Consider the following 52,978-nt stretch of genomic DNA (forward strand, 5'->3'; position numbering starts at 1 on the left):
GGATTACGCTCAATAACGCCATGTCGATCACTCCTTAATCCCCCGACAAATCAGCCAGGGGAAAGGTCAAAACATGGGTCACTTCTCAGTGGAAATTTATACCTCTCCCGGGGCAACTCTCAGCGGAAATCAACACCCCCTTCTCGGAACGGGCGCGCGCCGTTGTTGGCGCGCGCCACCGCCCTCAGTCGTCCTCCAATCCGATGCCGGTGGGTTGACGCTGAAGGAAGCTGTCGTCGCCGCTCATTGCGCCGCCCTTGGTCTCGGCATGCACCGAGCCGAGGTCGATCAGTTCGTCGACGTTACGATCGTCATTGCGTTCCATGACTCACTCCTCATCAACTGCCGCGAGAATGGCGGCGACCTAAGGTAGTGCCGTTCCGGTCTGAGATGGCGCGAATATATCGCGTCAATCTGTCGCGATATATTCGCCAGCAGGTGGCAGGAAGGCCATTGGTCGAAGCCGGTGCAATCGCTTCCCGATTAAATCATTGAAATGACTGCGCTATGGCATCACCTTTCCGGTGTGGATAATCTTCTGTTGATGACAAATTTTCCTTAAGTGGTACGCCTCTATTCTCCTTCGCAAGGCTTTTCGAAAGTCTGCGACCTCGGGACTGGTGAGAGCCGAAAGTTCCCTTTCTGCAGTCTTCAGTTCACCGGCGTCTGCTATTCTCGTGTAGTGGAGCCGTTCGTTCAAACGTCGTATGTGGATTGATGCTTGCGTATTCCCCCCTGCATCGGCCAACGAGGTGAAAATCTCCATTGCTCGTGATGCGAAAGCGACCGCGGAAGAGTTCTCGACTATGGTCGAATATTGCCGAAGGGAACTTCGCAGTGCAGATTCTCTCAGACCCGATATGCATGCCATTATCATCTGCATGTGCCACCTAAGAAGCTCTATGAGTTCAAGAGGCGTAGGGGTCGGAACCAGGAATCCTCCATCTGCATGGTGCATGAAAAGCCCCTCCCCCACGAAGATGAAGGCGGCCTCGCGTACGGGAGTCTTGCTTGAATGGTGCCGGTTTGCAAGGTCCTGGATGTCAATACGCTTGCCCGGGACGAAGTGGCCCGCCAAGTAGTCGGCCTTCAGCCCGAGATAGACACGTTCCTGTAATGGAGGGTCCATTGCCGACATCATAGCCCCGCTCCTGCCGGGTCCGCGGGACTGGCCCAAGCCGGGGTGAGAGCCTGAGTCAGGTGATCCAGATTCCGTTGGGCAATCATCTCGATGCACAGTCGTTCGAGATCGCTGAGGTCGCCCATTGCAAGTTGACGCGGAAAGCACATCTTTTGCCCCGCGAAGAGAAGCGGAATGAGGATATGGCCCGTCGACAGCTCCAGTCGATAGGCACAAGCCAGATGGTCATCCAGTCGAGAGCGTGGGTTACCGGCTTCGATTTCGCGAAGCCAGCGCACACCCATGCCGAGTTCGCGCGCCAGATCGCGCTGCGTCAGGTGTCGCTTCTTCCGTGCCTCTTCTATTTGCCGCCCCGACTGCACTTTGACGTACAGCAACGGACTTTCAGCAACGGAAGTCGCTATCAAATGCGACATGTCCGCGTCTCCTTACGGGAGATACCGCCCGCCAAGGCAATTCCATTGGTTTGAGGCTAAGGTGTACTTACCACCACTGTCAATTGAGAACCTCGGCCAAGTTGTCGGGATTTACCCAACAAGATCATTGGCATCGCGTGAAGCCGGTATTCGTGCTCCCGATTGCAGGGCGCGATCAAAAGCGCGCAGCAATCCTGCCTGGTCGGCTTTTGTGACCTGCAGGAGCGCCACGATGTAGATTGTGCCCAGAGTGGGTTGCCTCGCCTCTGGCGAGTCTTCCTGGATACGCTCGGTGATGCCGGTTGCGATATCCCAGAGGTGACAGGATGCTCCGACGTGGTGCTCTTGTCCTCCTCCCAACCAACTCACCTCCTCGCCGCTCAGTTGCTCGATGATCTCGCTCGTGGGCATGCTGTTCAGATACTCGATCGCGACGTGGAGCGTGGTTCCCCAGGCGAGAAGCGATCGGGTGACGCGAATCAGGTGGCAATGCGAATCGATCAGGACGTCCAATCCGGCTTGTGAAAGCCGAAGCTTAAAGCTGCGTCTTGCTCGCCCCATCGCCGTCCTCTCCTCCCAAAACTACCGCGCAAACACCCGTTCGCGTTCCCGAACGGGGACATTTCCACGACGAATCGAGGCACAAGCGGCACTACAGTGCCGCTTGTGCCGAAACCTGTTGTTCAACGCGCTCGCCGTCTCCATTGACCGAATTTGTTCCTTTTCTGCTTTGTTTCGCCGCTTCGGCACTTCAGTGCCCTGCCTCTTGCGGCGAGCTTTCGTGCTGGTCATTGCTCGGGACGCAACGGATCGGCGGCGACCGTAACCCTAAGTCTCAGCACCGCCGCCCGGACCAGCCAAACCCCAACCCAAGCGCCTTGCGGCGCCACGAGGAGACGTGTGCCATGGACTTTCCATGCTCCCCGCCCATGCTTGCAGGAGCACTTCTGCTGGCCATCGGCGCTAACCCGGCCAGCGCCCAGACCTATCGCCCCGACGCGGAAGCCTACCCCTGCGCTCGTACCCCCGAGCTCGCGGTCTTCCAGAGCGAGGCTGGCTTCTCGATCCGCGAAAAGGCCGACGCCGGCCCGCCTCCCCTTGCCGCCGCGTCGACGCCCCTGCCGGCGGCGATCAAGATCGGAAACTCGCTCAATCTCGACAGGCGAATTTTCGCACGCACCTCCCTTGCTCGTCCGGAGTCTTCCGATGTCCCGCAGCGGTAAACTGATCCTGGCCGCGCTATTTTGCGCATCGGCTCCCGCCTTTGCGCAAGACAGCGGCGCCGAGCCTCTCACGGCTGCGGCCGCGGAGGCCCAGCGTCAATTGCGCCAGACCTTCACCAATCTAACCTTCGAGGACTTCGGTCCGGCGCCTGTCAGCGGTCCAATATATCAGGCTGTTGCGGGTGGACGAGTCATCTATTTCGCGCCGGAGAGTCAGCATCTTTTGTTCGCCGCGATCTACGACAAGAACGGGATCAACCTAACGGCGCTGGCAATGGATGCGAGCGCCAGGAAGCGCCTCGGCGCGATCAATCCCGCAGACGCCCTTGTGGTAGGGCCTGCGGGCGCGCCCAAGATCATCGAGTTCACCGATCCCGACTGCCCTTATTGCCAGGCGCTCGAGCGCTTCTGGCTGGCCAAGGAAGCTGAGGGGAAACCGGTCCAGCGCCTCATCTACTTCGTGAGCGGTATTCACCCGCAAGCGGCAGCAAAAGCCGAGCATATCCTCTGCTCCGCGGACCAGCAGGCGGCCTTCAAATCGATCTACTCCGGTGCTCAGCCCGCCGCGCTGCACAAATGCCGTCCCGGCGCCGAGAAGGTCGCCCGCGACGCCGAGACCGTCCGCAAGATGGGCGTCTCAGGCACGCCGACGCTCTTCGTCGACGGCAAACTCGTGTCGGGCTTCCAGCAGGCCGAACTCGAGGCCTTCCTCGATACCGAAAGCCGGAAACCCAAGCGCAGTCCGTGAAGGAGCGACCCCGACGATTTTGGCGGATCTCGCACGTGCGCGGCGAAGACCGTGCCGGCGAGGACCGGGATGCCGGCGGCAGCGCGCCTCCAGGGGCCGTCCAGCGAAGCCGCCGGCCGGACACGACGACGGATCGGTACCGGCAAGCATGATCTGGACGGCTCTGGTGACCACAAGGAGACTGAATATGTTAACTTTGCTTCGGGGAAGGACGTTCCGCACGATCGACGCGGCCGTCCTTTTCCTCCTGGCCGCGATCGCTGGCACAAGCGTCGCCTACGCCTTCCAGGCGCCGGCCGCCGGCGACCTTGGTTACGACATCTACGACATCGTCGTGAACCAGGGCGTGAAGGGACCGCTCGGCTTCGTGGGCGGTGTGGCCGCCTTCCTGTTCGGCGTCTCGCGGCTCTTCTCGAACATCATGATCGGCATTCCGACGATCGTGGCGGCGGTCTGCCTCATCAAGGCGGACTCGATCCTCCAGACCTTCGGCATGCTGATTTGAAGACAGGTCGGGCCGCCGGCCTGCCGGCACCCGTCCACCAGAACGGAGGGTGATGGTCACCCTTCGCAGACCACGCCTAGCAGCGTGGTGAAGCAAGGGAGAAGGGCGTGGACGAGCGACTTCCGCAGTTCCTGCATCGGCCGGTCCAGATCCTCTGGTTCGACAGTCAGGAGTTCATCGTCGTGATAGCCACGATCTTCGTCGCGGTCATCGTCGGCGGGATCATCGGCTGGTCGCTCATCGGCGTCCTTCTCCTCTTCATTCCCTGGAAGCGGACCAAGCCGCGCGGGTTCATCCCGCACCTGGCCTGGCGCTGGGGCCTTGCCCGCTTCCGCAACTATCCGGGTCCGACCCAGACCCGCTTCTTCGAGTAGGCGAGATGGCCCATCCATTCCGACGCAAGGCAGCGGCCGACGTGATCGGCGACACGCGCCCGAGCTGGCACCTGCATCGCTACCTGCAGGGATCGGCCAACCTGTTCGAGGAGAACCGGCTGCTCAAGGTGGCGATCGCCGGCCTGTTCGGCATCACCGCGGTGCTCGGCACGGTCATCTACACTTCGAACCAGAACACGCGCACGGTGATCGTGCCGTTCGGCGCGGACGGCGACCTCTATGTGACAGGGAACAAGCCGTCGGAGAGCTATCTCCGCTCGATCACCTTCAACATCGTGGGTCTCGTGGGCACATACTCCGCCTATTCGGCGGACCGGCAGTTTCAGGAGCTGCTGCGGATCGCGCATCCCAGCGCGTATAATAGCCTGCGCGACAGCCTGAACCGGCTGCTCGACGAGCTCGGCAACAATCCGACGCTTTCGATCGCCACCTATATTCGCGGCGACCAGCCCGTCACCTGGACGGGCAGCGAAATCCTCGTGCCCGTCGAAAAGGTCCGCGTGATCGGCGGCGTCATCCGCAAGTTCCGCGGAAACCTGCGCATTCGCTACGCGCTCGAAAACGGCCGCTTCTGGCTGGCCGCCCTCCAGGAGGAGAATTTCAGTGCCGATATCCGGTAACCGCATGAGGCTTGCCAGCCTCGCGGGCACGCTTGTCGCGTCGCTGCCCGCTTGCGTCCCCGCCTTCGCCCAGTCGATCTCGGCGCTTCCCGACCAGACGAGCCGCATCCGGCTCTCCAATCGCGACGTCAATCATATCGTGTGCGTCGGCGGGGAGATCGATGACGTGAAATTCTCCGCGGAGAAAGGATTGGCGGTCGAGCGCGGTGGTTCGGACGCATGGATCAAGTTCCTCGTCCTCGAAACCGATGATCCGAGCGCGGCGCCAGGTGACACGAAGACGCGGACCTATGTGACGACGCCGTCGGAATTCTTCGTCTCGTGCAACGGCGCCATCTACCCGCTCTACGCCGAGCCCGCCGACATTCCGGCGCAGACCGTGACGCTGGTCCCCGGCGGTGCACAGCGTGCGCGTGCCAATGACGCGCTTCTGGGCCCGCTGGTCGAGGAAGAGCGGGCCGTCGGGATTGCGCTTGCGATCCTGCAGGACCGGGTGCCTGCGTCCTTTTCCGAGGTCGCGCCGTCCCGCGACAGGCTCACCCTTGCCGACCTTCCGACGGCGTCGCTGAGCGAACGGCGGCGGCTCGAAGTCGAGGGCGCCGGGCTTTCGGTCAGTGAATATCTGGTCCGCACGAGCGTCGCGAGCACGTTCGATGAACGCGACTTCCTCGATGCGGCGCTCGGCGCCGACATCTTCGCCATCACCATCGACCGGCTGACCTTGGGTCCCAATGAGACCGCGCGGCTGATCGTCGTGCGTCGGAGTGTCCAGCCATGACTGCGCCCGAAGAAAACCGTCAGGGGGAGGATGGTCCGTCGGCCCGTCAGGGTAGCGACGGCCACGAGACTGCAAATACCCCGCGCCCGGCTCTGCTCGATCTGCCGGCGCAATGGTCGAAGCTCAGTTCCAACCAGAAGCTGCGCGCCAAGCAACTGGGTGTGGTATCGACGATCGCCCTGGTCGGCCTCGGTCTCTACACGGCAAGCACCAGCGGCCAGAAGGAGGCGCCCAAGGCGCCGCAGGCTTCCAATCTCGACATGGGCGCGGGGCTTCGCGGCGACAGTCTCGAGGTGAAGCTGCGCGGCGATCTCCAGAAGATCCTCGACGGACAGACCCTGCTCGGAGACCGGGTGACGGCGATCGAGGAAGGCAAGGTGGTTCCGGGTGCCGCACCGGCGGGCCAACCCCAAAGCGCGGGCGGCGACGGCGACCTTCCGCCTGCGCTGCCGGGTGAGGCCCCTGCCTACCCGCCCGCTCCGCCCGAGGCCAGGGGCGCTGCCGAGGAAATCCCGGCCCCACCCAGCGCTCCGGCGGCGCCTCCGGCCCCGCCTGCGCCGCCCACGGAACGGCAGGTCGGGGCGATCGGCGCGGCAACCTCTGCGCAAACGGCGGAAGGAGGCGCGGGCGGCTCGCCCTCGTCAAAAAAAGGGAAGCGGACGATCTATTTGCCTCCTGGTTTCATGAAGGCGCGGCTGCTGACGGGGGTCGACGCGCTCGCGAGCCGGGACGCAACGAGCAACCCTGAACCGATCATCGCCCGGGTCCAGGCACCTGCCGTGCTCCCCAATGACGTGAAGGCCAATCTGGCCGGCTGCTTCGTCGTCGGCAATGCGACCGGCAGCCTCGCCAAGGAGCGCGTCGAGATCCAGCTCGTCTCGATCTCCTGCGTCGACTTCGAGAGCCACGCGGTGGTCGACCAGGCGATCAAGGGCTTCTTTGTCGATGCCGATGGAAAGAAGGGCCTGTCAGGCAAGGTGGTGACCCGCGCCGGCGCGACGCTCGCGCGTTCGTTCATCGCCGGCACGATCGCGGGCATTTCGCAGTCGGTCGAGGGCACGTTCGGGAGCCTGTCGACCTCGGCGCTTGGCAGCGTGCGCAGTCTCGACGCGGGCGATGCCGTCAAGTCGGGCGTTGCCGGCGGGCTCTCCAAGTCGTCGGACAAGCTCACCGATTTCTATCTCGATCTCGCCCGCCAAGCAGGCCCGGTGGTCGAAGTCGGCGCGGCCAAGGATGTCGTGGTCGTCATCCAGGAAGGCCTCGCCCTCGAGATCAAGCCGTCTGTCGGAGCCAAGTTCTGATGCGACGCTCCCTTCACTCCACAGGAGGTTTCGCCATGCCCATATTGGCCCGCCGGTCCTTCCCCAGCGCTATGCTGTCTCTGAGCCTCCTTGCGGGCCTCAGCGGGTGCGCGACGGTCGGTTCGCTGATGTCGCCCTATTCGGAAAAATTCTCCTGCAAGAATAGCGACCACGGCCAGTGCATCCATCCCGATCGGGCGTATGAAGACGCAGTCGCCGGGGTCGCCTCGAAGTCTGACCCCAAGGTTACCAATGACCGCGCCATGCTGCGCCGGGAAGACGCCGACCGAGCGGGTTCCCGATCGCGGGGCGGAAGCGCCGGCAACGCCTATGGCGGCTATCGCGACAGCGTCTATCGCGAGTTGAAAGGTCTGATCGAAGCTCCGGTCACGCCGATGCTCAAGCCCGCGCAGACCGTCCGCACGCTGATCCTGCCGTATGCCGATCGGCAGCGCCCGGACCGACTCTACATGCCACGCTACGTCTATTCGGTGGTCGACAAGCCGGTCTGGGTCGTGGGTGGCGCCCTTGTCGCCGCGCCCGATCGGGCGGTACAGGCACCGATCCTCGGCCAGGTGCGCGATTCCGCCGCGCCCGATGGCGAGCCCGCACCGGCGGCTACCTCTCCGCCCGCCATCGTGCCGCCGGCATCGGAGCCGCGGCCATGAGCGGCCTCACCTACTCCCGGCTGCGCAACGCCGTGCAGCGCGACAGCTTCTCCGACTATTTGCCGCTCGTGGCCTGGGACGAAGAGACCGAGGCGTTCCTGTGCATCGACGACACCTGGGGCCATGCCTGGGAACTGGTGCCGACCGCCTATATGTTCGCCCATGTCCAGGGCGCCTTGCAGGGACTGCTCAATATTCACTTCCCGGACGGGACGGTCCTGCAGCTGCACACCTTCGCGGACCCGCTGATCGACGACGCCCTCGATGCCTTCCTTGATCTCAAGACCCGCGACGATCCGCTCATTCAGGCCTCGGCGCGTCACACCCACGCGTATCTCAGCGAAGGGCGTCATGGCCTCAAGGCCCTGCACGGGATTCCTGTCCGCAACTTCCGCACATTGCTGTCCATCAAGACACGCCGGCCGCTGGGCGAGGATCTGCGCCGGCAGGTCGAGGAGCAGTTGTCGAAACTAGGCATCCGCCGATTGCCGCCTGAGGAGATGGTCGCCTTCTACCGGCGCGTCTTCAACGGCGTCGCCGATCCGGCGCCCGGCGTCTTTGCCGACGGCACGACCATAGGCGCGCCGCCGATCGCCAAGCAGATCATCGATGCGGGTCCCGATCTCGTGTTCGAGGGCGCGGAGGTGTTCCTGGGCAACCAGGTCGCGCGCTGTCTGACGCCCAAAGCGCCGGCCCGGCGGATCACCGCCGAACGCGCCAATCGCCTCATGGGCGGCATGCGCGGCGCCTCGGAGGACAGCGACCAGATCGGCGGCCCGTTCCTCTACACGCTCAACATCCTGTTCGACCATTCGCAGTTCGAGATCCACAAGCGCGCGCAGATCCTCTCGGCGCAAAAGGCGGCGGGCAGCTTCGCGGTCGAGGTCGGCAAGCAGATCGAGGAGATCGGCTGGATCCTCGACGAGGCGGGCAACAGCAAGTTCGTCCGCGTGATCCCGACGATCTGGGTGTTCGGCCGCGACCGCGCGCATGCCCGGGACCTTGCCGCACGTGCCAAGCGCCTGTGGGAAGGCGAGCCCCTGCCCTTCTCGATGCAGGAGGAGAGCTATCTCAACCCGACGCTGCTGGTGATGAGCCTGCCGTTCGGGCTTTACCCCGACCGGACGACGCTGCGCCTGCTCGAGCGGGACTTCCGCATGCCGGTCAAGGCGGCGGTGCTGATGGCACCGATCCAGACCGATTTCCGCGGCGGCGGCCGCCCGGCGCTGCTCTACACGGGCCGCAAGGGTCAGCTCGTCACCCTCGATCTGTTCGACCCCAGGATCAACAATTACAACTTCATCGTCTCGGCGGAGAGTGGTGCCGGCAAGAGCTTCCTGCTCAACAATCTCTGCCAGCAATATTACGCCAACGGGTCACTGATCCGGATCATCGATATCGGCGGGAGCTACCGGAAACTCTGCACGCTCTGCTCGGGCCGCTATATCGACATCGGCGAAGAGCATCTGGTTCTAAATCCCTTCGATATGGGGCTGGCGCTCGACGGCGATGACAAGCAGTCGGCGATCACCATGGCGGTCGCGATCGTCGCCGAGATGGCGAACGCATCGACAAGGCTGGGCGTCACCACCTCGCAGTGGAACCTGCTCAAGTCCGCCGTCCAATGGACGATCGACACCGGCCGCGCCGATCATGGCATCGATGCGGTGCGCGAGTGGCTCGGCACCTATCCGTCGCTGGTCGAGACCGCGCTCGACAGCGTCGATCATCTCGTGCCGACCTCGCGCGAGCTCGCCTTCAACCTGCGGGATTTCGGCTCGGGCGGCGCTTACGGTCATTATTTCAACGGACCCTCGACGCTCGACATCCGCAATGACGAATTCGTGGTGCTCGAACTCGAGCGCCTCAAGTCCATGCCCGACCTGTTCAACGTCATTGTCATGGTGGTGGTGAACGCGGTCACCCAGGAGCTCTATCTCTCCGCGCGCGATCGTCCCCGCTTCGTGCTCTGCGACGAAGCCGCACAGTTCATGACCCGCACCGACGGACAGGATCTGAGCCGCCTCGCCGAGGCGTTCGGCCAGGGCTACCGGCGCGCGCGCAAATATCGCGGCTCCTTCGGCATCGTGCTGCAGTCGATGAACGACCTCACGCTGTTCGGCGGGACGGGTCAGGTCATCCTTGAAAATGCGGCGACGCGGTTCCTGCTGCAGGGCTCGACCTATGACCGGGCGGTCGACAACAAGATTCTCGATTATTCGGGCTTCGTCCTCGATCTCCTGAAGTCGGTCCGCAATTCCAAGCCCAACTACAGCGAGGTGTTCATCGACTCCCCGCTGGGTCTGGGCATCGCGCGGCTGGTGGTCGATCCTTTTTCCTACTGGATCAACACGTCGGCGCCCGACGAGGTGGCCGCCTTCGAGGCGCTGTTGCGCCAAGGGCTTTCGCCGCTCGAAGCGATCTGCCGCCTGGCCGGCGTCGAGCCTTCGCAGATCCTTGGCGCACCCGCCGCATCCGGCCTCGTGGGAGTATGATGGCCATGGCACGGAACACACCGCACCCCGACCAGCTGCCGCTCAACTGGTCCGATAACGAAGCGATCGAAGTCATTGTCGAGCAGCGTCTCGCCGAGCGGTTCGAAGCGGAGTCGGTCCAGTGGCGCTTCCGGCTCGTGATGATCGAGACGGTGATGATGGGCTTGCTGGTGCTCGTCGCCGGACTGTTGCTCCATCAGCCGACCATGATGGTGCTGCGCGCCTCGCTCCTCATCGCGGCGTCCTGCCTCGCGACCGGTCTGCTCCTGCTCGGCCTCTCGGCGGGCACCGCGAAGCTGATGAGCCGCCTGCGCCGCAGGAGAGGTCAATGAACGGCCTCATCTCCTCTGCGCCCTCGCAGTCGGCGATCCGGCTCAGCGTCAGCGCCTTCCTGTTGATGCTGATACAAAGCGCGCTCCTGCTGATGTCGCCGTCGCTCGGCACCGAAGCGGGCGTGCTGATCTGGCTTTTGACGCCGCTCGCGCTCTGCGCCTTCGTCGCGGCCCTCATCGGCATTCCCGAGCCCCCCGATCGGCATTGGAGGCAGCGCCATGGCCGCTGATCGCTCGCCGGACATCGGCCGAGGCCAACCTGGTTGGGGCGTGGTCAAATTCCAGTCGGCAACGATCGTGCTGCTCGTGGTCGCGTCTCTCCTTGTCGCCGCCAGCGTCCATGCCGCGACTTCGAAGATTGGCCGAACCTGGCCGATCGCGGAGCCCGACGCGCTCGCCGAGATCGAGGCGAAGGCCGCCACCCTCCCGTCCGACATGAGCAAGGCCTTCGGTCCCCGCGACAAGTGGAGCGCCCTCAAGGCAGCGCCGCTCGGCGTCGCGGCGGCGGATCGGGTTCGCAGCGTTGTCCCGTTCTACACGCTCGACTTCGATATCACGCTGCCGGGCGGCAAGACGCTCTACCCGAAGGGCTTCACCTTCAACCCGCTCACTTATGTGAAGCTACCGCAACGCCTTGTCGTCGTGCACCGCCAAGACCTTGGCTGGGCGCTTCGCAATGCCCGGGCGAGCGACTTCATCCTGCTGTCGGCGCTTGGCGCACAGAATAGCGATGCAATCGACCTGAGCGAGAAGACCGGCCGCGCGATCTACATCCTCGAGGAGCGGGTCAAGCAGCGTCTGGGGCTTACCGTGGCGCCGGTGATCGTCGAGCAGTCCGGCATGCGTCTCATCCTCACCGAATATGGACCGAAGAGCCGCGTCGCTCCGACCGCCGCGAAAGGAGCGGCGCGATGATCGGGCGTGTTCCCGTCTTCGTCACAGGACTCGTCATCGGCCTGCTGATGACGCTCGCCTGGCCGAGCCAGGCCCATGCCTCCAAATGCGAGGCGGGCACCGTCTTCAATCCGATCACTAAGGTGCGCTGGACCTGCATCTTTCCGATCACGGTCGGTGGCATCCGGGTGGGGAGCTTCGACAAGCTCGACAAGGCGCTCGACGCGCAATCCTCGTCCAAGCCGCTTTGCGCCTGCCGCAAGGGCGTGCAGTTCTGGTTCGGGGTAAAGGTCTCCTACTGGTCGCCCAACCGGATGGTCGATGTTGTCACCGAACCCGGCTGCATGATGGCCTTGGGCGCCGATCTCCTGCCGACCGGTGGCAAGCTCCAGGGCAGCCAGTCGTCGATCTCGGACGGCACCAATACCCGCAAGATGTTCGCGCAGATGCACTATTACATCTCGCCGGTCTGGGCGATGCTCGACATGTTCACCGACCTGCCATGTCTCGAGAATGACGGCTTCGACGTGGCCTTGATCACCGAGGTGTTGCCGACCTGGCAGTCGGGGACGCTGGGCGCGATCATCCAGCCGGAGGGGATCCTCTTCGGCAATCCCGCCGCCGGCCTCGCCTGCATGGGCGACAGCGCGGCCGCCGCCGCGGGCAAGGTCATCGATCCCTTGTTCTGGTGCATGGGATCGTGGGGCGCGACCTATCCGGTCGCCGGCGACATCCATTTCGACGACAGCGTCGAGGCCTGGGCAGGCCTGGCCGCGCGCGGCACCTTCATGATGGGGCGGCTGGGCGCGCTCACGATCAGCTCGGCTGACGGCTGCTCCTTCGTGCCCCAGCCCGTCTGGACGAAGTCCCGGTACAAGCTCCAGATCATAGAGCCGGTCAAAGGCGGCAAGTGCGTCAACATCGGCCGCCCGGGCGCGCTTTGGTCGTCGGCCAAGCATGCGCCGGGCAAGGACAACGCCCAGTTCATGCTCTTCGAAAAGGTGATCTGCTGCGCCGGGATACCGGTGCCATGAGCGGGTCGCTTCCCCCGGTTCCCGCGCGAGACAGCCGTCCATTCCGGAGGTCTGTTCGCCAAGGCCCCTACGGCCGATGGCTTCCGCGTGGGACCGGAGCGGCGTCGCTATGCCCCCCCGGCGGCGCCGCTCCACCCCCGGCCAGCGCGGCCGCATTGCTCCCCCGACGGGATCGGCGCCTCCTCACCGCCTGTTCCGTCATCGCGACCGCGCTGGCCATCCCACTCGCCACACCGGTATCGGCGCAGACGATGGAGGAACGCGCCCGGGCCGCCGCCGAAGCGTCGCGCGCAAAAACGAGCGACAGCGATGCGCTCCGGCAGAATTATGTGACGCCGGGCCTCGCCGGTCAGCAAATTTCGACCGTCGACAATAGTCGCACGTTCGCACCGAACATCGCATGCCAGAAAACCGCAACGATGATGGAGGTGCTGGTGCAACCGGCGTCGAGCGGCGATCTCGGCAAGGTCACCATTGCGCGCGACACCGATCTCGACGGCACGGTCGATAGCACGGCGAATCTTCCTGTGCCGGTGTCGGGCATTTGCGCGAACGGAGTCGTCTCATGCGAACCCGGCAGCTGGAACAATTGCAGCTTCTTTCGCTGGGACGTCGACGCCGCGAAAAAGCTCAAACTGACCTCTGTCGACATGCCCAAGCTCGCTGGCTGTTACTGCCTCAACAACAGCTGCGGGACGAACCTTGCCTGGGGCAACATGGCCTCTGTGCTGCGCGACTTGGGCGGCGGGATGATCGGCGCGCTCACCACGGCTGATCCCCGCTACGGGGTCGCCGAAGCTTTGATCGACGGTCCGTCGATCCGTTATGTCGGTGCGCAATCGACCGCCTGCTCGACAAATCCCGATCTTCCGCAGACCGCCTATCGCGCCAATCCCGCGGCGATCGCGTCGGATGCCTATTCCGCGTCCACAAGCAATTCCGTGTTCCAGGCGCTCAAGGGGTCGGCGATCGGCAACGGTACGGCGCTTGCATTCAGGCATTGCTCGATCGAGCGACGGGTGACCGTGTTAAAACCGAGCGCCGAGGATATCATCAGCCGAACCGCGGGCGGCTATTGGACGATCCAGAACGGCTCCTCGTTCGATTTCCTCATGGGCTCGCCGGCGGATAACAGCCTGGCCGGAGGACGCTGCACGCTCGTCGACTTCCGCATGACGTTGCATGTGACCGACCCCGACCGCATCGTTGACGCGCGGCTTGCCGAGTTCTTCGCCGACGACTGGGCGCAGGTGCGGATCGATGGGCAGCTGATCGGCTCGGGTGCGTCCGCCTGGACCACGCTCGGACTTCCGCCGAGCAAATGCGAGCTCAAGAAGACCTTCTATTCCTACCCGAACCTCGATCTGCAGCCCTATCTGACCGCCGGCGACCATGAAATCTGGCTGCGCGTCGCAGTCGCATCGGGCGGCGAAGGCTTCGCGCGGGTCCATGTCGACGTCGACAATAGCTGCAAGACGCTGGAGCAGGTCGTCGACGGTTGCGGCGCGATCGCTTCCGATCCGCAATGTCGGCTCGACAGCGAGCTGGTCGATGGTGTCCAGACGTGGATCAACGGGGTCGCGACCGGCCTAAGACCCCTGCCCCAGACACGGATCCTTGGCGGCCCGTCCTGCCCGACCGATCTCACGCTCGACTTCTTCCTGAAGGACCGTGCCTACCGGTGTACGGTCGATGACACGCCCAAGCCCGACACGAGCCGCGGCGCCTATATCATCGACCATTCGACCGAGACGATGCTGGCAGACCGGACGCTCCAGAGCGACGGTAGCTACGCGACATCGACGCGTGCCTTCACCCTTCCCGACCGGGGCTCGGTGCCGGCCTGCGAGCCCGTGTGCAAGACCCGCGCACCCAAGGCCAACAGCGAGGCGGCGCCCGATGGCGTCGTCGGTGCGAAGCAAAATCTGCCCACAGGCTACGACACCTTCTTCCACGCCTGCACTGCTGACAATCAATGCCCGGCAGGTCCTGGCGAGGAAGTTGTCTCCGCCTGCGGATGCCTCGACGATTTTCCCGAAGCGGTGGTGATGATGCAGACCGTGCGTCTCGCCGGGGCCGACATGGTCTGCACGGGGAGTGTGCAATGATGGGGCTGCCGACAACGAGATACTGGTATCTGGACCCGCGCGGTGCGGCCCTCGCACTGATGGTCGGGGCGGGTTTCGCACTCGCCTGCCCGAGCGCAGCCAAGGCGCAGCAGATCTGCGCGGCCGATCTTAACAACAACGGCGATGCGGCCGATGAAGGTGAACAGGCGAACTGCCTTGCGACCACAAGCAGCGCATGGCTGTGCCCGATCCAGGAGGTGGACTGCGTTGCCGATGCGATGGGCCAATATAGCTGCCCGATCGGCCCGCAATATGCCTGCCTCGTGAAGACCGAGGGCGGCACGCCGGCATGTTCGCCCCATCAATGCGCGGATCTCGCGACCAACCCCATCGTGGAAGAGCCGCCGATGGACGATCCAGGAACCGAGCCGGATGGCGGCATCGACGCCGACGGGAATTGCCTGGGAAAGATCGAAATATTCTCAGGGCGCGGGGTCCGGTGCCGGCCCGCCGGGCTTTCGACCACCTTCGCGAACTGCTGCAAGGACAAGGGAAAGATCGTCAAGGACGGGATGGGTTCGTCCATCTCGTCGATCGGCACCAAGATCGCGGTGGCCAAGGGCGTGTTCACCGGAATGAAGGCCGCCTATACGGCGTTCAAGGCGGGCGCGACCGCGAGCCAGGCGGCAAGTTCGGGGGCCAATGCGCTGATCGTGGGTCTCGACCCGACGTCGCTCGCGGTCAGCCTCGCGATCAACTTCATGATCGATTTCCTGTTCTCCGGCTGCGACAGCCAAGACATGGAGACGGCGATGCTGCGCTCGTCGGGCATGTGCCGCGAGATCGGCAGCTACTGCACTTCGAGCTTCCTTGGGGTGTGCCTGCAGAAGGCCCGCGGCCATTGCTGCTTCAACACCAAGCTCGGCCGGATCATCCAGGAACAGGGCCGCCCCCAGCTGAAAGCCTTCAACGGCAACCTCTGGGGTACGGCCAAGAAGCCGATGTGCCGCGGGTTCACGCCCGAAGAATTTCAGGCGCTCGATTTCAGCAAAATGGATCTCTCAGAATATTATGCGGACATCGAAGCCCGCGCCCAATCCGACATTCAAATCGACATGGGGGAGCGCATCGATGCGTATCTCAAAGCCGTCAATCCATAGCGCAGCCCTTCTCGCGCTGCTGGGCGTGGCCACCGCCGCGCTCGCGCAGGTCGTCGCGAGTGACGCCCCTCGCGGCGATGCGCGGCAATCTGCCACCGATCAGGGTCAGGCCAGCATGAACCGGCTCGAAGGCGCGATCGCGCGCGGCAAGGACGATGCGGCACATCTGCCCGAACCCAGACTTCCACGCACGGACAACCCAGTCGACCGACGGCGCGCGTTCGACGGCCTGCACAAGCGACTTGCCGAGCCCGACATGGAAGTACGCGCTCGCGCTGCGCAGGCCCGCGGCGAGGCAAGCCTCGCGGCCGAGCGCCTGGCGCAGGCCAAGGCGCTGCGCCAGGCGTTGGGCCTCGAGCCCGCCGAAGAGCAGGCGCTCGCCAAGGCGAACCCGGCCGCCGTCGACAAAGGCTGGGTTCCGGTTCTGTTCGTATCCTCGTCGATGCCGATCTCGACACTACGCAATTATGCGGTCCAGCTCGAGAAGGTCCGCGGCGTGATGGCGTTTCGCGGCGTTCCTAGCGGTCTCAGGAAGATGGGGCCGATGGCAAAGCTCACGGCCGAAATCCTGCGGTTCGATCCGGGCTGTGAGGGCCCGAACTGCGTCATGCGCAATGTTCAGCTGATCATCGATCCGATCGTTTTCCGCCAGCATGGGATCGTCCAGGTTCCGGCGCTTGCCATGATCCCTGGCGATCCGACCCAAGCCTATTGCGAGCGCGACGATGAAAGCCCGCGCGCCACCCATGTCGTCTTCGGCGACAGCGCGCTCTCCGGAATGTTCGAAGAATATGCCCGCCTCGGCGGGAAGGAGGAGGTAAGCCATGCTCAGGCTCTTGCTCGCGCTCGCTAGGGCGATCGCCGGCCTCTGGCCGCGCCTGCGCCGATTGCCGCGCAAGGCGGCGATGGCGCTCGGGGCCTCAGGGCCGGATCAGCCGGCACGGCCGGAGCGGCTCGCGCGCGCCATGCTGATCGTCCTGCCCATTGCCATGTTCGCGGCGCTCTTCATGCCGCAGGTAACGTTGGTTATGACGCCGTCGATCGAGGCCTTTGCCGTACGAAAGAGCCCGGGACCGATCCTGCGCGGCGACTATGTGATGTTCACGCTTCGCCATGCGATCGCTGGCCCCAAGCCCGTATCCGTCACCAAGCACGCACTCTGCATGCCCGGTGACCGCCTGACGATGTACGAGACGCCTTCAACCCACGCCGCCCGCGCCCAGGAGGCTCATTATCTGTGCAACGGCGCATTGCTCGGCATCGCTCTGCCCTTTGCTCACAACGGCATGAAGCTCGACCATATGGAATGGAGCGGCGTGATCCCTGCTGGCATGATCTATGTCGGCTCGCCTCATCCCAGCGGGTTCGACAGCCGCTATTTCGGGCTGCTGCCGACCTCCCGCCTCACCCGGATGGAGCGCATCCTGTGAGCGCGCGCTGCGAGGAAAGACGCTACGAGCGCGGCCAACGGCGACGGGGGGCTGTTGCTCGACGGAAACGTGAGACTGCTCCGGCGCAAGGTAGCCCGTCGTCAGTCTTGCAAGGCCCGGACAGCCTCGATGGGCATCAGGAGAATGCGCTCCCCCAGCGGCGAGGCAACGAAGCCATGCCGCTCGTAGAAGCCCACGGCATCGTCATCGATCGCATGCACGACGACGGCGCGAACGCCCGCGATCTCAGAGGCTGCGGCGCAGCGCCGGAGCGCGTCGGCGAGCATATCCGCACCGAGGCCGATGCCTTGGAAGGCAGCATCCACGGCAAGCCTGGCGATGAGAAGCAGCGGGACCTTGTCCGGCATTCCGCGACGCAGTCTGGCTGTGGGCAGCGCCGCGCGCTCCTCCATTGCAGTGGTGATCGTAGAATAGCCCACGACCCGACCTGGTCGGTCGGCATCACACACGACGTATGTTCGCGCCGAGGTGCCTTCACTGACGATGCCTCGTTCGGCGAGCCAAAGATCGAGAGAGGCGTGCCGCCCGTTGGCGAAAGCATGGACATCATGGGCGGCATTCACTCGCTCAGTTGGCGTAACAGGGCGCGTGGACATGGAAACGAGCAAAGAGACCGATCATCGATTCCAGAGCGGTTCGCGCTTCATCAGATTTTCGAGGCCATGCGACGGCACAGGCGGTGCATCGAGCAGGCTCAGAAACTGCTCATGACTCTCGGCATCAAGAAGGAAGGTGCGCTGATCGAGAATGGCGGCTTCGGCTTCCCGCCGCGCGCTCGCGAGGATAAATTCGGACAGTTTCTGGCCCCGCAGCGAAGCGGCCCGGCTGAGCATCGCCTTGAGCTCCGCGGCAGCCCTGATCTGAATGACGTCGTCCTTGCGCCGGGAGGCGCCTCGGTCCGAACGAGCCTGCTGTGCCATATTTCTAAACTTCCTGGTTCCGTCCGGCATTTTGCCACGACAATGGTAATACAATCACGCTTCGGTTGTCATCGATTTCAAGGGGCGAGCCTGGCGGCGTTGGCGATCCTCGCCCTTCCCCAATCGGCCAATGCGCAAGGGTTCGAGCCGGCTACTGCGCCTTCGAAGCAAGGCTATTGGTGGTACGAAGCGCCCTCCCCTAAGCCAGACGAGGCCCGCGATCCCGAGGTGCTCGCGAAACCGATCATCCCACCGATGGCGGAGCTGGCGAAGTGGACGCCGCCAAAGATCCGTAAGCTCATCGAAGAGCAGCGGGACTATGCCGCGACCGTGCTGACGGTCGATGCCGTCGCCGACTTCTGGCGGCTTCAGGACTTCGCGCGGCGCAAGGCGCGGGCGTTCGCAGGTATCACCCAGATCGCGATGCTGCAGCATCCCGAACTCAACTCGAAGTCCGCCAACCCGATGGTCGGTGACGCCCGCTCTGAGCTGACCGCCGAGAAGGACGCCATTCGCCGGTCCTATCTGCGCGCCCATGGTGCCGAATTCGCGCTCGTCATGTTCTCGCGTTCGACCTGCGGCTATTGCCGTGTCCAGTGGCCGATCATCCAGCGTTTCCAGGAAGAGATGGGCTGGCAGGTCACGCTCATGGATGTCGATAGGCGCCCCGACGTCAGGGAGCGGTTCGGCGTAGAGATCACGCCCACAACCATGGTCATCCGGCGTGGAAGCGCCCAGCGCATGATCATTGCGTCGGGTGTCGAGGCATACCCTAGTCTCGCGCAGATGGCCTATCAGGCGGTGCGCCTCCTGCGCGGCGACATTCGGCCCGAGCAGTTCATGACCGGCCCGGGCGAGGATGCGGGCTTCTTCGACGCACTGAGCAACGGCCCGGTGTCGGCAACCGATCCGAGAGCCGTTGGCGGTGATCTCATTGATACCAGTCTGGAGCCGAGGCGATGAAGTCGACCAAAACGCTTCTACCCCCGACGATGGGCATCGAACACTGGTCAGGCTGGGATGTGAGCGGCGATCCCGCGCTTCTCCAGCAATCCAACGGCCTTTTTGTCAAAGCTGACGAACACTTCACCCCCAAGCCATTGTCCTTCATAGGCGATGACGCCATCGGCGAAATCGCCACCGACATCGAGGATTGCCAATCCAGCTTCCACGGGCAGCCGGTCGAGCGCAACGTTATCAGCGTCGAGCAGCAACCGTATCGCCGCGGCGACATCATTGTTCCCGAACTTGTAGGAACGGCGCAAAACCCAGCACATCTCACACAGCGCAGGCAAGGTTACGGCAAGCAGTTCCGCTTCGGTGATCATTTTGCGCGCCATCGGTCCCTGCTCGGGATCGTCCTCGGTCACTGCTCTCACCAGGATATTGGTGTCCGCTGTGATCTTCACAGTTCGCCAGCCCAACCTTTCTCGATGACTTCATTCATCTCCTCGATCGAGATCGGCTTTTGGCCTTCTCGCTTCAGAAATCCGCAAAAGGCGTCTATTTTCCCGGCTTTCTTCTCCGGCCGGATTTCGACGCGTCCATCGGGCAATTTCTCAAGCTCGATTTTATCGCCGGGGTGGACGCCGAGATGCGCCAGCAATTCCTTGCGCAGCGTGATCTGTCCCTTCGATGTGATGGTAATGGCATTCATCCGGCGACTCCCTTCGCCACCCGATGTAAGGAAAATTTTCCTTGCGCTCAAGGGACGATCGGCAAGGTCGCGGGGATGCGCCTCCTCATTTGTCGTGATCGGACTGACGGCGTTGGCTGCCTCCGTCGTATCCGCTCAGTCCGTCACACGCGAAAACGCAATGCGCGCGGCAATCCATCCGGTTGGCGACGCTCAGACCATGCAGGTCTGGCTGTCGCGTGTTCCCGTTACGCGCGATTTCCCCGATGACTTCAATACTACGCTGCGCGGGCATGGCGCAGCGTTCTTCATCGAGATGACCACCGCGCCCGGTTGCCTTCCCTGCGGCGATCTCTGGGCCAAGCTGACGGCGCTGGGGTCGCGCTATGGCTGGCGGGTCCGCACGATCAGTGGTCAGGAAGCGATGATCCGATCGGGACGTCTCGGATTGCCGTGGGTCGGGCATCCTGTCGCCTGGGTGAGGCCCTTGGCCGACGACAAGCGCGTTGTGCCGGTGGCGATCGGCACCGACCATTCGCCCAATCTGGCCCGCAATCTCTATCTGGCCGCGAAGATGTTGACGGGGGTGAGGCCTGCGGTCGGCGTCCGGGCCATGTCCAAGTTCACCGGCATCGTGGGGCTGCCGGCGAGCCGTAAGGCAAGGCACTGAGCGATGGCGGGTTCGGTCCTTTCTTCGTCATCCCAAATCGTGCGGAGTCCGCCATGTTCGTTTGCCATCGCGCCATCGTCCGTTCGCTGATCGCCTTTCTCATCGCGGCGAACGTTTCCGTAGCACCCGCTCACGCGCAGAGCTGGGCGGAGAGCTGGTTCGACAATGTGACCTATACGTCCCCGGGTAGTTTCGAGGACCAGACGCGCGGCTACATCACGGCCGGTGGCATGTCGGGCCGCGTCGATGTCCACAACGACTATCTCATGTCGGTCAGCCTGCCCAAGGTCCGCGCCGGCTGCGGCGGCATCGACATGTTCCTGGGCGGGATGAGTTTCCTGGATCCTGACTATCTCGTCCAAAAGCTCGAAAGCATCCTCCAGGCCGCCCCCGCGGTCGCGTTCCAGTATCTGCTCGAAACGCTCGACGAGAAAATGGGGAACATTATCTCGAAGATGGAGGCGGCGACCAATTTCCTGAACTCGATCCAGGTCAACGACTGCCGCCTTGCCAATCGCATGGTGCAGATCGCCAAGGGCGACGACAATATGTCGGGGATCATCGAAGAGATGACCGGCTATCGCTCGGTGAAGCAAGGCTTCGCCAAGAGCTACCAGCAGAGCCGCGAAAAGATCGAGGCCAACAACAACAATCCCACCGAGGATCTGAAGGACGCGCTCGCCAACTGCCCGGCGGAAGTGACCGACATCTTCCGCACCGGCTCGCTCCTCGCCCATGCAGCCTCGCGGGTCGGCGCGGCAGATTGGGCGAGCGTGATGCGGGCGCGGGTCGGTGACGTCTATATGCGCTGGGACGATGGTGACCGTGTTCCACTCTTCACGGCCATTCCCCAGTGCCCGGCGCAGGATATGGAAAGCGCGCAGGATTTCCTGACCGGGCGGGTCCAGCGACGCTCACTCAACTTCCCGCCGACAGGTGCCGACTGCGCGCAGGACGGCAGCGGCCGCGGCGCTCTCGTGCTCGCGCGGACACGCATGCAGTCGATCGCCACCAAGATCCGCACGCGTGCTGCGCTGTCGGCCGAGGAGCGGCAGTTCGTCGCCAATGTCCGCACGCTTCCGGTCTATCGCATGCTGGAATGGGGCGTACGCCAGGGCGTCGTCGACTCGGTGATCGGCGACACGGACGAACTGGTCGCGCTCACCCTCGCCTACCAGATGCTCAACGATCTCACCCGCACCATCGACTTCACGGTGACGAATGCCGAGCGCGGGGCGACGGTCGCGGGCTCGGCCGACGGCAACAACAAAAATGTCTGCCAGACCCGGATTCTCTCCAAGGGCATCGAGCAGCTACGAGATTTGAGAGACGAGGTGCTACGCCAGCGCGCACAGATGCGTCAGAGCTACATTGCGGCCCTCAACCAGGCCAACCTCTCCGCCAATTATGCCGGGCTCCTGCGGGACCGGGATCGAGATGCACGCGACGCCGCCGGCGCCGCAGCGCGCAACCAATAGGATCGTCCAGATGCGTCGGCTTCCGAGGCTATTTGCCGCCCTTCCCGCCCTCCTTCTCGCTTCTCCCGCCTTTGCGGTCGATACGAGCTTCCACACCTATGACGGCTTTGCTGAAACGGTCGACGCCTTCCGTCTCGTCTCGATGATCTTCGGCGATGCGCGCTACGAAACCCTGGTGATGATCGTCGCGACGGTCGGAATCGGCCTCGGCGCAATCATCGCCAGCGTCCGAGGTACTGGCATGGGACTGGTCGCTTTTGGCTTCCAGATCCTGATCGGCGTCGGGCTATTTGTCGGGCTTGTCGCTACAACCGGCACGGTTCATGTCTATGACCGCGTCCGCAACGCCTATCAACCGGTCGGTGGCGTTCCCAACCTCCTCGTGCTCGTCGCCGGGGCGACCAATATGATCGAACGGGCGATGGTCGAGACGATCGACGACAACACGCTCGATCCCAATGCCAAGATCGAGTTCGGCGCCGGCGGGCACAGCTTCGACCTGTTCCTGAACGCCGTCTCTCCGCGCGGTCCGATGACCGACGTTTTCCTGGATGCGACGATCAAGGACTATGTGCGCCAATGCTATCCCGTGGCGCGGGTATCGGCGGCCTATGGCGTCGACGACGATCAGCTCTTTCGAACCTCGACGGACCTGCCCGCCTCCTTTGCGGCAATGGCTGGGCCAGCCACTTTCTCGACGGTCTATACCGAAGCGGACAAGGGCGGCACGACGGTCAGTTGCACGGAGGCGTGGACGCATATCTCGGATCGACTGTCGGATCCGGTCCTGTTCGACGGCTACGCCAACCAGATCTGCGCGCGGACGGGATACGACACCGGCAATGCCCAGCAGATGACGCGCTGCCGGCAGCAGCTCGGCGAAATGGGCCAGATGATGCTGGGCCGGCCGCTGAGCGCGCAGGCCTTCCTGACCCACATCCTGCTCGGCAACACGGTGGGCGATGTGCTGTTCGAGGATTCACCAGCGAGCGCGGCGCGAGTCATGGCCAATCGGGCGGTGATCTCCAACGGGCTTGCCACCATGTCGGTCGCGAACGAATGGATGCCGACGATCCGCGCCACGGTATTCGGCATCATGCTGTTCATGATCCCGATCGCGCTCCTGTTCATCCTGACGCCGATCAATCTGCGGGTCGCGAGTTTTGCGCTGGGCATGTTCGTCTTCGTGGCGCTCTGGGGCGTGATAGATGCCGGCATCTATCAGTTGACGCTCGGCCGCGCGACGGCGACCCTCGCGGAGCTGCGCTCGAACGCACTTGCGGCCAATGCCTGGCTCCTCGCGCCTTCGGCGGCGATGAAGGCGCTAGCGATCTTCGGCAGCTTCCGCACGGCCGCGGCCGGGCTTGCCGGCGCGTTCGTCTTTACCGTGTTCCGCTTCAGCGGCAATGTGTTCACGGCCTTCACGTCGGGCTCGCTTGGCATCGCCAGTCAGGGCACTGCCGCCGCCGCGCCAATGGGAACAGCCGAGGGACAAGCGTCGGCGCTGGAAGCGCAGGCCTCGGCATTGGGCACCCGTTCCCGCGCCGCGACGGCATCGAGCTTCGGTGACTTCGGGGAACGATCGACCTTTGGTGCCAGTCGCATCTTCGGCGAGGCAGGCCATATTCTTGGCGAGCGACCCGGCACCTCGGGTGGGACGGCAATGGCGCTCGGCGGCATCGAGGGCGCTCGTCAGCTTGGGAGCCTTGCACCGGCCTTGGCCGGCCGCGACCTCGCCGATCCAGCGGTTGCGCGCGCCGTTCAAGCCAATGCCGCTACCACCGCGATCCATCAATTCGCTGAGAAGGATGCGCTCAGGAGCTTGGGTAATGGCTATTTTGGCCAAGGCGAGACCGGCGAGAGGACGTTCGCGGCCTTCACCCAGAACCTCGTGCAATGGCGCGCGTTCGGCGACCAGCGGGCATACGGTATGATGATGCAGGGGGCGACGCGACATTTCGAGCGCGCGGGCTATTCGGCGAGCGATGCGCAGCTCAAGGCCTCAGGCGTGATCGGGGAGGCCCAGGCCGATCCCACCTTCGCCAAGCTCATCGCCAACACGTTCGACCAGGAGCAGATGCTGAGGAATGACCTTACGTCAGCGCAGGTCCAGGTCGGCGCGATGGAAGGACGGCGGGACTATGCCGGCAACAACGTCGCGGGCGTCGAGCGCGCGAACGTCGCAACCGAACAGGCGTGGCGCAGCGGCGGCAACCAGGGGCAGCGCGAGGCAGCCTCGATGCTCGGTCTTTCCGTCGACGAAACCTCCCGGCGTGCCGGCTTTATCAACGCGCTCTCCGGCGAAGCCCGCAGTACCGCCATCACGCAGCTCTCCCGCGCCACGGGCAGGAACGAGGCACAGGTCATGGCGGCGCTCGAGCGCTACAATGCTGCGGTGCAGGTCGGCACCGCCGATGGTGCCAGCGCCGAGGCTGCCCGCGAAGGCACGAGCGTCTATGGCCGGACCAGCGAGGCGGCCGGCTATGATTTTGCCGAGCGTTCCGGCAGACTCGATGCGCAGCGTGAGGTTGGAACCAGCGGTACACGCGGAGCAGCTCGCATCGGCGAGCAGCGGCGGCAGTCGGAGAATTTCGGGTTTGCGGAAGGCGCGGCCGCGGCCGGCGTTTCGACACGCGAAGCGGCGCGCCTTGACAGTTTCATCCAGGCCCTGAGCCGCACGGCGGGTAATCAGGTCGACATGGCCGAAGGCGGTGCGGCCGGCATCGCCGATCGCGCGCGCAACGAGCGTCTGACCTCGATCGTTGACCGGGAGCGCCTGACCCGGATGCAAAGCCTGCTCGCCGAAAACGGCATCAAGCTCACAAAGCGGCAAATCGCGATGGACCAGAATGGCGATCTCAGCCTCAATCTGACGCCTGAGACGGCGGCTGGCATGTGGAAGGCCGGCCTCATCAACGAGAGCCAGCTCGGCGCGATCGCGAATGGCGGGCGTGCCCGCTTCAGCTTCGCGCACAACGATCTCCTCGTCTCCAGTGGCACCGACTACAGCCGGTCGGCCCGTAGCGATACCAGCACCCGGTTTGAAGCCGGCAAGCAGGCGGGACCGGATACGATCGAGCATTTCATGGGCAGCGGTGCCGAAGGCCAGGCGATGCTCGCCAGCTGGCTGCGCGGTGGCTTCGAGATGGATCGCAAGGGGGAATGGCGCCTGAAGCCGCAGGTCGCCGACACTCTCCAACGCGATGTGCAGGCGATTATGGCCCAGACTGGATGGCAAAGAACTCTGTCTCGTTCAGCCGCTGATCAGACGACAATGGGAACCACGGTTGGGCTCGAAATTGGGAGAACGATATCTACCTCAGATAGTGAAACCACGAGCGATAGCACGCGGTCTGGCAAAGGACGGCAAAGAGGGCCTACCCACACGACTAGCAAAGGAAGAACAACAGCAGGTCGATTTGGTGGCGATGTAGGTTTTCGGAGCACGGATCAGGGATCCACTACCGAAGCCGCGCAATCCACGATGGACATTGTGAACTTCGACGTCCGGGAATCGATTGCTGCCGCTGAGCGTGCCGCAGCGCGCTCCGGCGATCCCGCAACAACCTTCTCCCGTGAGCTGTCAAACCGTATCTTGGGGAACGAAGGCATGCGCAATCGCTACCTTCAGGATGCTGACAACGGGCGCGCCACCTTTGATATCACCGGTCCGCTCACCTCGCTGGAGCAAAACTCTGTTCTCTCCAAGGGCAGTTTCTCGACGGACATTGCCGGCAGTCCTGGGGACGGAGACAGTAACTTCAAGAAGCGCTAACGGTGCTTGCCCGTATGGGGATCAACGTAGCCTGGATTCAGCGGGTTTAAAGGGTTGCCGATCCAAAATGGCCCAGATCGAGGGTCGGACGGATCGGCGAAGGCGCGCGATCTCTTCACCATCCGCTCATGTTCTTCCCAAACACGCTGTCTCTCAGTTTCGGCCTCCTCATCGGACAGCGGCCTTCCCTCACCCTGTCCCACAAAGTTGTCGAGACGCTCCCTGACATAGCCGACGCCCAGCACCATCAGCGCCGTCATCGGGAAGAAAAGGACATTCAGATAGCCTGCGAGCGCGCCTCGATAAAACGGCTCAAGGAAATCGGCGCGCGTCGATGCCGCCATTCCCAGCCACCAGACGGGAATGGTCACCCACCACAGCTTGGCGTACCATGGCCGCCAGAGCCAGGCCGACAGCTTCGGTTCGCCGGCAACACTCTCGGTCTGGTGTTCGTCGATGGCCGCTACCACGGAGAAATCCTTTCGGTTTCCCCTAACATATCGGGCACAGATCGTCACCAGAAAACAGTGGACGGAACTTGTCTTTCCTGTCGGACACTCTATTGTAGAGACAGGAAGGACATCATGGCCAGCACCGTTCCCATCAATGCCCGTCGCACGCGAACCCGGTCACGCTCAGGCGGACATATCGCCGCCAGTGACACGCTGCGCCGACGAGCGATCGACGTGTTGACCCAAGCCATTGCCAAGGCCGTCGCGTCCGCGAGTGACGAGACGCTGGCTGATATTGTCGGCAGCGAAGCGGACCCACGGCACGCCCTGAGCGTCGCGGGGCGCGACATTGCGCCGAGGTCCACAGCTGATTTCGAGGCGATGAGGAGTGCGCGCGAGAAGACAGCGATGTTTCGCGCCGACATGGCCGCCAGGTCGGGAGGCATGCTGGAACGGGGGGACGTCGCAGCGATGTTCGGTGTCACGCCGGCCGCGATCGACAAGCAACGTCAGCGTCGGCAAATCCTCGGCGTCCCCTATGGAACGGAGATCCGTTACCCCGCCGCGCAGTTCGTCGACGGCGAGGTGCTGCAGGGCCTCAAGGCAGTGCTGGAAGCATTCGATGACATGAATCCCTGGGAGCAGCTTATGATGCTCACAACGCCACTCGAGGGGTTCGGAGCGCAGCCCGAGACGATCTTGCAAACGCTGGCCAGACGGCCTGAGCCCAAGGTATTGAAGCAGCTTGCGGGGCTTGCGGCGGGCTGGGCGGCCTGACCTTCTGTGCCAACCATTCGACTGAGACGGATCGATGCCGGCGTGCGTCTTCATCGCATCCACCGGACCGGCCACGATCCGATCTACTTCGGACCCGCCGGCGACATACCGCAATCGCGCTATGACTCGCCGGACGGCAGCTACAAGGTTCTGTATGCTGCCCGGACTCTCGAGACGGCCTTCGGCGAAACCCTTGTTCGCGCGCCGGAGACTCCGCACATCCTTTCCACGATGGTCGAGGCCCGGGTGCGCAGCGAAATCGTGACGGCAAGGTCGCTCAGACTCTATCCGCTGGTCGATGCTGGCGTCTCTGCGCACGGCCTGTCCTTCACGGACCTTCATGGAATCGATTATCGACGAAGCTGGGCAGTCAGCGCCGAGATTCACGCCACGACCGCCGCGGATGGAATCCTGTATTCTTCCCGGTTCGACAACCAGCGCTGCGTTGCACTCTTCGATCGAGCTGCGGATGCAATCACCAGGACGGCGACGACCAGCGTCGCGATCGGAGCCGCGGAAGCGAAAGCCCTTGCCCATCATTTTGGGAAGCTGTTCGTCGAACCATGACCGGAACAGCTCTCGCGAGCCGCTACCTTCAAATGCGGCATGCAACGTCACGGAACTCGATTTGCTTGCAGAGTGGAGCGCGACCGGTTATATCTGACTAGCTAGTCAGGAGTATGCGCAATGGGCACTGCCACTCGCAAAGGCGTGCGCGACAAGTCTGCCTCAGGCGGCACCTGGAAACTCGAGGATGCCAAGGCCCGGTTCAGCGAGGTTGTCAGGCGTGCCCAGAGCGAGGGACCGCAGCGCGTCACTGTCCGCGGCCGGGAGGCCGTGGTGGTGATGAGCATTGATGAACTCGACCGACTTCTGCCCAAGGATGCGGGCAAGCCTGCCTTCGTTCCGTTCCTCGAGAGCCTCGGACTCGATGGTCTCGACCTTGAACGCGAGATCGACCGCGGGCGGGACGTGCCTTTGTGAAAGGCTGGCTGCTGGACACCCATATCGTATCTGCGTTGGCGGACCCGAACGGTGCGCCCAGCGTCAAGGCGTGGGCAACGGCGCAACCCGAGCACCGGATGTTCCTGAGCGTCCTGGCACTTGCGGAGTATGATAAGGGCATCCACAATCTCGAGCCGGACCATCCAGATCGTTCGCGCTATATCGCTGCCCGCGACGCCCTCGCTGAACGCTTCAACGATCGGCTCCTCTCCGTCGACGATGCGATCGTCTATCGCTGGGGCGCAATTTCGGGTGAGGTAAAGCGGCGGATCGGGCAGTCCCCGCCAGTGATCGACACGCTGCTCGCCGCAACTGCGATCGAACATGACCTCTTCCTTGTGACGCGAAACATCAAGGATGCACGGCAAAGCGGCGCCGTGATCTTCAATCCATGGGAAGACGATCCAACCCGTTTCCCTCTCACCTGACGCGAATGACGATGAGACGATGAAAACCGAACTCGATCACCTTCCGGCAAACAAGCGACGCGAACTCGATCGGGTCGTCCAGATCCTCTTCGAGGAGTTCGAGGATGCGCATGGCGATCCGACCGGCGCTCGGAAGCTCGGCCGCATCCTCAAGATCATTCTCTACGGCTCCTATGCGACCGGGCGCTGGGTGCACGAGCCTCATACCAAGAGAGGCTATCGATCGGATTTCGACCTGCTCATCATCGTCAACCAGAAAGAACTGACGGTCTGGACTGAATATTGGGAGAAGGCGGCCGAGCGCCTCGACCGGGAGACCATGATCCTCAACCGGTTGCGCACACCCGTCAATTTCATCGTTCATACCCTCCAAGAGGTGAATGACGGTCTGGCCCATGGCCGATATTTCTTCATGGACGTCGCGCGCGACGGCATCGCGCTGTATCAGGTCGATAACAGCGAACTGCCCAAGCCCAGGCCCAAGACGCCGCAACAAGCCTATGACATGGCGAAGGAATATTTCGACAAGTGGCTCGGCCTCGCCGTATCGGCGCGGATGCTTTATCAGTTTGCCTACGACAACAAGCAGTTTCCCGACGCCGCCTATAACCTTCAGCAAGCGTGCGAACGCCTCTATTACTGCGTTCTGCTCGTCTACACCTTTTACACACCCTACAGCCACAATATCAAATTTCTCCGGACGCGCGCTGAAACGCTATCTGCGCGGCTGGTCGAAGCTTGGCCGAGGGAGACCCGCAGGCAGGAAGCGTATTTCAACAAGCTCAAAGACGCCTATGTGAAAGCCAGACACGCCGAGCATTTCAAAATGACGGAGGAGGAATTCACATACCTCGCCGAGCGCATTGAGGTGCTCGGCACCATCGTCAACGAACTTTGCCAGGAAAGGTTGGCAGAGCTGCGCGCCGAGCTATAGGCGCTTTGCTCTATATTCAGACAAGAATTGCAGGAGGAAATGAATGAACAACAGCGACTTGGCCGAAAAGCTGGCAACGGTGATCGACGTCACAAAGGCTGACGCCCGCAGGGCGGTTGATACGGTCTTTGCCACAATCGCGGAATCCGCCTCGAACGGCGAGGAAATCTCGCTCAATGGCTTCGGCAAGTTCAAGGTCAAAGACACGCCGGCGCGGGAGGGACGCAATCCATCTACGGGCGCTACCATCCAGATCGCCGCGTCGAAGAAGCTCACCTTCGCGCCCGCCAAGGCGATCAAGGATAAGCTGAACGGCTGAATTCCTGACGACCGGCGATTGATAAATCGCCGGTCAAAGCCGTCATACGACCTCGTCGTCTTCGCGAACCTTGAGCATTCCCCTTACCGCGCCGTATCATGGTAAGCATGAAAGAAGCACTGCAGGCGTCCTATCGCGCTTGCCGCCAAAGCTGCCCATGTCCAACGAACGGCATTAGGGGTTTCTATCCCGGAGAAGGTGATGGCAACTGACGATATACCCGATGCCGCTGCGCGGCGGCTCGCGCTGGCCCTGGTTGAGAATTGCTTACGCAATTCCAAACTGGAGGATCTCCATGCTGGCACGACCCCAGGAACTGCGGTCGGCGACTTTAGCGACGTGAAAGTGGTTACGCCCTTTGGTGACATCCCATGGAACCAGCTTTCGCGGATCACCGACGAGGAAATGAAGGCGCTCATGATCGAGGTGGTCAACAAGGTCTATACCTTCATCATTCACATGGAGGATCTGGTCTCCCTGCGGGATTCCGCCCGCTGGAAACGCCCAGAGCACGACGCGGCTCTCCTCCAAATAGCCCTTCAGCGTGCGACCGAACGCAATGGCGAGGAAGCTGGGGAGCGACCCTGATTGAGCTTGTGGGACAGAGCCGCCAACCCGCCTGTACATTACGCGGCCTGTCGATGGGCAAGCGCCTTGCGCCGCCATCTCGCTGGCGTTGTTTCCGTGGCTTTGACGAAGGCATTCGTAAAATGCGCCTGATCGGAGAATCCGCATTCGAGCGCGATCTGCGCGAGAGGCAGGCTACTGCCGGTCAGCAGCCGCTTTGCGTGCGAGATCCGCTGTTGCACGAACCAGGCATAGGGGGCGATTCCTACCGTATTGGAGAAAGCCCTGACGAAATAGCTGAGGGACAGTCGGCAGAGGCGGGCGATCTCGGCGATGGATATAGCCTCCGCGAGGTGTCCGCTCATCGTGCGTGTCGCAAGACTCACTTGCCACGGCGCCAGGGTGGGGCGGCCGTCCGAGGGACCGCGGCTGCCTTTCGCACGGCGCCTCGGTTTAGGGCCGTCAACTGAGCGATCATCATTGCGTCGCAACGGCGCACCAGGAGTTGCGTCCGCGGTCAAGCGTGCAAAGTCGCCACGGCGACCCCCTCGGGTTGCAAGGCAGTTGGTCTGCGCCGGGAATCTCAGCGCACCGCCTCTTGGACCACCACCGTCGGCGGCGAGCCTCGGCCCGCCCATCCCAAGGAGGAGGTCATGATATTCCCGAAAAGAGGACACCCCGCCCAGCCGAAAGGCGCCCATTTTTTTGCAAAACGCAGGCTCGACCGTCCCGGAACTCGCCATGCAATCATCAGCGTGCCCGTTGGCTGCTAGCGCGAAGGGCGTTTGGGACGACGCAGGACACGCCTGAGATACGTCTCCGCCTTCGACAGTTCCTTTTGCACGGATCGTAGATGCAGGCCGAACTCGGCAGCAATCTCAGCCTGGGATTTTTCATCCCGCCATCTGGCCAGGAAGATCATGCGGCGTTTCGATGGCAAGGTGTGCAGTGCCGCCAATGCACGATCCATTTCATTGGAAGCAAGGGCGACCCTCTCGGGGTCTGGATCGTCAGCGGGGAATTCGAGAAGAGTTGCCTCACTCGCAGCGGTCATGCGCCGTTCCCTGCGGCGCCGGTTGGCAGCCAGGTTGATTGCCATTCGGTAAAGATAGGATCGGGGGCTGCGAAGGTCGCCGATATTCGGCTCTGCCCTGAGCTTTATATAGGCGTCATGCAGAGCATCTTCCGCGGCTTCACGGGAACGCAAATGGGAAGAAAGCCGGTCCAACAGATGGGAATATTCCGCCTCCAGAGCCGCCAGAAGTCGGGCAGCAGGTGCTGGACCGGATCCTTCCACTGGCGGATCAGCCTCGCCGGCCCCATCGGGATTACGCGCGGGCTCACCTTCAGTCATCGGTAATCCGAGCATTCAGTTGCAAATCCGCCTTGGGATCAGTCACGAAGCTTCGCGAATGATCTGCCCTTCGGCCAGGATTTGATTCTACGAACAATCGGTCCCGCACGACGGCCACACACTTCAGAAGCTATGGATATGCGTCAACTCAGTCGCACAATGCTCTACACGACATGGAAGCAGTTTGATCAACTGAGGGCGGGGGACTTCGTTTGCAGCTTGCATGAAGCGTTCACAATGGTTGCCTGAACTCGGCCTTAACGTCCATTGGATGCCCTGATCCGGAACGGGCACAACCCACGGCTCCCTGAAAGCTCAGCATTGCTGCGGCTGACGGGATGTCCACATATATCTGATCAGTACGTTGAATGACCGTTAACGGCGCGGCCTGCCCCGCCTGAACAAGCGCGCCCGGCGTTAAGGTCGACCCACCGATCCGGCCTAAAATCGCGGCGCGAACACGTACGGAGCCCAGATTGACTGCAGCCGCCCGCGCGGCGGCACGCTGTGTAGCGGTTTCTTCCAGCGCAAAATTGGCGGCGACGTCGGAATTTTCCTCATCCTCGCGACTGACTGCATTACGCTGGGCGAGATAGCTATTGCGCTCAGCGTGCGCTCCGGTCGAGGCAATTATCGCGACGGCCTTGGCGAGATTGCCGCGCGCGACATTACGGATCGGGTCGGAGCGCTGGCGGCGGCTTGTCGGGCTTCTTTCAGCTTGCATGAGCAATAGCTACCACGCCTGATCTGGTAGGTGAACATACGCTCCTCTTTATTTTGCGCCGAGGAGCGACGTGCGATATCCGGTGACGGCACTACCCGCCTCTGAAACGGCTACGTAGTCGGCTTGAAATATTTGATTTCCCATATGATTACGCGACGTTTGGAGTTATGCTAGGGGTCCGCTATCCATGCCTCCGGTGCGTGGAGGGTCGGCGGCCACCGTAAAGCACGCTTCGTAACGTGAACAATCGATCAGGTAAGTGCGCGAGGAAGGTCTCCTTCCATCAGCAATTGGGGGCATCCAGACAGCTCCTACTACCGCGTGGACCGCACGAATGGATCTATCTCTTTTACAGCGCTTTCCGAAACGACAAATGATCCCATTTGCCTGGCAATCGCTCCCGCCGTCGTCACGCCGTGGCGTCCTGAAACTGCCGTGATCGCATCACCGATGTGCTCGACGTTTGGGCCAGACCCTCAGATGGCATCGGGCAGATGGCATCAGGCAAAGCCCGGCCCCGTCTCGGTTTCGTGCTCCAGGACATGGCTGAGGAAATCGAGCGCGGAACTGACTTCGGCGCGGCTCAACACCCCGCCCAGCGATACGCGCACCGCTTCGACCGGCTGGGACCCCACGGTGAAGGCATCGCTTACCACGATACTGATATCCGAAGAACGCATGCGCGCCGCGAAGGCCGAGCGCTGCCACGGCTGGGGCAAGGCCATCCAGAGATGGAAGGCTTCGGGATGCGTCACATAGCTTCCGGCGGGCAGCAGTTCGGTGACGAGCTTTTGCCGGGCGGCGATTTCCTTGCGCAGGGCCTCGACAATGGCGACCGCGGTACCATCCTCGATCCACAGGGTTGAGAGCGCGGTGGTCAACGGTGAGGCCATCACGGTCGTCGTGCGCATAAGCGCCGATATTGGCCACATCCGGCGCTGATCGGGCGCGACCACGTAAGCGATCCGCAGGCCCGCGCCGACGCATTTGGACAAGCTGGCGACGTAATAGGTGATGTCGGGCGCCAGCGTGGCGAAGGCCGGTATCGGCCGGCGCAGTAGCGCCCCGTAGGCATCGTCCTCGATGATGGTGACGTCATGCGCGCGGGCCACCGCGATCGTCGCCAGCCGCCGGGCTTCGGGCATGGTAGACGTCGTGGGGTTCAATAGCGTCGGGTTGAGATAGAGCGCCTTGGGGCGATGCTCGCGGCACAGTTCCTCGAAGGCGGCGGGATCGATGCCCTCATCGTCGAGCGGGATCCCGACCAGCGCCAGGCCCAGCCGCCCGGCAATGGCCTTGATGCCGGGATACGTCAGCGCCTCGCACAGCAGCGTATCGCCCGGACTGGTCAGCACCTGCAGGATCGACTGAAACGCCACATGCGTGCCAGGGCAGATCTGCAAGCGTTCAGGGTCGACGTCCACCCCGCGCAGCCGCAGGAAGCGGGTCGCCACCTCGCGCTGCTGATACGTGCCGCCGAAGGCCTGGTAGCGCAGCAGCGTGGGAAGATCGTTGCCCACCTTCAGCATGCCCGACTGCATCCGGTCGTAGAGTGAGCGGTCCTCGGGCTCGGGCGCGACGTTCATGGTGAGGTCGACGATCGCGGGCCGCGCCGCCGCGCGCGGGCGGCGGGGCTGGCCGATGACGAAAGTGCCCTGGCCAACCCGCGATTCGATCAGCCCGCGCTTCTGTGCCTCGACATAGCCGCGCGCCACCGTCGTGAAATTGATGCCCAGCCGGTCGGCCAGTTCGCGCTGCGGCGGCAACCGGTCGGAGACGTGGAGCCGACCGTCGCGGACGTCCTGGGCGATGGCATCCGCGATCGCACGATAATGTGGCTTGCCGTGCCGTTCCAGATCCGGGGTCCAGTCCGCAATTGTCGCCATAGGGGTGCCTCCGGAGCCGAGCCATAGAGTGCAATCAATATGCGGTCAATATGGGGACGCCTGCTTAAATTGATCCGTCCTCCTTTGTGCGTAGCAATCGCGAAGGAATTGAATGATTCGGGCCGGTATTGACTGCTTCACTGGAATGGTCCGGCGAATGTTCCACGACATGGCAGCACAACCTCCACCATTGGTCGCTTAAATCATTCGGTTCATCTCGCAACATAGCGGCAATTGAACGCATTCATTGCTGCAGTTGCGAGCGCGTTATTGACCGTTTTTTATGTTTCCATCACGCTTGCCCCAGCCGAATTGAAGGCCATCCAATCAACAGGAGCAAGCCAATGCCAAGCGTGACCGCGCCCGCCCACAACAAGGGCGATTTCTTCGTCGATTATGAGCAGAAGGTCTTCGAGGACGTGAAGGCCGGACCAGGCGAAAAGGCGCTGGTGACCTTCCACACCGTGGCGTTCGAGGGCTCCATCGGCCTCGTCAACATGCTCCAGGCGACCCGGCTACAGCGCAAGGGTTTCGAGACTTCGGTGCTGCTCTACGGCCCCGGTGTTACGCTGGGCGTACAGCGCGGATTTCCGACCCTGGGCGACGAGGCGTTCCCCGGCCATCTCGCGGTCAACAACCAGATCGAGAAGTTCATGGCCGAGGGCGGCAAGGTCTATGCCTGCCGCTTCGCCCTGCAGGCGCTCTACGGCCACGGCGAGCCCTCGCTGATCCCCGGCATCACCCCGATCGCGCCGCAGGACGTGCTCGATATCATCCTGCTCCACCGCAAGGACGATGCCTTCATGCTCCACACCTGGACGCTCTGACCGGAGATTCGCCGAACCTACAACACCAACCCAACAACAGGGGGAACTGACATGAAGCTCGTCACTGCACTTGCCGTCGCCATTGGTCTGCTCGGATTCGTCGCCACCTGGCTGTTCGTCGGACCCGCGGCCGTCGTCGGTCCGCAAATCTGGGCGGCGTTCATTGCCTGGGCCAGCTTCTTCAGTGCAGGCGGCACCAAGGATGCTCTCGTCAAGTCGCTTGCCGCGAACATCTGGGGTGTCGCCTGGGCGACCATTGCCCTCATCCTGGTCGGCCAGTTCGGCAGCGGAGGCGTGCCGGTGGTTGCGGCCATTGTCGGGGCGACATGCCTGGTGATGATCCTCGGCGCCCACTTGCCGCTGCTCGGGGTGATCCCCGCGATGGTCTACGGCTACGCGGCGACCGCAGCCTTCGGGCTGCTGAAATCGGCTTCCGGGCTCGACTTCGCGTTCGGCAGCGGGCCGTTCACGACGATCGCCTCCTCGATGATCGTCGGCGCGGGCTTCGGCTACCTTTCGGGGGAAATCGCCGGCCGTCTCGCAAAGCCGCAAGCGGCCTGATCCAGACAGTTTCGGGGAAGACACAAGCGATGTCATACGCAAACATCATCCGGCTCGGCGCGGCGCAGATGGCGCCGGTGCTCGACCGTCCGGGCGGCACACTCGAAAAGGTGCTGAACGCGGTTGCCGAGGCCGCCGACAGGGGCGTACGCTTCCTAGTCTTCCCCGAGACCTTCATGCCTTACTATCCCTATTTCTCATTCATCGACCCGCCCTACAAGATGGGCGCCAAGCACCTGGCGCTTTATGACGAGGCGGTCGTGGTGCCGGGGCCGGTAACCGAGGCGATGTCGGCCGCTGCCCGCACGCACCGCATGGTCATCGTGCTCGGCGTCAACGAGCGCGACGGCGGCTCGCTCTACAACACGCAACTCGTGTTCGATGCGGACGGCAGCCTTGTCCTCAAGCGTCGCAAGATCACGCCGACCTATCACGAGCGGATGGTCTGGGGTCAGGGTGATGGTTCGGGGCTGCGCGCGGTGGATACGGCAGTGGGCCGGGTCGGTGCGCTGGCCTGCTGGGAGCATTACAATCCGCTGGCCCGATATGCCCTGATGGCCGACGGCGAGGAGATCCACGCCAGCCAGTTTCCCGGATCGATGGTGGGCCAGATCTTCCATGACCAGATCGAAGCCGCGATCCGCCACCACGCGGCCGAGAGCGGCTGTTTCGTGGTCAACGCCACCGGCTGGCTGACCGACGAACAGCGCGCGGCGATCGCCCCCGACGAAGCGCACCGCAAGGTCCTCAGCGGCGGTTGCCACACCGCGATCATCTCGCCCGAAGGCCAGCATGTCGTGCCGCCGCTGACCACGGGCGAGGGCCTGCTCGTCGCCGATTGCGACATGGCGCTGATCATGAAGCGCAAGCGGATGATGGATTCGGTTGGCCACTATGCCCGGCCCGAGTTGCTCTCGCTCCACCTCGATGACCGCCCGACCGCGATTGTCGTGCGCAGCCGTTCCCTCACCCTTCAGGACCAGGAGATTTCCGATGCAGACGAACCAGTCGGCAGCAACCGCCCAGACGACGGCAAATCTGATCGCGGAACTGCAGTCCTTCGGCATCCGGCTGGCTGATCCCAAGGCGGGAGCAGCCAGCCGTCGCGGCGGGGCGGGTCCGTCCGATCACAAGGCCGTCACCATCGATGGCGTGACGGTGATGGTGCCGATCCACACCGCCAGCGCCTTCGATTCCCCGTACAGCGCCAGTGCGCCGGCGGCCGATGGCACTTGCGAGGTGCGCCGCGATGGCGCTGCGATGGGCCGGATCAGCTTTCCCCCGCAGCCGCGCTTCTATGGCCTGAGCACGGCCGACGGCGTGCCCTATTCCAAGATCGCCACGCTGCATGGCCGCGACGTGCTCGCCACGACCATCCTGCAGACCTGCATCCGTTACCAGAGCCGCACCAAGACCTGCCAGTTCTGCGCGATCGGCCAATCGCTCGCCGCCGGGCGGACCATCGCTCACAAGACGCCGGGGCAGCTTGCCGAAGTCGCCAGGGCAGCGGTCGAACTCGACGGCGTCAAGCACATGGTGATGACCACCGGCACGCCCAATGCCACCGATCGCGGCGCCGGGGTGCTGTGCGACAGCGCCGCAGCAGTGAAGGCCGCAGTGCCCTTGCCGATCCAGGGCCAGTGCGAGCCGCCGGACGACGACGTCTGGTTCACCCGCATGCGCGAGGCCGGCATAGACAGCTTGGGCATGCATCTCGAAGTGGTGACGCCCGATCTGCGCGCCCGGATCATGCCCGGCAAGGCCAGCGTTCCGATCGAGCGCTACATGACCGCCTTCGAGGCTGCCGTCCCGGTGTTCGGACGCGGGCAAGTCTCGACCTACATCCTCGCCGGGCTTGGCGACACGCGCGAGGCGCTGCTGGATATATCAGGGCGGCTGGTCGCGCTTGGGGTCTACCCCTTCATCGTGCCCTTCGTGCCGATCTCGGGCACGCCGCTGGAGGACCACCCCTCCCCCAGCCCGGAATTCATGGCCTCGGTCCTTGGCCCGCTGGCGCAGATGCTGCGGGACGGAGGCTTGTCGGCGGAAAAGGTCAAGGCGGGCTGCGCGAAGTGCGGGGCGTGCTCCGCGCTCTCCACGTTCGAAAAGCTGGCGGGCGAGAAGCTGGCAGCCGAACGGGAGACTGCGTGATGGACCACGCCCTGATCGATTGGGCCGTGCCTGCGCCCTTCCAGTCGGCCGACTACATCGTCCGCTTTGCCACCGAGACCTGGGAGCGCGCCGGTGCGGCAGCCCTGCGCCATGCCGTATTCTGCCGCGAACAGCAGGTCTTCGCGCACGACGACCATGATGCGATCGACATGCATGCCATTCCGATCGTCGCACTCTCGATGATCGGTGGGCAGCCTGACGAAGTGATCGGCACCGTGCGCATTCACCGCGAACCGGGCGACCTGTGGTGGGGCTCTCGGCTGGCGGTTGCCGCCACGCACCGGACCGTCGGCAGCATCGGCCCGGCGCTGATCCGCCTCGCGGTCTCCACGGCTCACGCGATGGGCTGCCAGCGCTTCCACGCCCACGTGCAGAGCCGCAACGAACTGCTGTTCCGCCGCATGCGCTGGAAGCGCCTCGACGAGGTGGAACTGCACGGCATGCCCCATGCGCTGATGCAGGCGGACCTCGCGTATTATCCGCCGATTGCCGATGGCGTGGCCGGCCTGCGTACCGCAAAGCGGCGCGCGGCATGAACGAGATCGAAACCCTCGCTGCACTGGTGCGCGACAGTCGGGGCGTGGCGCACAAGGCTGACATCGCCGCTGTGGTCACGGTGCTCGATATTGGCGGCGGCGATGCAGTGCCGGTGGGCGACGACACCGCCATGATCCCGGACGGCGACGGTTACCTGCTCTTTGCCATCGAGGGTTTCGTCGAGGACTTCGTCACCGCCGATCCGTGGTTTGCCGGCTATTGCGGGGTCATGGTCAACGTCAGCGACGTAATGGCCATGGGCGGACGCCCCATCGCCGTCGTCGATGCCATGTGGAGCCGCAGCGCCGCCCATGCCGGGCCGTTGCTGGCGGGCCTGCGCGAAGCGGCGCGGCGTTATGGCGTGCCGGTCGTCGGTGGGCACAGCAATCTGCGCGCCGATGCGGGGCAACTTGCGGTCGCCATTCTTGGCCGCGCCACCCGTCCGGTCACCAGCTTCGGCGCGCGGCCAGGAGATGTCCTGCTGGTTGCGACGGACTTGCGCGGCCGCTTCCGTGATCCCTTCCCGTGGTGGGACGCCAGCACCAGCGCCGAGCCTGAAGACTTGCGCGCGTGCATGGGGATCATGCCCGATCTGGCGGAACGGGGCCTGCTCACCGCCGCCAAGGACGTGAGCATGGCCGGCGTGGTCGGCACCGCGATCATGCTGGCCGAGGCTTCGGCAGTGGGCTGCACCATCGACCTCGATCGCCTTCCCCGGCCCGAGGCTCAGCCGATGGAGCGCTGGCTGACGGCCTTTCCCAGCTTCGGCTTCGTCATGACCGCGCGCGGGCAACACGCCGCTGCCGTGATTGCGGCTTTCCACCAGCGGGGCGTCTCCTGCGCCATCGCCGGGCACATCGATGACAACCGCCGCGTCAGCATCAGCCAAGGCATCGATAGCGCCGTGGTCTGGGACCTTGCCCAGCCGCTGACCGGCTGCAGCCGCCCCGTTGCGCCCCACGCGGCAGCCGCCTTCACCACGGAGACCGAACATGCCTGAGATGCGTTTCCGGGTCCGCTGGCCCGATGGCAGCACTGAGACCTGCTATTCGCCCTCCACGGTGATCACGCAGCATCTGGAAGCCGGGATCGACTATCCGTTGCCCCGCTTCGTCGAGCGGGCCCGCGCGGGCCTGGAAGCCGCCAACGAAAGGGTCCGAGGCCGCTTCGGCATGGGCTGCTCGCAAGCCCTGAACCAGATCGCCGCGATCGAACAAGCCGCCGCCGCCTTTGCGAAGATGCCAACCGCCACCGTCCGCGTCGAAGGCTTCGAATTGTGAACTCCATTCCATCAGAGGACCCCGCCATGACCGTAGAAGCGCGTAGGACCCAGTCCCGCCAGCATGTTCCCGTCCTGATCGTGGGCGGTGGACAGGGCGGTCTCTCGCTCAGCTACCTGCTCAAGCAGGAAGGCATCGAGCACCTGATCCTGGAAAAACACCGCATCGGCCATAGCTGGCGCGCCGAGCGCTGGGACAGCTTCTGCCTGGTCACCCAGAACCGCCAGTGCCGCCTGCCCGGCTTCAGCTATGCGGGTGAATACGGCGGCACCGACCCTTACGGCTTCATGCTGAAGGATGAGATCGTCGCGTTTCTCGACAAGTACGCCGCGCTGGTCGAGCCGCCGATCCGCGAGGGCGTTGCCGTCACCGGCGTCAAGGAGCTGGAAGGCGGCGGCTTTGAGGTGCATTCGACCGACGGCATCTATACCGCCGACAAGGTGGTGATCGCGATCAGCGGCTATCATATCCCGATCGTGCCGCGTCCCGGTGCGGCGATGCCTTCGAGCGTGCTGCAGGTCCAGTCGCTCGACTACCGCAATCCGCAGTCGCTGCCCGAGGGAGAGATCCTGGTGGTCGGTTCGGGCCAGTCGGGCTGCCAGATCGCTGAGGACCTCCATCTCGCCGGGCGCAAGGTCCATCTCGCCGTCGGCGATGCGCCGCGCGCACCGCGCGTCTACCGCGGCCGCGATTCGACCGACTGGCTCGAGGAGATGGGCCATTACGACATGCCGATCGACGACCATCCCTCCAGCGAGAAAGTCCGCCAGAACGAGAACCATTACCTTACGGGCCGTGACGGCGGACGCGAGATCGACCTCAGGAAGTTCGCGCTGCAGGGCATGAAGCTTTACGGGATGCTGGCCGGGATCGACGGACACACCGTGCGCTTCCAGCCCGACCTGACGCATCATCTCGATAACGCTGACGCCACCTACATGCGCATTCGCGCTACCATAGACGACTATATCGCGCGCGAAGGGATCGATGCGCCGGTCGAGGCTCCTTACGTCCCGTGCTGGGCGCCCGAGGAGGAGCCGCTGGAACTTGATCTGGCAGCGTCGAACATCAGCGCCGTGATCTGGTGCACGGGTTTCCGCATGGACTTCAGTTTTATTCAGGTGCCGGTGTTCGACGGGCGCGGCTACCCCGCGCACGATCGCGGCGTGTCGGCCTATGAAGGCCTCTACTTCATCGGCCTGCCGTGGCTCCACACATGGGGTTCCGGCCGTTACGCCGGTGTCGCCCGCGATGCCGCGCATATCGTGGAGCACATCGCCGGGGCATCTGTCCCGGCCGCGATGCTTTCCGCCAGCGGCTGATCCTATCGGGGAGGGGCGTTCATACCGGCAGGCACATGTCGGGGAAGGCAATCCAACATCAACACCAGGGAAAAAGGAGGCGGCGATGTCATCGTTCGTCAAGGGAATAGCTACGTCTTTCGTTCTGATTATGAGCGCCACAACCGCTGTCGCCGCGCATGCAGAGGATGCGCCCCCGGCCAGTGACGGCGGGCCGGTGCTGAGCGGCAGTCTCGATGTCTGGGCCGGCAATGACTATGTCACTCCGCACGGCCTGGTTGCCACCACGCGCGGCGGGTCGGTGCAGACCACTGGCCAGGCAACCCTCGCCCTGCCCTCGGGCGTGGCTTTTACCGCAGGGGTGTGGACGGACTTCAATCCCGATTACGACAAGATCGGCACGTCTACCAAGACGGTGAACGAGACCGATCCGTTCGTCGCCGTCACGGTACCGGTCACGAAGCGTTTGGCGCTCACTGCCAAATATATCGCCTTCATCGGCAACAACCTGCCGAAAACCGCGCATAACGTCGCGCTGGTGGCCAGCTATGCCGATGGCGCACCGGGAAAGAAGTTCACTATCAACCCCTATGCGGTATTGTTCTACGAGGTTTCCGGCAGTTCCGTTATCGGCGTGGGCAAGGCGGGCGACACGTATGACGTGTGGCTGGGCGCAACCCCCACGCTCAAGCTCGATGGCCTGACGATCGCCGCTCCGACTTGGGTGACGGTGGGTCCTAAGAGCTTCTTCGGGCCGATCAGCGACGGCAATCTTGGCGTCGTCACCACCGGCCTCAAGATCACCAAGCCGATCAACCTGGGCCCACGCGCGGGCAAGTGGGCGATATCGGCGAACGTCCAATACTATCATCTCGCCAACGACAACCTGCGCCTTGTCAAATCCGTCCTCAATCGCGGCGACAATGACCGCGACCAGCTCCAGTTCGGCCTTGGCCTGAGCGCGGGCTTCTGATGCACCGCGCGGCGCGGGAAGAGCATGTGGCGGCGGATCGGCTCCAATTCGCATCACTGGAGCCGGTTCGCATCGGCATGCCCGAACTGTGCCACGCGGGACTTTCTGAGAACTGGCTGCTCAAGGCTTGCGGCCATCGCCACTGGCTGGCGCTGGCCCACGCCCATGGGCAGGACACCGCCGATTTTCGCGATGCCGATGGCGAGCGGCTCTATCCGGCCTTCACCTCGGTGCGGATCGAGCATGGCCGGCTGGGGGCGGTGGTAGAGCACGATGTCCTTCACTTCGAGGTGGAACTCTGCCGGATCGGCCGGACCCGCTATCGCAGCCGGATCGCGGTTCGGAGCGCAGGCACCAGCGTAGCCACGCTGGTCATGGAATCCGCCTTCGTGCGGCGGACGAGACGCGGCGAAAACAGATCTGCGGCACGGTCGGTCGTGGCGCGACCCTGCCGACTACTGCCGCCGCTCACTCCGCAGCGCCCGGCGGCCGCACCCGAGCTGGAGGGATTGTCGCTGCTCGGCGCGGCGGACAAGCCCGAGCTGATCTTCGATCCGGCCCCGCACGAGGATTTCAACGGCGCCGATTTCCTCTATTTCGCTGCATTTCAAGCGATAGTCGACCGCGCCGAATGGCAATGGTTCCGGCAATGCGAGCCGCTGCTCGTCACCATTCAGCGCACAATCGTCTACCTCGGCAATATCGAACTCGGCGAGAGGGTGCGTGCCGTTCTGCGCGGTCTGCGCGAGGAAGGTGGCAGCCTGTTCCATGAGGTTGAACTGTCACGCCTTAGCGACAATGCGGTCATAGCTCGTAGCTACACGCGGCGAGGGGCGCAAAGAAAATGCCTCTCAGTTGGACATCAAAGCCGCGCATGACGTTGGCTACCTGCCCCGCCTCGCCGACCATTCTGTCATGCCCTCCTTCGACGGCCTACGTCCCAGACACCTCTGGCCGCGATTCCCGCTTACGCCGCGATCGTGTCGGCGTTCAATATTCCTCCTGTTTCGTCGGCAGCGCCCAAGCCGTGCGCGCCATCTTGTTGGCGAGCACCTCCGAGACAAGAACGCGCGACTTGTGCGTGCGTGTCCGCTCCAGCCACGAACCGGCCCGTCTCTCGACAGAACGGCTACACCGAGACCTTGATCCAATGACGACTAGGCAGAACTACAAACGGGTCATGTGTTCATTTTATGGGGACGCCTGCTGCGCAGGCATATAAAAATAATAGCGAAGATCAGATAGTTATAAAAATGACGACCTAAGCCAGATAAGAATGCAGGGAAAAATCGCGCAAATTTCAACATATAACCGGATCATATGTTCACTTTAGGAAAAATGCCCTTATATCGCGGCCATGGAAACCGATAAAACCCTGCCTGTTCGTCGCGAACGCGCCGATTCCGTGCGCAATCGGGCCGCGATCATCGACGCGGCCGCGATCGAGTTTACCAGTCGCGGAAAGGCAGCCGATATTCGCGAAATCGCTCATCGCGCGGGCGTCGCCATGGGCACCATCTATCGCCATTTTCCGACCAAGGAGGAATTGCTCGATACGATATTGTTCGAGCAGTTCGTGGCGTGGGAAGCGGCCGCTCTCGGTCGCGGCGCCGCGGAACCGAACCCCTGGAACGCTCTGGAGGAGTTCATTGCCGATGCGGTGTGCCGCCAGGCCGCCCATGTGGCGCTCAGCGAACGACTGGCCCGTCCATTCACCGAACGGCAAATCGATGAATGCGCCAAGCGGGTCGCGGCGGTGGCCGACACGGTCGTCGCGCGGTGCCATCGCGCCGGCCTGTTGCGTGAAGGGGTGACGGGCGAGGATATCGTCCAGCTCATCATCTGCCTTGCCACGCTGGCGCGTTCGCCCAGCGAAGGGCCGATCGAATACCGGCTCGACGGCGGCGCCGACCAGGACTCCGAAAGCAGGGCGATCGAGCGCGCCAGGGCGCCGTGGATGCGCCAGTTGCGCATCGGCATGGATGGCCTGCGTCCGGTTCACGGAACCCTCGCCCTCCCGCCCGCTGAATGAAAGACCAAGCCCCGATGAATCCGCGTCGCGAAAGAAATTGATCCCATGATCAAGCTGTCCCTTGTCGAACAGATGTCCGTGCCGCGCGGCGGCACCGCCTTCCACGCCTTCCAGAACGCGCTTGAAAACGCGCGCCATGCGGAGGCTCACGGCTTTCACCGCATGTGGTTTGCCGAACATCACGGCATCGATTCCGTCGCGTCCCATGCGCCGGAGGTGCTCTTGGGCGTGATCGCGCGCGAAACCGAGCGATTGCGCATCGGTTCGGGCGCGATCCTGCTCAACAATTATTCGCCGCTCAAGGTCGCCGAACTGTTTCTGCAGATGGAGGTGTTGGCGCCTGGCCGCTTCGATCTTGGCCTTGGCCGCGCAACCTCCGGGCCGCTGGTCGACCTGGCGCTGAAGCGCGACCGGAATACCGCGCATGTCGACGATTTCGACCAGCAGGTGCAGGAAGTCCTCGCATTCCTGCATCGCGATTTTCCCGCCGAACATCCGTTCCGGAAAATCCGGCTGATGCCAACCGTGGAAGCGCGGCCCGAACCGTGGATACTCGGCTCCTCGGGCAACAGTGCCGGTCTGGCGGCGGCGCTGGGCGTAGGCTATTCCTTCGCCGGCTTCCTCAATCCTAATGGCGCCGTCGCCTCGCTTCAGCGGTATCGCAAGGCGTTCCGCCCTACCCATTATGGCGCGCAGACACCCCAGGCCATGCTCAGCATCAGCGTGTTCGCCGGCGATACCGATGCCGAGGCCCATCGGATGACCTGGCCGACGCGGGCCGTTTTCGCGCGCGCGCACATCACCGGAGGCACGACCGTTTTTCCGACGATCGAGGAGGCGGAGCGCATGCTGAGCGCCGATCAGCGCGATGCGCCGTCGGTGATTTCGGGGTCCTATTGGCCCGCGCGACTGGCCGGCAGCCCGCGAACCTTGCGTGACCAGTTGTCCCGGATGATCGAATTGAGCGGCGCGACAGAAATCATGTTGCAAAGCATCAATCCCGACCAGGAGGCGCGGCGGCACACGCACGCGCTTGTGACGGAAATTCTGGGTGTGAAGGCCGAACCCGCGCGCGACGAGACCGCATCGGCGGTGAAGATCGCCTGTCCATGATCGGACCCGCCCAGCATTTCGACCGATAACTGCCTTGATCCGGCGTCCGCCAGCCCCCTGCCCCGCCCGCGCCCGAACCTGGAAACGAATGTCCGCCGCCACGAAATTGACGGAGAACCACATGATCTTGCCTGCCCCGCTTTCTCATCCAATAGTTGCGCCCGCCGCGCATGCGCCTGTCAGTGGAGGGCTGCCGGAATGAGCGCGAAGCATTGGCTGGTCGTCGCGGGAACGATAAGCTGCCCGATGCGACCGTTCTGCTGCGGAACGGATATGCGACCGTCGCGCACAAGGGAAAACGCATCCGTCTTGGTCGAAACCCAAGCTTTTCCGGTCGCACGCCGGAACTCTGGCGCGAGAAACGCACACGACCCCAGTTCGACTTCTTCGTCGGCCGCCCCCACCCAAAGAGCTTTCCCACGAGTTTCTGGCAACGTGCCGTAGCACGCCATCTGGCCTATGCGCGCGGGGTTCAGACCGAATATGGCGACCCGCGCGGACTTCCCGCACTGCGCGAAGCGGTCGCTGCGCATTTGCGCGAGACGCGAGGCATAGACGCCGGTGCCGATCAGATATTGATCACCTCGGGCATTCAGGGGGCGCTCAATCTCTTGGCGAGGATATTCCTTCAGGGTTCGGCCAAGGCGAGCGTCGCTGTGGAGAACCCCTGTCCAAGCCTATAAAGACGCCATCGTGCGTGATGACGCCTATGTGAAGGCCCTGCCGGACAACGCCCGGCTGACGCTGGATAACGGCCAGGTCGTGACCGGTGCCGAAGTGAAGGAGGCATGGGCCAAGGCCGACTTTGTCGTCAATGATACAGGCACGGCCTATGCCAATGGCACGACGCGGGGAGAGGCCAATTATAACAATGGTGATCCGGTCGTCAGCATGAACATCGATAACATAAGCACCTATAATCTAAGCCCGGGCGGGGTCGATTATCTGCCGCTTCACGAGGTCGCCCACGTGACCGCCGACCAACGCAGTGACTATGCTGCTCTGCAGGGGGGCGAAGGCGGCTATACGGCGGCCGAGGCAGCCGCCTTTGAGGCGCGCGCAAGCGACATCGCTCGAGCCATCACCGAGTATAGTGGCGGAACCACCTTGGCTGACGATGGAGGTCGCTACAGCCCTGGCCACCCAACCTTCCAGGAGCCGGAGCCGCCAGTGCCCCCAGGTGGTGAGATCCCCTAAGCCCGATTATAGCAACGAGGAGGCATCAAGGATAATTTCCGTACTCGTCTGGAGGTAAAAAGATGCGTATTCCTTTTCTTGCGCTGGCGGCCACTGCGGCACTGACGCTTGGTCTTGCGCCCGTTGATGGTAGCGACGCACGTCCGTCCACTGTCTCCACAGTCTGCGCAGATCCGGCTCAACCGGGCGCATTTCGGCTTGCCGACGATGATAATGCATTGGCTCGCCGGTCCTTGAAATTCGCGCCTAAAGTTATGCCTGATGCGCTCACTGTCCTCGCCACACAGGCCGTCAGCGGGGCATGCGCACCAGCGCTGAAGGCGGTGGTGAGCGACAATATGCTATTTGCCGATGGCCGGATCATCGGCGGTGACGCCGTGCGCGGCACCGTCGCGCTGCGTTCGGGCGTTTCGTTTGCCGGCAGCATGCTAGCAGCAAGCGATCCACATCCACAAGGTGGCCCAGGGCGCTTCGTAATGGCTTATCGCGTCGGATATCGCCGCATAGACGGTCAACTTATTACCAACTATGTCGGCCTTTGGCGCACGTCCTCAGAATCACAGGTTCGCTATTTTTCGACGAAGTCGGGCGGTGGCTTCACCACGCCAAGGCCGCTGCTAACGTCCAGCGTTCCACTACGTAGCGTGACCTACTTCCCAGCGCCTGATACGCCTTCCGGGACGATTAAACTTGTCCAAGCCGGCAGTGGGACGACGCGTGTGATCGTGTTGCGCTGGTCTCATCCTGGCATCTTCGGGTGACGCTATCCTGAGCAGATGCGGGGCTATATGGTCAATAGGCGGAACTGTCGCCTACCAGCACCACCTTTGCGCCGGCATCGGCGGCATGGGACAGCACGCGCTCCATCTGACGCGTGCCGACCATGCCCGCCTCGTCGATCACCAGCACGTCGCGGGCGGTGAGCATGTCGCGTCCCTGCGACCAGCCATGTTCCATGCTGGCGATGGTCCGCGACGCGATGCGCGAACCATGCTCAAGCCCTTCCAGTCCCGGACCTTTGCGCTGAACCCTTCCTCGCCCACCTCCCGCATGGTGAGCATGACATGCGCGTGCGGCTTGGGCTGTCCGTCCGCGCCGATATCCCAATGCACATTCAAATCCGCGATCATGCCGCGTTCGACAAACTCGGCCTGGGTAAAGTCGCGGGCCAGTTCGATGCCCTGCGCCTTGGTCATCTCGCGCGGAATGGAAAACTCGACCTCGCGGGCAAGCTGCGCGTCCTTGCGCTTCTCGGTCGCCTCGACCTCGTTCCAGAGTGTTGCGCGGTCGCCAAGCCGCTCGGGCGCACCATCGGGCAGGAGGATTTCCGAATGGACGACGCCCGACTTGTTGGTGAAGTCGTGATCGCGATCAAGTCGCTCGTCGTGCAGCCGGTCAGCCGAACGATAGGCCGCCGCCGCCGCGGCGCTGCGTCCGCTGGCGCGGCTGATGACCTTCACGCTGAAATGCTAGATCGCCATGGCGACATACCAACTACACTTCTGAGCGCACGTCGGCACAACGTATAAGCGCGCCCTCCTCGAATAAATTCTCTGCAGGGACTAGGTTGTTCCAGACTATCCCGGCGACTCTACTGCATCACCGGCGCCTATCTTCTATCATGGTTCCATCGACACTCAATGGAGACTTGCGATGCGCAAACCACGCGATATCGATTCGGAACTGAAGGCGCTCGAAGCAAAAGCGAAGACCCTCAAGGAACGCCGCATTCGCCAACTCGGCGAACTCGTCATTGCGACGGGGGCCGATGCGCTCGATGCGGAGATGCTCGCGGGCGCATTGCTCGGCGCGGTGGCGACGAAAGATACCGCTGCGAAGGAGGGCTGGCGCAAGGCGGGCGCGGGTTTCTTTCAGCGCGGCGCACGAAAGGGCTGCGGCGGGAGCTGATCGTGGCGCAGCGGGCGTCCCACCGCCTGACGGCAATGCGGCATCGGCTTGAGCTGGTGAAAGCACGAACCGGAATGCGCGAATGGCAGGTCAAGCGGCGTGAGTGAACGCGGCAGCTCATCGAACTCGGTGGGCTCATCGTCAAAGCCGGGTTGGTCAAGCTGACCGATGACGACCGCGCAACGCTCTACGGCGCGTTCCTCACAATCGCGAACAAGCTGCGAGGCGAGGAACGCGAACAGGCGCTCGCGCTTTGGCGCCGCAAGGGCAAGAGGGCATTCGAGTGCGAGCAAGCCCTTCAGGTCAACTCTTCGACACCGCCTTGGCAGAGGGGATGATACCCGTCGGACGGCATTTCAAGGCCTCGAAAACTGCCAGTGCATGGCGTCCTTCCGCTGATGGCGTCAGCATTATTCGTTCTTGATGGGCACATTGACGCTGGTTGCGCCTGTCGGCGTCGCCAGCTCCGAAGAAGACAAGTACGCCCATTCCGGCGACGAAGGCGACGAAGACGGTGGATATCATCCCGGCTCTTGGCTCTTTTTGTACGATCAATGCTCGGGTAGCGACGATGGTTACCGCCATCAGCAATCCGACCCGCGCCATGCCGTCGGCGGAAGCGAATGTCATGACGGGTTGAAGAAACCAGGCAAGCGCGACGGCGGCGATGGGAATTGCCGGCCAGAGTTCCTTGAGATCCTTTCGTATCTGCTCGGGCGACTTTTTGCTCATATTCATATCTTTCCTGTCATCTGGGACGGACTGCTGTCGTGCAGTCGGCGCATCTGATGCGGAGGAAGATTCGCGGGAGCAAACCGAATTCCAAAACGGTGCAAAATCCGAAGGGGCCTTTGCAGTGTCGCGACCATCGCACGGCACGCAAGATCAATGAAATTCGCTTGCATAGGAAACGACGGCAAGTGTCCCGATTACAGGCTACGAGCTATTACTACCTGTTATTCGGTGGCCCCTGTCACGAAGGCAATGAATTCTCCAGCTCGCGTCCCGGCAAGAAAGATCGCGGTGGCTGCGCCCAGCGTCAACAGCGCCACACCTGCGCGAGATTTCGACAGGCGTTTGATCAACTCCATGTCCATGCCTTTGCGGATAACTGCTAATCATGGCACCGACAATCTTTTAGCGAAAGTTGGTGCTGGAATTGGGGCTAGAGGAAGGGCTGACCGGCCTGCTACCGCTGGCTTTCGACGTAACGCGAGGCGATCGCGCGCGACTGGGCGACGATCCACTCGTCCGCGCGGGCTTGCCCATCTTCCTTCGCGCGCCGCAGATATTCCGGCTTGAGCCTGCCGACATCGGCGCCGACCGTTTGCCCGGCGGATCGCGACCAGCTTTCGGCGGCGGCCTTCCCATAAGCACCGGCGCGTCGATTAATCTCGGGATTCAGGACGGCGAAAGCCGCATCCTCTGCCTTCTTCATCGTCGATGCGGGCACGACGCCCGAGGCTGGGGCTGGTGTCCGCGCTCCAATGCTCACATAGCTGCCGGCAATCTGACGCGTCCGGGACACAAGCCAGTTGTCGGCGGCCTTTTGACCGCTGGAGCGAACGCGACGTTGATATTCCGGCGTCAGCGCCCCGACCTGTCCGCCGACGCTCTTCAAGGTCGTGCTGGCCCAGCTTTTCGAACTCGTCTGCCCATAGGCAGCCAGGCGGCGTCGATATTCGGGGTCGAGCACGTCGACGACGGCGTTCTTGAGCAGTGCCATCGTCGTTGCCGGAATGGGAGCATTGGGAACCGGCGCCGACTGCCGTCCATTGCGCCGAGACTCGTCGGCACGCCGTTCGCTATCGATGCGATCCACTTGCGTGTTGTAAGTGTTGATGGCGCCGATATTCTGGTTCAGGACCATCGCGCCAAAGTCGGTGTCGAAAATCTGTGCGCTCGCGGAGCCAAGGGGGACGGCAGCAACAATCAGGGATACCGCCAGCAACCGAATACGCATGTCGCTTCTCCTCGAATGACCGACGCGGATCAAACGTCGGTCGTCGTGAACGGTTCCTGAGCAAGGAACGCCACGACAAATAGGCTTTCGCCGCAAAGTCGCTGCTCAAGAACGGCTCGCCTGTCATGGGCACGCCATGACACGGGAACTAACGGATACGATCCTTCGCGTGGTCGAACGCACGCCGCAATGGGTGCGACGCGATCTCGACGCCAAAGATCCGGTCGCGCGCATCCGTGCCGAAGAATCGCTTGCGGCGATGATCGCCGATGCCCTCGACCAGCAGGCGAACACGGCCGTCTGACCAACGGATCATTTCTTGCGGCGCACGCCGACGGAGGTGAACATGGCTGATTACGAGATTGTGGCCATCCGTCAGGCGCGGGGCTGTCATGCTCGCCGGAGCGAGCCCGCGCCAAGTATAACTTGCTGCGCCGCTTTTCCCTGTTTCTGCGAGCAGAAGACCCGGATCATGACGCGCCGCCGCTCGGCGCGTTCGGGTGCCGCCGACGCCCGAGGCCAGCACCGCATCTGCTCCAACCCGAGCAGATTGCGGCGATCCTGTCGGCTGCCTTGGCCCTGCCGGACAGGCAGATCGGCACTGCCTGTTCGGCCTGCTGGCCGTAACGGGCATGCGGGTGTCAGAGGCGCTCGCTTTGCAGCGCTCCGACCTCACCGGCGATGGGCTGCTTGTTCGCCGCAGCAAGGGCGGCGGCAGCCGGCTGCTGCCCATCCACTCGACAACGCGGGACGCCGTCGAGGCATATCTCGACCGGCGCAACCGAGCGTTTTCGATCAGCGATGATCTTTTCATCATCAGCACAGGACGGGCACCGGACAGGTCGACCGTCCGCAAAGTGTTCGTTGGTCTGGCTCGTCAGCTCGGCATTCGTGGCCCGGTCGGCACGCGCGGCCCGCGGCTGCACGATCTTCGGCACAGTTTCGCGGTCCGATCGCTCGAGGCCTGCGCCCACGATTACGACGCGGTGCGCCGTCACATGACGGCCCTTCGCGACTATCTGGGCCATAGCAGCATCTTGCACACCTATTGGTATCTCGAAGCCACCCCGGTCCTGATGCGTACCATCGCCGCGGCCAACGAAGATCGCTTCCTGGGAGGTGTCCGATGACCTCGCTCGCTCCCCATCTCACCGCCTATCTGGTCGATCATCTGCCGCGGCACCGCAGCGCCAGCCCCCATACGGTCGCGACCTACGCCCACAGTTTCACATCGCTGGTCCGCTTCGCGGCCGATCGGCGACGCTGCCGACCGATCGACCTCCAGGTTGAAGATCTCCATCCCGATCTCATCCTGGCTTTCCTCGATCATATCGAAGAGGATCGATGCAACAGCATCTCAACCCGCAACGCCCGTCTCGCCGCAGTGCGATCTTTCTTCCGCTTTATCGAGTACAAGCTTCCAGCCTGCCTCGATCAGGCACTGCGCATCCACGCGCTGCCGCGCAAGCGGACCACGATGCGACTCGTCGAAGCCCTGACGATCGATGAGGTTCGGGCGCTTCTCGCAGCGCCCGATGGCCGCACCTATTGTGGATTGCGCGATCGGGCGATGCTTCACATGGCCTATGCTTGCGGACTGCGCGCATCCGAGCTTCTTGGTCTACAGATGACCGCATTCCCACCCGCCTCGCTGGCGACGGTCCGGATTCACGGCAAGGGGCGCCGGGAACGCGTGCTGCCCCTATGGCAGGAGACGCAGCAAGCATTGCGAGGCTGGCTGCGTGCCCGCGGTCCGACAAGTGTATCGACGCTATTTCTGAACCGAACCGGCGAGCCGCTCAGTCGCGACGGTTTGGCGCTGATGGTCGCAAAGCACGTCCGTCACGCGGCATTGGCATGTCCGTCCTTGCTCTCGAAGCGGGTAACGCCGCATGTCCTGCGTCATAGTTGTGCCGCCCACGCCTTGGCGGCGACCGGCGATATTCGGAAGGTCTCGCTGTGGCTGGGGCACGCTTCGCTCCGCAGCACCGAAGTCTATTTGCGCGCCAATCCCGTCGAGAAGCTCGCGATCCTCGCCGCCCATGCACCGCCAGGGGTGAAGCCAGGCCGGTTCAGACCGCCATCCGGACTTCGGGACGATCAGTTTGCGAGAATTGAGAAGCTGCTTCCTGGCCGGCCTGGGTATGTCGGTCGAGACAGCGTGGTAGGTAACCGGGTTTTTGTCGAGACGGTGATCTGGAAATTCCGGACCGGGGTGTCGTGGCGAGATTTGCCGGAGAGCACGGGGCACTGGAAGAATACGCACAAGCGCTTTTCGCGCTGGGCGGAGAAGGGAGTTTGGGAGCGGCTTTTCAGGGCGCTGGCAGATGATCCGGACAACGAATATGCAATGATCGACGCGACCATCGTGAGAGCCCATCAACATAGCGCGGGCGCCCAAAAAAAGTGGGAGTGGACCAAGCAATAGGGCGTTCGCGCGGTGGGTTGACGACGAAGATTCATGCGATTGTCGATGCTCTGGGCAACCCGCTGGAACTCAGCCTCACGGGCGGGCAGGTCCACGACATCCAGCAAGCCGAACCGTTGACTGCTCGGATTGATCCTAGCGCGATGCTTGGCGACAAGGGCTATGACGCGGACCGCTACATCTCCTATCTTCAAGCCCGCGGTATTCAGGTCGTCATTCCACCAAAAGCCAATCGCAAAATCAAACGCGAATGTGACTTCGTGCTCTATTGCGAGCGCAATCTGGTTGAGCGATTTTTTAACGTCATCAAGCATTTTCGAGGCATCGCGACCCGCTATGAAAAGACCGCCCGCAACTTCCTCGCCGGGCTGCATCTCGTCTGCGCCCTCATCTGGCTCAAATGACGACAGACCCTAGTATTACAGTTGCATTTTAACCTCAGATGAGCGCGTCTTGCGGCGGCTTGGTGAGCGCGTCGCCAACATGACCACGCGATGATACGTGCGGGCTGGATCTGGCGCATGGCCAGCT

Annotated in this window: 65 protein-coding genes and 2 pseudogenes; 49 read left to right on the top strand and 18 right to left on the bottom strand. The window is 63.2% G+C overall.

Features of this window, described 5'->3' with window-relative positions:
- Nucleotides 1-184 precede the first annotated feature (184 nt).
- From BM052_RS19610 to BM052_RS15925, 4 genes are all read right to left on the bottom strand, one after another.
- The gene (locus tag BM052_RS19610) at nt 185-325 is read right to left on the bottom strand and encodes a benenodin family lasso peptide (RefSeq protein WP_143084866.1); all 141 of its coding nucleotides are present in this window, start codon (nt 323-325) and stop codon (nt 185-187) included.
- Nucleotides 326-505: 180 nt separating this feature from the next.
- The gene (locus tag BM052_RS15915) at nt 506-1,138 is read right to left on the bottom strand and encodes a GntR family transcriptional regulator (RefSeq protein WP_177198515.1); all 633 of its coding nucleotides are present in this window, start codon (nt 1,136-1,138) and stop codon (nt 506-508) included.
- Nucleotides 1,138-1,557: a helix-turn-helix domain-containing protein gene (locus BM052_RS15920; RefSeq protein ID WP_218151563.1), complete on the bottom strand. Its 420-nt coding sequence runs from the start codon at nt 1,555-1,557 to the stop codon at nt 1,138-1,140. The genes BM052_RS15915 and BM052_RS15920 overlap by 1 nt, the downstream gene beginning before the upstream one ends.
- A gap of 111 nt (nt 1,558-1,668) precedes the next feature.
- On the bottom strand, nt 1,669-2,070 hold the full coding sequence (locus tag BM052_RS15925) for a hypothetical protein (protein ID WP_091148490.1): 402 nt from the start codon (nt 2,068-2,070) through the stop codon (nt 1,669-1,671).
- Nucleotides 2,071-2,462: 392 nt separating this feature from the next.
- Here BM052_RS15925 and BM052_RS15930 point away from each other — a divergent pair, with 392 nt between their 5' ends.
- From BM052_RS15930 to BM052_RS16010, 17 genes are all read left to right on the top strand, one after another.
- On the top strand, nt 2,463-2,780 hold the full coding sequence (locus tag BM052_RS15930) for a hypothetical protein (protein ID WP_177198516.1): 318 nt from the start codon (nt 2,463-2,465) through the stop codon (nt 2,778-2,780).
- Nucleotides 2,764-3,528 carry a DsbC family protein gene (locus tag BM052_RS15935; protein WP_091148493.1) on the top strand — a complete coding sequence of 255 codons (765 nt, stop codon included), beginning with the start codon at nt 2,764-2,766 and terminating at the stop codon, nt 3,526-3,528. The genes BM052_RS15930 and BM052_RS15935 overlap by 17 nt, the downstream gene beginning before the upstream one ends.
- Before the next feature lie 187 nt (nt 3,529-3,715).
- On the top strand, nt 3,716-4,033 hold the full coding sequence (locus BM052_RS15940; protein ID WP_018250898.1) for a hypothetical protein: 318 nt from the start codon (nt 3,716-3,718) through the stop codon (nt 4,031-4,033).
- Between the two features lie 107 nt (nt 4,034-4,140).
- On the top strand, nt 4,141-4,407 hold the full coding sequence (locus BM052_RS15945; protein WP_091148495.1) for a type IV conjugative transfer system protein TraL: 267 nt from the start codon (nt 4,141-4,143) through the stop codon (nt 4,405-4,407).
- A gap of 5 nt (nt 4,408-4,412) precedes the next feature.
- Entirely contained in the window at nt 4,413-5,048 is a 636-nt protein-coding gene (locus tag BM052_RS15950) for a TraE/TraK family type IV conjugative transfer system protein (RefSeq protein ID WP_091148496.1), read from the top strand.
- 4 nt (nt 5,049-5,052) lie between these two features.
- A complete protein-coding gene (locus BM052_RS15955) occupies nt 5,053-5,826 on the top strand; it encodes a type-F conjugative transfer system secretin TraK (protein WP_091148498.1) in 774 nt (257 codons plus the stop codon).
- A complete protein-coding gene (locus tag BM052_RS15960) occupies nt 5,823-7,127 on the top strand; it encodes a TraB/VirB10 family protein (protein WP_218151564.1) in 1,305 nt (434 codons plus the stop codon). Before BM052_RS15955 ends, BM052_RS15960 begins: the two co-directional genes overlap by 4 nt.
- 35 nt (nt 7,128-7,162) lie before the next feature.
- On the top strand, nt 7,163-7,795 hold the full coding sequence (locus BM052_RS15965) for a TraV family lipoprotein (RefSeq protein ID WP_091148500.1): 633 nt from the start codon (nt 7,163-7,165) through the stop codon (nt 7,793-7,795).
- Nucleotides 7,792-10,290, top strand: coding sequence for a TraC family protein (locus BM052_RS15970; RefSeq protein WP_091148501.1), 2,499 nt, complete (start codon nt 7,792-7,794; stop codon nt 10,288-10,290). The genes BM052_RS15965 and BM052_RS15970 overlap by 4 nt, the downstream gene beginning before the upstream one ends.
- A 5-nt stretch (nt 10,291-10,295) precedes the next feature.
- On the top strand, nt 10,296-10,622 hold the full coding sequence (locus BM052_RS15975; RefSeq protein WP_091148574.1) for a hypothetical protein: 327 nt from the start codon (nt 10,296-10,298) through the stop codon (nt 10,620-10,622).
- Nucleotides 10,619-10,852: a hypothetical protein gene (locus BM052_RS15980; RefSeq protein ID WP_091148502.1), complete on the top strand. Its 234-nt coding sequence runs from the start codon at nt 10,619-10,621 to the stop codon at nt 10,850-10,852. The genes BM052_RS15975 and BM052_RS15980 overlap by 4 nt, the downstream gene beginning before the upstream one ends.
- Entirely contained in the window at nt 10,842-11,537 is a 696-nt protein-coding gene (locus BM052_RS15985; RefSeq protein ID WP_255406200.1) for a conjugal transfer protein TraW, read from the top strand. Before BM052_RS15980 ends, BM052_RS15985 begins: the two co-directional genes overlap by 11 nt.
- The gene (locus tag BM052_RS15990; RefSeq protein ID WP_091148505.1) at nt 11,534-12,550 is read left to right on the top strand and encodes a TraU family protein; all 1,017 of its coding nucleotides are present in this window, start codon (nt 11,534-11,536) and stop codon (nt 12,548-12,550) included. Before BM052_RS15985 ends, BM052_RS15990 begins: the two co-directional genes overlap by 4 nt.
- Nucleotides 12,551-12,801: 251 nt before the next feature.
- Complete coding sequence (locus BM052_RS15995; RefSeq protein WP_091148507.1) at nt 12,802-14,658, top strand: hypothetical protein; 1,857 nt, start codon at nt 12,802-12,804, stop codon at nt 14,656-14,658.
- 59 nt (nt 14,659-14,717) lie between these two features.
- Nucleotides 14,718-15,779 carry a conjugal transfer protein TraN gene (gene traN, locus BM052_RS16000; protein WP_255406206.1) on the top strand — a complete coding sequence of 354 codons (1,062 nt, stop codon included), beginning with the start codon at nt 14,718-14,720 and terminating at the stop codon, nt 15,777-15,779.
- Between the two features lie 25 nt (nt 15,780-15,804).
- On the top strand, nt 15,805-16,632 hold the full coding sequence (locus BM052_RS16005; protein WP_369821547.1) for a type-F conjugative transfer system pilin assembly protein TrbC: 828 nt from the start codon (nt 15,805-15,807) through the stop codon (nt 16,630-16,632).
- Nucleotides 16,604-17,209, top strand: coding sequence for a S26 family signal peptidase (locus BM052_RS16010; RefSeq protein ID WP_091148513.1), 606 nt, complete (start codon nt 16,604-16,606; stop codon nt 17,207-17,209). The genes BM052_RS16005 and BM052_RS16010 overlap by 29 nt, the downstream gene beginning before the upstream one ends.
- A gap of 101 nt (nt 17,210-17,310) precedes the next feature.
- Here the strand turns inward: BM052_RS16010 and BM052_RS16015 are convergent, their stop codons facing one another.
- Together BM052_RS16015 and BM052_RS16020 are read right to left on the bottom strand one after the other, a co-directional pair.
- Nucleotides 17,311-17,793: a GNAT family N-acetyltransferase gene (locus tag BM052_RS16015; RefSeq protein ID WP_255406201.1), complete on the bottom strand. Its 483-nt coding sequence runs from the start codon at nt 17,791-17,793 to the stop codon at nt 17,311-17,313.
- A gap of 54 nt (nt 17,794-17,847) precedes the next feature.
- On the bottom strand, nt 17,848-18,150 hold the full coding sequence (locus BM052_RS16020) for a type II toxin-antitoxin system TacA family antitoxin (protein ID WP_091148516.1): 303 nt from the start codon (nt 18,148-18,150) through the stop codon (nt 17,848-17,850).
- A 42-nt stretch (nt 18,151-18,192) separates the two neighbouring features.
- Between BM052_RS16020 and BM052_RS16025 the strand changes: the two genes are divergently transcribed.
- Nucleotides 18,193-19,113, top strand: a complete 921-nt coding sequence (locus BM052_RS16025) for a conjugal transfer protein TraF (protein WP_091148517.1) — start codon at nt 18,193-18,195, stop codon at nt 19,111-19,113.
- 47 nt (nt 19,114-19,160) lie between these two features.
- Here BM052_RS16025 and BM052_RS16030 read toward each other — a convergent pair whose 3' ends face one another.
- Together BM052_RS16030 and BM052_RS16035 are read right to left on the bottom strand one after the other, a co-directional pair.
- A complete protein-coding gene (locus BM052_RS16030; protein WP_091148519.1) occupies nt 19,161-19,559 on the bottom strand; it encodes a type II toxin-antitoxin system VapC family toxin in 399 nt (132 codons plus the stop codon).
- The gene (locus BM052_RS16035) at nt 19,556-19,807 is read right to left on the bottom strand and encodes an AbrB/MazE/SpoVT family DNA-binding domain-containing protein (protein WP_091148520.1); all 252 of its coding nucleotides are present in this window, start codon (nt 19,805-19,807) and stop codon (nt 19,556-19,558) included. The genes BM052_RS16030 and BM052_RS16035 overlap by 4 nt, the downstream gene beginning before the upstream one ends.
- Nucleotides 19,808-19,901: 94 nt before the next feature.
- On the opposite strand from BM052_RS16035, the gene BM052_RS16040 reads away from it, so the two are divergent.
- From BM052_RS16040 to BM052_RS16050, 3 genes are read left to right on the top strand one after another with little or no spacing between them, the layout of a single operon-like run.
- A complete protein-coding gene (locus BM052_RS16040) occupies nt 19,902-20,456 on the top strand; it encodes a hypothetical protein (RefSeq protein ID WP_091148522.1) in 555 nt (184 codons plus the stop codon).
- A gap of 53 nt (nt 20,457-20,509) precedes the next feature.
- Nucleotides 20,510-21,934 (top strand): conjugal transfer protein TraH, encoded by a 1,425-nt coding sequence (locus BM052_RS16045; protein ID WP_091148524.1) that lies wholly within the window; start codon nt 20,510-20,512, stop codon nt 21,932-21,934.
- Between the two features lie 10 nt (nt 21,935-21,944).
- Entirely contained in the window at nt 21,945-25,709 is a 3,765-nt protein-coding gene (locus tag BM052_RS16050; RefSeq protein ID WP_091148578.1) for a conjugal transfer protein TraG N-terminal domain-containing protein, read from the top strand.
- Here the strand turns inward: BM052_RS16050 and BM052_RS16055 are convergent.
- Nucleotides 25,706-26,179 (bottom strand): hypothetical protein, encoded by a 474-nt coding sequence (locus tag BM052_RS16055; protein ID WP_091148525.1) that lies wholly within the window; start codon nt 26,177-26,179, stop codon nt 25,706-25,708. The two genes, BM052_RS16050 and BM052_RS16055, sit on opposite strands and share 4 nt — an antisense overlap.
- A gap of 114 nt (nt 26,180-26,293) precedes the next feature.
- Between BM052_RS16055 and BM052_RS16060 the strand changes: the two genes are divergently transcribed.
- The 7 genes from BM052_RS16060 (at nt 26,294) to BM052_RS16090 (ending at nt 30,212) form a co-directional block, all read left to right on the top strand.
- Nucleotides 26,294-26,938 (top strand): hypothetical protein, encoded by a 645-nt coding sequence (locus tag BM052_RS16060; protein WP_091148527.1) that lies wholly within the window; start codon nt 26,294-26,296, stop codon nt 26,936-26,938.
- A gap of 42 nt (nt 26,939-26,980) precedes the next feature.
- Nucleotides 26,981-27,505, top strand: coding sequence for an RES family NAD+ phosphorylase (locus tag BM052_RS16065; RefSeq protein ID WP_255406202.1), 525 nt, complete (start codon nt 26,981-26,983; stop codon nt 27,503-27,505).
- Nucleotides 27,506-27,625: 120 nt separating this feature from the next.
- Nucleotides 27,626-27,922 carry a type II toxin-antitoxin system Phd/YefM family antitoxin gene (locus BM052_RS16070; RefSeq protein WP_091148530.1) on the top strand — a complete coding sequence of 99 codons (297 nt, stop codon included), beginning with the start codon at nt 27,626-27,628 and terminating at the stop codon, nt 27,920-27,922.
- Complete coding sequence (locus BM052_RS16075) at nt 27,919-28,371, top strand: type II toxin-antitoxin system VapC family toxin (RefSeq protein ID WP_091148531.1); 453 nt, start codon at nt 27,919-27,921, stop codon at nt 28,369-28,371. The genes BM052_RS16070 and BM052_RS16075 overlap by 4 nt, the downstream gene beginning before the upstream one ends.
- Nucleotides 28,372-28,390: 19 nt before the next feature.
- On the top strand, nt 28,391-29,305 hold the full coding sequence (locus BM052_RS16080) for a HEPN domain-containing protein (protein ID WP_091148533.1): 915 nt from the start codon (nt 28,391-28,393) through the stop codon (nt 29,303-29,305).
- 43 nt (nt 29,306-29,348) lie between these two features.
- Nucleotides 29,349-29,624 carry an HU family DNA-binding protein gene (locus BM052_RS16085; protein WP_091148535.1) on the top strand — a complete coding sequence of 92 codons (276 nt, stop codon included), beginning with the start codon at nt 29,349-29,351 and terminating at the stop codon, nt 29,622-29,624.
- 201 nt (nt 29,625-29,825) lie between these two features.
- Nucleotides 29,826-30,212 (top strand): hypothetical protein, encoded by a 387-nt coding sequence (locus BM052_RS16090; RefSeq protein ID WP_091148537.1) that lies wholly within the window; start codon nt 29,826-29,828, stop codon nt 30,210-30,212.
- Between the two features lie 38 nt (nt 30,213-30,250).
- Here the strand turns inward: BM052_RS16090 and BM052_RS16095 are convergent, their stop codons facing one another.
- The 4 genes from BM052_RS16095 to BM052_RS16105 form a co-directional block, all read right to left on the bottom strand.
- Entirely contained in the window at nt 30,251-30,556 is a 306-nt protein-coding gene (locus BM052_RS16095) for a helix-turn-helix domain-containing protein (protein WP_091148538.1), read from the bottom strand.
- A 404-nt stretch (nt 30,557-30,960) separates the two neighbouring features.
- Nucleotides 30,961-31,545, bottom strand: a complete 585-nt coding sequence (locus BM052_RS16100; protein ID WP_091148540.1) for an RNA polymerase sigma factor — start codon at nt 31,543-31,545, stop codon at nt 30,961-30,963.
- A 232-nt stretch (nt 31,546-31,777) separates the two neighbouring features.
- Entirely contained in the window at nt 31,778-32,269 is a 492-nt protein-coding gene (locus BM052_RS19615) for a hypothetical protein (protein ID WP_143084867.1), read from the bottom strand.
- A gap of 500 nt (nt 32,270-32,769) precedes the next feature.
- Nucleotides 32,770-34,155, bottom strand: coding sequence for an aminotransferase-like domain-containing protein (locus BM052_RS16105; protein ID WP_255406203.1), 1,386 nt, complete (start codon nt 34,153-34,155; stop codon nt 32,770-32,772).
- Nucleotides 34,156-34,499: 344 nt separating this feature from the next.
- On the opposite strand from BM052_RS16105, the gene BM052_RS16110 reads away from it, so the two are divergent.
- From BM052_RS16110 to BM052_RS19625, 15 genes are all read left to right on the top strand, one after another.
- Nucleotides 34,500-34,982, top strand: coding sequence for an MSMEG_0572/Sll0783 family nitrogen starvation response protein (locus BM052_RS16110; protein ID WP_091148542.1), 483 nt, complete (start codon nt 34,500-34,502; stop codon nt 34,980-34,982).
- 51 nt (nt 34,983-35,033) lie between these two features.
- Nucleotides 35,034-35,543, top strand: coding sequence for a DUF1097 domain-containing protein (locus BM052_RS16115; protein ID WP_091148543.1), 510 nt, complete (start codon nt 35,034-35,036; stop codon nt 35,541-35,543).
- Between the two features lie 29 nt (nt 35,544-35,572).
- A complete protein-coding gene (locus tag BM052_RS16120; RefSeq protein WP_091148545.1) occupies nt 35,573-36,622 on the top strand; it encodes a Nit6803 family nitrilase in 1,050 nt (349 codons plus the stop codon).
- Nucleotides 36,537-37,694 (top strand): MSMEG_0568 family radical SAM protein, encoded by a 1,158-nt coding sequence (locus BM052_RS16125; protein ID WP_177198517.1) that lies wholly within the window; start codon nt 36,537-36,539, stop codon nt 37,692-37,694. Before BM052_RS16120 ends, BM052_RS16125 begins: the two co-directional genes overlap by 86 nt.
- Complete coding sequence (locus tag BM052_RS16130) at nt 37,694-38,251, top strand: MSMEG_0567/Sll0786 family nitrogen starvation N-acetyltransferase (protein WP_091148547.1); 558 nt, start codon at nt 37,694-37,696, stop codon at nt 38,249-38,251. The genes BM052_RS16125 and BM052_RS16130 overlap by 1 nt, the downstream gene beginning before the upstream one ends.
- Complete coding sequence (locus BM052_RS16135) at nt 38,248-39,252, top strand: sll0787 family AIR synthase-like protein (protein WP_091148548.1); 1,005 nt, start codon at nt 38,248-38,250, stop codon at nt 39,250-39,252. The genes BM052_RS16130 and BM052_RS16135 overlap by 4 nt, the downstream gene beginning before the upstream one ends.
- Nucleotides 39,245-39,532, top strand: coding sequence for an MSMEG_0570 family nitrogen starvation response protein (locus tag BM052_RS16140; protein WP_091148550.1), 288 nt, complete (start codon nt 39,245-39,247; stop codon nt 39,530-39,532). The genes BM052_RS16135 and BM052_RS16140 overlap by 8 nt, the downstream gene beginning before the upstream one ends.
- A 26-nt stretch (nt 39,533-39,558) precedes the next feature.
- Complete coding sequence (locus BM052_RS16145) at nt 39,559-40,854, top strand: MSMEG_0569 family flavin-dependent oxidoreductase (RefSeq protein ID WP_091148551.1); 1,296 nt, start codon at nt 39,559-39,561, stop codon at nt 40,852-40,854.
- An 85-nt stretch (nt 40,855-40,939) separates the two neighbouring features.
- Nucleotides 40,940-41,806, top strand: coding sequence for a hypothetical protein (locus tag BM052_RS16150; RefSeq protein WP_177198518.1), 867 nt, complete (start codon nt 40,940-40,942; stop codon nt 41,804-41,806).
- Nucleotides 41,806-42,684 carry a Pnap_2097 family protein gene (locus BM052_RS16155; RefSeq protein ID WP_091148555.1) on the top strand — a complete coding sequence of 293 codons (879 nt, stop codon included), beginning with the start codon at nt 41,806-41,808 and terminating at the stop codon, nt 42,682-42,684. Before BM052_RS16150 ends, BM052_RS16155 begins: the two co-directional genes overlap by 1 nt.
- A 479-nt stretch (nt 42,685-43,163) precedes the next feature.
- On the top strand, nt 43,164-43,838 hold the full coding sequence (locus BM052_RS16160; RefSeq protein WP_091148556.1) for a TetR/AcrR family transcriptional regulator: 675 nt from the start codon (nt 43,164-43,166) through the stop codon (nt 43,836-43,838).
- A gap of 72 nt (nt 43,839-43,910) precedes the next feature.
- Nucleotides 43,911-44,951 (top strand): MsnO8 family LLM class oxidoreductase, encoded by a 1,041-nt coding sequence (locus tag BM052_RS16165; RefSeq protein WP_255406208.1) that lies wholly within the window; start codon nt 43,911-43,913, stop codon nt 44,949-44,951.
- A gap of 170 nt (nt 44,952-45,121) precedes the next feature.
- Entirely contained in the window at nt 45,122-45,634 is a 513-nt protein-coding gene (locus BM052_RS19620) for an aminotransferase class I/II-fold pyridoxal phosphate-dependent enzyme (RefSeq protein WP_143084868.1), read from the top strand.
- A 10-nt stretch (nt 45,635-45,644) separates the two neighbouring features.
- Entirely contained in the window at nt 45,645-46,148 is a 504-nt protein-coding gene (locus BM052_RS16175) for a hypothetical protein (protein ID WP_143084869.1), read from the top strand.
- A gap of 62 nt (nt 46,149-46,210) precedes the next feature.
- A complete protein-coding gene (locus tag BM052_RS19625) occupies nt 46,211-46,909 on the top strand; it encodes a hypothetical protein (protein ID WP_143084870.1) in 699 nt (232 codons plus the stop codon).
- A gap of 31 nt (nt 46,910-46,940) precedes the next feature.
- On the opposite strand, the gene BM052_RS20460 is transcribed toward BM052_RS19625, so the two are convergent.
- Both BM052_RS20460 and mobQ read right to left on the bottom strand, forming a co-directional pair.
- Nucleotides 46,941-47,105 carry an AAA family ATPase gene (locus BM052_RS20460; protein ID WP_369821548.1) on the bottom strand — a complete coding sequence of 55 codons (165 nt, stop codon included), beginning with the start codon at nt 47,103-47,105 and terminating at the stop codon, nt 46,941-46,943.
- 17 nt (nt 47,106-47,122) lie between these two features.
- A pseudogene (gene mobQ / locus BM052_RS16180) lies at nt 47,123-47,608 on the bottom strand (MobQ family relaxase); the annotation flags it as partial.
- A 193-nt stretch (nt 47,609-47,801) separates the two neighbouring features.
- On the opposite strand from mobQ, the gene BM052_RS16185 reads away from it, so the two are divergent.
- On the top strand, nt 47,802-48,056 hold the full coding sequence (locus BM052_RS16185; protein ID WP_091148562.1) for a conjugal transfer protein TraD: 255 nt from the start codon (nt 47,802-47,804) through the stop codon (nt 48,054-48,056).
- Nucleotides 48,057-48,175: 119 nt separating this feature from the next.
- The gene (locus BM052_RS16190) at nt 48,176-48,394 is read left to right on the top strand and encodes a conjugal transfer protein TraD (RefSeq protein WP_255406209.1); all 219 of its coding nucleotides are present in this window, start codon (nt 48,176-48,178) and stop codon (nt 48,392-48,394) included.
- On the opposite strand, the gene BM052_RS19630 is transcribed toward BM052_RS16190, so the two are convergent.
- The 3 genes from BM052_RS19630 to BM052_RS16200 form a co-directional block, all read right to left on the bottom strand.
- Nucleotides 48,360-48,788: a hypothetical protein gene (locus BM052_RS19630; protein WP_143084871.1), complete on the bottom strand. Its 429-nt coding sequence runs from the start codon at nt 48,786-48,788 to the stop codon at nt 48,360-48,362. The genes BM052_RS16190 and BM052_RS19630 overlap by 35 nt on opposite strands.
- A gap of 224 nt (nt 48,789-49,012) precedes the next feature.
- Nucleotides 49,013-49,147, bottom strand: coding sequence for a hypothetical protein (locus BM052_RS20290; protein ID WP_255406204.1), 135 nt, complete (start codon nt 49,145-49,147; stop codon nt 49,013-49,015).
- Nucleotides 49,148-49,245: 98 nt separating this feature from the next.
- Nucleotides 49,246-50,019, bottom strand: coding sequence for a hypothetical protein (locus BM052_RS16200; protein WP_091148565.1), 774 nt, complete (start codon nt 50,017-50,019; stop codon nt 49,246-49,248).
- A gap of 169 nt (nt 50,020-50,188) precedes the next feature.
- On the opposite strand from BM052_RS16200, the gene BM052_RS20295 reads away from it, so the two are divergent.
- The 4 genes and pseudogenes from BM052_RS20295 to BM052_RS20300 all read left to right on the top strand — a co-directional run bounded on the left by BM052_RS20295 (nt 50,189) and on the right by BM052_RS20300 (nt 52,851).
- The gene (locus tag BM052_RS20295) at nt 50,189-50,323 is read left to right on the top strand and encodes a hypothetical protein (protein WP_255406211.1); all 135 of its coding nucleotides are present in this window, start codon (nt 50,189-50,191) and stop codon (nt 50,321-50,323) included.
- 334 nt (nt 50,324-50,657) lie between these two features.
- Nucleotides 50,658-51,149 (top strand): tyrosine-type recombinase/integrase, encoded by a 492-nt coding sequence (locus BM052_RS16205; RefSeq protein WP_255406205.1) that lies wholly within the window; start codon nt 50,658-50,660, stop codon nt 51,147-51,149.
- A pseudogene (locus BM052_RS20000) lies at nt 51,146-52,018 on the top strand (tyrosine-type recombinase/integrase); the annotation flags it as partial. The gene BM052_RS16205 and the pseudogene BM052_RS20000, both read left to right, overlap by 4 nt.
- A 57-nt stretch (nt 52,019-52,075) precedes the next feature.
- Nucleotides 52,076-52,851, top strand: a protein-coding gene (locus BM052_RS20300) for an IS5 family transposase (protein ID WP_255406210.1) whose coding sequence is annotated in 2 segments (ribosomal slippage) — nt 52,076-52,427 and nt 52,427-52,851 — 777 coding nt in all. Because the reading frame shifts where the segments join, the coding sequence is not laid out codon by codon here.
- Nucleotides 52,852-52,978 lie beyond the last annotated feature (127 nt).

It is taken from the genome of Novosphingobium sp. CF614, from assembly GCF_900113255.1.
GTDB lineage: Bacteria > Pseudomonadota > Alphaproteobacteria > Sphingomonadales > Sphingomonadaceae > Novosphingobium.

Bases quoted from the DNA above. Each gene is read 5' to 3' on its own strand.
- BM052_RS19610 (WP_143084866.1), bottom strand. From the start codon at position 325: ATGGAACGCAATGACGATCGTAACGTCGACGAACTGATCGACCTCGGC.
- BM052_RS15915 (WP_177198515.1), bottom strand. From the start codon at position 1,138: ATGTCGGCAATGGACCCTCCATTACAGGAACGTGTCTATCTCGGGCTG.
- BM052_RS15920 (WP_218151563.1), bottom strand. From the start codon at position 1,557: ATGTCGCATTTGATAGCGACTTCCGTTGCTGAAAGTCCGTTGCTGTAC.
- BM052_RS15930 (WP_177198516.1), top strand. From the start codon at position 2,463: ATGGACTTTCCATGCTCCCCGCCCATGCTTGCAGGAGCACTTCTGCTG.
- BM052_RS15935 (WP_091148493.1), top strand. From the start codon at position 2,764: ATGTCCCGCAGCGGTAAACTGATCCTGGCCGCGCTATTTTGCGCATCG.
- BM052_RS15940 (WP_018250898.1), top strand. From the start codon at position 3,716: ATGTTAACTTTGCTTCGGGGAAGGACGTTCCGCACGATCGACGCGGCC.
- BM052_RS15950 (WP_091148496.1), top strand. From the start codon at position 4,413: ATGGCCCATCCATTCCGACGCAAGGCAGCGGCCGACGTGATCGGCGAC.
- BM052_RS15955 (WP_091148498.1), top strand. From the start codon at position 5,053: ATGAGGCTTGCCAGCCTCGCGGGCACGCTTGTCGCGTCGCTGCCCGCT.
- BM052_RS15960 (WP_218151564.1), top strand. From the start codon at position 5,823: ATGACTGCGCCCGAAGAAAACCGTCAGGGGGAGGATGGTCCGTCGGCC.
- BM052_RS15965 (WP_091148500.1), top strand. From the start codon at position 7,163: ATGCCCATATTGGCCCGCCGGTCCTTCCCCAGCGCTATGCTGTCTCTG.
- BM052_RS15970 (WP_091148501.1), top strand. From the start codon at position 7,792: ATGAGCGGCCTCACCTACTCCCGGCTGCGCAACGCCGTGCAGCGCGAC.
- BM052_RS15975 (WP_091148574.1), top strand. From the start codon at position 10,296: ATGGCACGGAACACACCGCACCCCGACCAGCTGCCGCTCAACTGGTCC.
- BM052_RS15980 (WP_091148502.1), top strand. From the start codon at position 10,619: ATGAACGGCCTCATCTCCTCTGCGCCCTCGCAGTCGGCGATCCGGCTC.
- BM052_RS15985 (WP_255406200.1), top strand. From the start codon at position 10,842: ATGGCCGCTGATCGCTCGCCGGACATCGGCCGAGGCCAACCTGGTTGG.
- BM052_RS15990 (WP_091148505.1), top strand. From the start codon at position 11,534: ATGATCGGGCGTGTTCCCGTCTTCGTCACAGGACTCGTCATCGGCCTG.
- BM052_RS15995 (WP_091148507.1), top strand. From the start codon at position 12,802: ATGGAGGAACGCGCCCGGGCCGCCGCCGAAGCGTCGCGCGCAAAAACG.
- traN (WP_255406206.1), top strand. From the start codon at position 14,718: ATGGTCGGGGCGGGTTTCGCACTCGCCTGCCCGAGCGCAGCCAAGGCG.
- BM052_RS16010 (WP_091148513.1), top strand. From the start codon at position 16,604: ATGCTCAGGCTCTTGCTCGCGCTCGCTAGGGCGATCGCCGGCCTCTGG.
- BM052_RS16020 (WP_091148516.1), bottom strand. From the start codon at position 18,150: ATGGCACAGCAGGCTCGTTCGGACCGAGGCGCCTCCCGGCGCAAGGAC.
- BM052_RS16025 (WP_091148517.1), top strand. From the start codon at position 18,193: ATGGTAATACAATCACGCTTCGGTTGTCATCGATTTCAAGGGGCGAGC.
- BM052_RS16035 (WP_091148520.1), bottom strand. From the start codon at position 19,807: ATGAATGCCATTACCATCACATCGAAGGGACAGATCACGCTGCGCAAG.
- BM052_RS16045 (WP_091148524.1), top strand. From the start codon at position 20,510: ATGTTCGTTTGCCATCGCGCCATCGTCCGTTCGCTGATCGCCTTTCTC.
- BM052_RS16050 (WP_091148578.1), top strand. From the start codon at position 21,945: ATGCGTCGGCTTCCGAGGCTATTTGCCGCCCTTCCCGCCCTCCTTCTC.
- BM052_RS16060 (WP_091148527.1), top strand. From the start codon at position 26,294: ATGGCCAGCACCGTTCCCATCAATGCCCGTCGCACGCGAACCCGGTCA.
- BM052_RS16070 (WP_091148530.1), top strand. From the start codon at position 27,626: ATGGGCACTGCCACTCGCAAAGGCGTGCGCGACAAGTCTGCCTCAGGC.
- BM052_RS16080 (WP_091148533.1), top strand. From the start codon at position 28,391: ATGAAAACCGAACTCGATCACCTTCCGGCAAACAAGCGACGCGAACTC.
- BM052_RS16085 (WP_091148535.1), top strand. From the start codon at position 29,349: ATGAACAACAGCGACTTGGCCGAAAAGCTGGCAACGGTGATCGACGTC.
- BM052_RS16090 (WP_091148537.1), top strand. From the start codon at position 29,826: ATGGCAACTGACGATATACCCGATGCCGCTGCGCGGCGGCTCGCGCTG.
- BM052_RS16095 (WP_091148538.1), bottom strand. From the start codon at position 30,556: ATGAGCGGACACCTCGCGGAGGCTATATCCATCGCCGAGATCGCCCGC.
- BM052_RS16100 (WP_091148540.1), bottom strand. From the start codon at position 31,545: ATGACTGAAGGTGAGCCCGCGCGTAATCCCGATGGGGCCGGCGAGGCT.
- BM052_RS19615 (WP_143084867.1), bottom strand. From the start codon at position 32,269: ATGCAAGCTGAAAGAAGCCCGACAAGCCGCCGCCAGCGCTCCGACCCG.
- BM052_RS16105 (WP_255406203.1), bottom strand. From the start codon at position 34,155: ATGGCGACAATTGCGGACTGGACCCCGGATCTGGAACGGCACGGCAAG.
- BM052_RS16110 (WP_091148542.1), top strand. From the start codon at position 34,500: ATGCCAAGCGTGACCGCGCCCGCCCACAACAAGGGCGATTTCTTCGTC.
- BM052_RS16115 (WP_091148543.1), top strand. From the start codon at position 35,034: ATGAAGCTCGTCACTGCACTTGCCGTCGCCATTGGTCTGCTCGGATTC.
- BM052_RS16120 (WP_091148545.1), top strand. From the start codon at position 35,573: ATGTCATACGCAAACATCATCCGGCTCGGCGCGGCGCAGATGGCGCCG.
- BM052_RS16125 (WP_177198517.1), top strand. From the start codon at position 36,537: ATGCAGACGAACCAGTCGGCAGCAACCGCCCAGACGACGGCAAATCTG.
- BM052_RS16130 (WP_091148547.1), top strand. From the start codon at position 37,694: ATGGACCACGCCCTGATCGATTGGGCCGTGCCTGCGCCCTTCCAGTCG.
- BM052_RS16135 (WP_091148548.1), top strand. From the start codon at position 38,248: ATGAACGAGATCGAAACCCTCGCTGCACTGGTGCGCGACAGTCGGGGC.
- BM052_RS16140 (WP_091148550.1), top strand. From the start codon at position 39,245: ATGCCTGAGATGCGTTTCCGGGTCCGCTGGCCCGATGGCAGCACTGAG.
- BM052_RS16145 (WP_091148551.1), top strand. From the start codon at position 39,559: ATGACCGTAGAAGCGCGTAGGACCCAGTCCCGCCAGCATGTTCCCGTC.
- BM052_RS16150 (WP_177198518.1), top strand. From the start codon at position 40,940: ATGTCATCGTTCGTCAAGGGAATAGCTACGTCTTTCGTTCTGATTATG.
- BM052_RS16155 (WP_091148555.1), top strand. From the start codon at position 41,806: ATGCACCGCGCGGCGCGGGAAGAGCATGTGGCGGCGGATCGGCTCCAA.
- BM052_RS16160 (WP_091148556.1), top strand. From the start codon at position 43,164: ATGGAAACCGATAAAACCCTGCCTGTTCGTCGCGAACGCGCCGATTCC.
- BM052_RS16165 (WP_255406208.1), top strand. From the start codon at position 43,911: ATGTCCGTGCCGCGCGGCGGCACCGCCTTCCACGCCTTCCAGAACGCG.
- BM052_RS19620 (WP_143084868.1), top strand. From the start codon at position 45,122: ATGCGCCTGTCAGTGGAGGGCTGCCGGAATGAGCGCGAAGCATTGGCT.
- BM052_RS19625 (WP_143084870.1), top strand. From the start codon at position 46,211: ATGCGTATTCCTTTTCTTGCGCTGGCGGCCACTGCGGCACTGACGCTT.
- BM052_RS20460 (WP_369821548.1), bottom strand. From the start codon at position 47,105: ATGGAACATGGCTGGTCGCAGGGACGCGACATGCTCACCGCCCGCGAC.
- BM052_RS16185 (WP_091148562.1), top strand. From the start codon at position 47,802: ATGCGCAAACCACGCGATATCGATTCGGAACTGAAGGCGCTCGAAGCA.
- BM052_RS19630 (WP_143084871.1), bottom strand. From the start codon at position 48,788: ATGAGCAAAAAGTCGCCCGAGCAGATACGAAAGGATCTCAAGGAACTC.
- BM052_RS20290 (WP_255406204.1), bottom strand. From the start codon at position 49,147: ATGGAGTTGATCAAACGCCTGTCGAAATCTCGCGCAGGTGTGGCGCTG.
- BM052_RS16200 (WP_091148565.1), bottom strand. From the start codon at position 50,019: ATGCGTATTCGGTTGCTGGCGGTATCCCTGATTGTTGCTGCCGTCCCC.